Below are 56,704 nucleotides of genomic sequence, written 5' to 3' on the forward strand. Positions count from 1 at the left end.
CGGGCAGCCGCCGCTGCTGCCGCCGGCCCTCATCCCGATGGCGCTGTTCCTGCTGATCCTCGTCGCCGCGTTCAGGCCGCAATGGGTGCGCCGGCTGTTCGGCCTGGTCGAGGACACGGGGCTGACCGACCGCCTGCGCCACCGCGCGCCGCCGCCGGACACCCCGCCGCCGCCCCCGCCGGAGCGCCCCGCACCGCCGCCTCCGCCGCCCCGCTCCACCGCGGGCTTCGGCCGCAAACCGGTCTGATCCGCCACCGCCCGACAAATATTGCTCGATTTTCGCCATCCCCCTATAGGCTGCGGCATGGAGCGCCTGGACGGGAGCGCGACCGCCCCCTCGCATCTGCGCGGCGGCGTCGTCGCGTTAGGCAATTTCGATGGATTTCACCTCGGCCATCAGGCGGTGGTCGGTCGTGCCGTCGCGCTCGCCCGGGCGCAGGGCCGCCCGGCGCTGGTCGCGACCTTCGACCCCCATCCCGTCCGCTTCTTCAAGCCTGACGCCCCGCCTTTTCGCCTGACCACGCTCGATCAGCGCCAGCGGTTGTTCGCCGCCGCCGGGGCGGATGCGATGATCGTCTTTCATTTCGACGCGGAGCTGGCCGCCGTCACTGCGCGCGATTTCGTGCTCGACCGGCTGGTCCGGCGCATCGGCGCCGCGGCGGTGGTGACCGGTGAGGATTTCACCTTCGGCAAGGGGCGCGGCGGCAATCGCGCCGTCCTCGCCGCGCTCGGCCAGGAATTCCGGCTCGGCGTCGAATCGGTCGCGCCGGTTGCGCTCGACGGCGAAACGGTGTCGTCCAGCCGCATCCGCGACGCGCTTCAGGCCGGCGACTGCGCCACCGCCAGCCGCCTGCTCACCCGTCCGTTCGCGATAGAGGGCATCGTCCAGCACGGTGACAAGATGGGCCGCGCCCTTGGCTACCCCACCGCCAACCTGGCGCTCGGCAGCTATCTGCGCCCGCGCTACGGCGTCTACGCGGTGCGCGGCCGCCTGCCCGACGGCCGGTTGCTGGACGGCGCCGCCAGCGTCGGCATCCGCCCGACCTTCGACCCGCCGAAGGAGCTGCTCGAACCGTATTTCTTCGCCTTCGACGGCGACATCTACGGCCGGACGATCGAGGTAGCGTTCCACCGCTTTCTGCGGCCGGAGGCGAAATTCGACAGCCTCGACGCGCTGAAGGCGCAGATGGCGCGCGACTGCGCCGACGCCCGGCGCGCGCTCGCGGCGGGCGATTGACGGGAAACACTAGTGTCTCCGGCAATCCTCCGCTAATCCCCGCCCACCGATGAGCGACCAACCCGACAGCCCGCGCGACTGGCGCGACACCGTCTTCCTGCCGAAGACCGATTTCCCGATGAAGGCAGGCCTTGCCGCCAAGGAACCGGCGATCCTCGATCGCTGGGCGCGGATCCGCCTTTACGACCGCCTGCGCGAACAGCGTCAGGGCAAGGAACGCTTCATCCTCCACGACGGCCCACCCTACGCCAACGGCGACATCCACATGGGCCATGCGATGAACAAGGTGCTGAAGGACATCATCGTCCGCAGCCAGTCGCTGCTCGGCAAGGATGCGCCCTACGTCCCCGGCTGGGACTGCCACGGCCTGCCGATCGAATGGAAGATCGAGGAAGAATACCGCAAAAAGAAACAGAACAAGGATGAGGTGCCGCCCCGCGAATTCCGCGCCCAGTGCCGCGCCTATGCCGAAAAATGGGTCGGCATCCAGCGCGCGCAGTTCGAACGGCTCGGCGTCATGGGCGACTGGGACGATCCCTATCTGACCATGAAGTTCGCGGCAGAGGCGGCGATCGTCGCCGAACTGCTGAAATTCGCCGAATCCGGCCAGCTCTACCGCGGTGCCAAGCCGGTGATGTGGTCACCCGTGGAAAAGACCGCCCTCGCCGAGGCCGAGGTCGAATATGAAGACGTCACCTCGACCCAGATCGACGTCGCCTTCGAAATCACCGAAGCCCCCAACGCCCCCGAACTGGTCGGCGCCCACGCCGTCATCTGGACGACGACCCCCTGGACCATCCCGGTCAACCAGGCGATCGCCTATGGGGAAAAGGTCGAGTATTCAGTTTATGGTTTCGAACTGTCTTTGGTTGGTGGAGGCGCCGCCGACCAGGACGCTTGGCGTGCGTTCGTTGGATCATGGGCTAGTCGCCGTTTCTTGCTGGCTCGAGAACTGGCCGGCAAATTTGCGGAGCGGTTTAGCGCATATCTAACGTCTTTGCTTCCGCAGACGCTCAATAGTCGCAAGGTTTGCGCTGATATTATCGATCTTAAGTTACAAGATCATAGCAAACTCGCCGGCGCCGTCGCCCGTCACCCCATGCACCATCTCGGCGGCTTCTTCGCCAGGCCCCGCCCGTTCCTCGCCGCGCCCCACGTCACCACCGACGCCGGCACCGGCCTCGTCCACATGGCGCCGGACCATGGCGAGGAGGACTTCATCGCCTGCAAGGCCATGGGCATCGACCCGGTATTCGCGGTCACCGACGACGGCAAATACCGCGACGACTGGGCCTGGCTCGGCGGTCAGGGCAGCGTCATCAACACCAAATTCAACGGCCCCGACGGCCCGATCCTCAGCGATCTGCGCTCCGCCGGCGCCCTGCTCTCCGCCGGCGATTTCCAGCACAGCTATCCGCATAGCTGGCGGTCGAAGGCGCGGATCATCTACCGTTGCACCCCGCAATGGTTCATCCCGATGGACCGGCCAGTGGCCGATCCTTCCGCCCGCCGCTGCGCCGAGGAAGAGTATATCCTCGCACATGAGTCCAACGCCGCCACCCTGCGCGCCACCGCGCTCGACGCGATCGAGCGGACGCGCTGGGTGCCGGAAAAGGCGCGCAACCGCATCCACGCGATGGTCGACGGCCGCCCCGACTGGGTCATAAGCCGCCAGCGCGCCTGGGGCGTGCCGATCGCGCTCTACGTCAACCGCAAGACCGGCGAGTATCTGCGCGACCACGCCGTCAACGCCCGCATCGTCGCGGCGTTCAAAGCGGGCGGCGCCGACGCATGGTTCGCCGCCGATCATCAGGCCATTCTCGGCCCCGACCACGCGCTTGCCGATTATGAGGTGATTACCGACATCCTCGACGTCTGGTTCGACAGCGGCTCGACCCACGCCTTCGTCGTCGAGGCCCGCTACGGCGCCGGCACCCGCGCCGACCTGTATCTGGAAGGGTCTGACCAGCATCGCGGCTGGTTCCAGTCGTCGCTGCTCGAAAGCTGCGGCACCCGCGGCCGCGCCCCCTATGGCGCCGTCCTTACCCACGGCTTCGCGCTCGACGGCCAGGGCCGCAAGATGTCGAAATCGCTCGGCAACGTCGTCGATCCGCTCAAGGTCATCAGCGAAAGCGGTGCCGACATCCTGCGCATGTGGGTCGCCTCGACCGATTATTTCGAGGATGTCCGCATCGGCAAGGAGATCCTCGCCGGCACCTCCGACGCCTATCGCAAGCTGCGCAACACATTCCGCTACCTGCTCGGCGCGCTCGACGGCTTCACCGATGCGGAACGCGTGCCGGTGGCGGACATGCCGGAACTGGAACGCTATGTCCTGCACCTGCTCGCCGGGCTGGATGCGGAACTGCGCGCCGCCACCGACGCATTCGAATTCAACCGCTACATCCGCGCGCTGACCGATTTCGCCAATAACGACCTCAGCGCCTTCTTCTTCGATATCCGCAAGGACAGCCTCTATTGCGACGCCGCCGCCGATCCCCGGCGCCGCGCCTACCGCACCGTGCTCGACACGCTGTTCCACGCCCTCGTCCGCTATGCCGCGCCGATCCTGTGCTTCACCGCCGAGGAAGTGTGGCAAACCCGTTATCCGAACGAAAACGGCTCGATCCATTTCGAAACCTGGCCGGATGTTGACGCCGCCTGGCACGACCCGGCGCTCGGCCAGCGCTGGCAGGGCCTGCGCGCCCTGCGCTCTCAGGTGACCGAGGCGATCGAGCCGCAGCGCCGCGACAAGCTGGTCCGTTCCAGCCTGGAGGCGGCGGTGGCGCTGCCCGGCGCGCTGCCCGACGACGTCGATCTGGAGGAACTGTTCATCGTCGCCTCGGTCTCCGGCGGCGCGGCGGACATCGCGGTCAGCCATACCGATCGCCACAAATGCGGCCGCTGCTGGCGCCACATGCCGGAAGTTGTCGAGGATAACGGCCTGTGCGGCCGCTGCGCCACGGTGGTCCATGGCTGATACCGCCCCGCCCCGCCGCCTCGGCCTGATCCTTGCCGTCATCGTCTATATCGTCGATCAGGCGGTCAAATACGCGGTCATCGGCCCGCTGGCCCTGCCGCATATCCGCAATATCGACATCCTGCCGTTCTTCGACCTGACCTGGGTGGAAAATTACGGCGTGTCGATGGGCTTCCTGACCGCGTCGAGCAACGGCATGCGCTGGGCGCTGGTCGGGCTGACCGCGGCGATCAGCCTCGCCGTGCTCGCCTGGATGTGGCGGGAACGCAGCCGGGCGGACGTGCTGGCGCTCGGCCTGGTGCTCGGCGGCGCGCTCGGCAACATCACCGATCGCACGCGTTTCGGCTATGTCGTCGACTATGCGGACCTGCATTTCGGCGAATGGCGGCCGTTTTTGGTATTCAATGTCAGCGACGCCGCTATTACCATCGGCGTCGTGATCCTGCTCGCCCGCGCGCTGCTCGTGCGGGACGGCAAGAAATCCGCGGAGGATGATGATGCGTAAGGCACTGTTGGCCGGCCTGGTTCTGACAACCGCTCTTTCCGGCTGCGCCGCCGGCGGCGGCCTGTTCGGGCGCGAACGGCCGGACGAATTCGCCGTCGCCCGTCGCGCGCCGCTGGTCGTGCCGCCCGATTTCGCCCTCGCCCCGCCCGCCCCCGGCGCCCCGCGCCCGCAGGAAGCGGATTCAAGCACCCAGGCGCTCGAGGCGATGTTCGGCGGCGCGGCGCAGCGCAGCGCGACGGAAACCGCCGCGCTCGACCACGCCGGCGACGACAGCGCCGATCCGGGCATCCGCTCCGCCGTCGCCGATCCGCAGACCAACGTCGTCGACAAGGGCCAGGTGACTCGCGACATCATCGCAGCCCCGGAAGGCGACGGCCGCGACGCCCGCGCCGCCACCGGCACCACCCCCGCCCCAACGCCCAGCCCGACCCCGCAGGACTGACCCCGCAGGACTGACCGCCTCCAACGGCCGCCGGGTGCTGCCCAGCACGTCATCCCGGCGAAAGCCGGAGCCTCATTCTCCTGCTCATCAAGCCGCCAGTGCTCCTGCGAAAGCAGGAGCCCGGCAACCCCGTCAATCGCCCCCGCGCCCCTCCGTTCAGCGTAACACCCGTTCCGCGTCGACCAACCGCACGTCGTGCATCTGGTTCAGATAGGCTTCCAGATAGCCCTTGTGCGATCCGCCGACGATCACCAGCGCCCGGATCCCTGGGCGCGCCGCCATCACCTCGCGAATATTCGCCGCCATGCGCAGGTTGCGCGTCTCCCAATAACCGACATAGCCGCGCCCGAACCGCTGCGGCGAAGGCTCCTCGAGCGCCGCGCCGAAATCGCTGTCGAACGCCAGCTTCGCCGCCCCTGGCGCGTTGTAGGCGCGGTACAGGGCCAGCACGCCGTCGGCTGAACCCAGCTTTGTCTGCAACGCCGCGTCCATCGCCCGGCGCTTCGCCGTCGCCGGGTTGTCCCACGCCTTGCCGATCGCCGCGGCGTAGCTTTTCTCGTCCGCGATCGGCGCGTCGGCGGTATGGTCGTCGATCGCATAGACCCGCTCCTGCTCAAGGGCGGCGGCAAGCGGCGCGGCAATCAGGAAATCCTCGTTGCGGCGGTCGCGTAGCAGGTTCAGCCGCGCGACGAGCACGCCGTCCAGCCCATCCCCGGCCCGGCGTTCGCTCTCCGGCAGGCGCAACCATTGGACCAGCGCCGATGCCTGCTCTCCGCCAGCTAGGAACAGCGCGGCCAGCCGGCGCCGCTGCGCGGCCGTCGGCGCTTCGGGCCAGTCAACCAACAGACGCTCCGCCTCCGCCGTCGCTGCCGCAACATCCAGTCCGGTCGCCGCCCGCGCCGGGGCGGTATCCCAGCAATAACCGTCGATCGTCTCACGATAACGGCCGGGGTAGCCGCGCATGAAATCGCATTGCGGCCCCGATATCGCCTCGATCGCGATCGCCTGCGGCTGCCAGCGCGCCAGCCGCCCAATCAGCGAGGACAGCGCATCTGCCTTGAACGGCTCCGACAACCCGGAAAGATGCGGCGTTCCCAGCACCAGCACCTGGTTCGGCGCCCCACCCCGTGGGCCCTTCAGGCTGCCTGGGTCGAAATCCGGCTTGTACGCCTGCCCGAACGCAATGCTCGACGCTGCCAGCGCCGCGAGCAGGACACCGATGGAATAAAGCCGCATATGCCCTCCAGGTGATTTACTGTATTGTAATACCAATACAGTAAAGGAGTGCTGGTGTCGAACATTTCAGCGCAGGCGGATCTACGTTCCTAGAACCACACTCCGACCGATCCGACGATCCCCGCCTTGGCGACATTGCGCCCGCTTGGGGCGATCGCTGCTTTGCTGGCGTCGACATAGCGGACGCCGAAGGTCAACGCCCGCCATTGGTAACTGAGGCCGAACGCCCAGTCGGTATAGCCTTTGCCGACGGTCAACGCGCTCGGCCCAAAGCTGTGGCCCAGATGCGCCGATACGCTGAACGGCGTCGTCGGGATGCCGACCGACAGGTCGCCGGCGACATACAGCCTGTCCTTCGTGCCCGCCCCGACGCCCAGCGCCGCCGCCTTGGGCGCGTAATTGGCGGTCACCTTCGCCGTCGCCGGGCCAAGCATGTGGGCGACCGAGACATAGGGTTCGACGAAATCGGTGTTCGCCCCGCCGCCGCCCGGATAATAATAATAAAGAACGCCGATATCGAAGGTGGTGCCGCCCCGCGTCGTCCGGTAGCCGGCGATCAGATCGATCTCCTGGTCGCTGCCGGCGGCGACATAATCGTCGATCGACGATCCCCAGACCGACGCATACAGGCCGCTGTCATGCGCGACGGTCAGGCCGCCCTGAACGGCGAAGCGCTTGTCGGTCTGCGACACGCCGCGGAAGCGGTAATCGCTGACCACCGTCGCGCTGCCGCTGATGGTCAGCGGCGGCGGCGGCGCGGTGTCCTGCGCGGCAACCGGCATGGCGGCAAGGGCAAGGAACGGCCCGGTCAGGGCCAAGATGGACGTGCGCATAGGCTTTCCTTTCTGGAAATGTGCGTTCGTCCCGCCTGCATCGCGTGGCTGGCCCTCGTCGCGGGGCCGATCGGCGCGACCCCGTAAATCTGGCAAGATTCGCTGCACCGCACAACAGGCAAAATCCCGGGCGCGGCGATTCCGGCCGCCGGGCGTTGCGATGCCGCAACAGCGAAGGGCTGTCGTCGCCCCGCTCAGCGCAGCGCCGCGAACCGCGCCAGCCCGGCCTCCAGATCGGCGATCAGGTCGTCCGGGTCCTCCAGGCCGATGTGCAGGCGGATCGCCGGGCCTTCCGCCTGCCACCGCGTCGCGCTGCGAAGCTTCTCGGGGTCGATCGGGATGGCGAGGCTTTCGAACCCACCCCACGAAAAGCCCATGCCGAACAGCCGCAGCCCGTCGAGCAGGGCGACGCGCCCGGCATCGTTGCCGCCGTTCAGCACGACCGAGAACAGGCCCGAAGCGCCGGAAAAATCGCGTTGCCACAGCGCATGGCCGGGGTCTCCGGGCAGGGCCGGATACAATACCCGCGCCACTTCCGGCCGGCCGGCCAGCCACTCGGCGACCTTCAGCGCATTCGCCTGGTGCTGGGCCAGCCTGACCCCCATCGTCCGCAGCCCGCGCAGGCCCAGCCAGGCGTCGTCCGGGCTGGCGCACTGGCCGAGCAGGTAGGTCATCGTCCGCAGCTTTTCCCACACCCCCGGCGCCGCCGTCACCGAACCGAGCATCACGTCGGAATGGCCGACGACATATTTGGTGCAGGCAAGGATCGACAGGTCGATGCCATGCGCGATCGCTGGGAAATACAGCGGCGTCGCCCAGGTGTTGTCGAGCAGGGTCACCACCCCGCGCGCATTCGCGGCGGCGACGATGGCGGGGATGTCCTGCACCTCGAAGGTCAGGCTGCCCGGGCTTTCCAGGAAGATCGCGGCGGTGTCGTCTCCGATCAGCCCGGCAATGTCGCCGCCGATCAGCGGGTCGTAGTATCGCGTCGATATACCGTTGTTTTTCAGTATCTTATCGCAGAACGCCCGGGTAGGTTCGTAGGCGCTGTCGACCATCAGCACCTGATCTCCGGGTGATAACACAGCTAGCAACGTCGTCGTCACCGCCGCCAGCCCGGACGGATAAAGCAGCGTCCCCGCCGCCCCCGGCTCCAGCTCGGTCAGCGCCGACGCCAGCGCCCACTGCGTCGGCGTTCCCCGCCGCCCGTAATACAGCTTCTCATGCGTATCGCGCGGCCGCTCCCGCATCTCGGCGACGCTGTCGTAAAGCACCGTCGACGCCCGCCAGACCGGCGGATTGACGACGCCTTGCGTCCACTCCTCGCGCCGCCCCGCCGCCGCCAGCCGCGTCGCCCTGCCATCGGCCTCGTTACCACTCATTGCGCCGCGCCGCGCTCCTTCGGCGTCGACGGGTCACCGCCCCACTCGGCCCAGGATCCATCGTACAGCGCGACGTCCCGCTTGCCGAGCGTGGCAAGGCCGAAGGCCAGCACCGCCGCCGTGACGCCCGACCCGCAGGTCGTCACCACGCCGCGCTCCAAATCGACGCCCGCCGCCTCGAACTCTGCCTTCAGCGCGTCGCCCTGCTTCCAGGTACCGTCGGCGTTGAACAACTGGCCGTGCGGCACGTTGCGGGCGCCGGGGATGTGCCCCGGCTCGACGCCCTTGCGCGGTTCGGGCAGGCCGCCGGCGAAACGCTCGGCGGACCGCGCGTCCACCACCTGCTCGTTGCGGCTGCCGATATTCGCCTTCATCTGCGCCAGCGTCCGCACGCCCTTGTCGTCGAACCAGACGGTATAGTGGCGGTGCCGGTTGATCGCCTTGCCGGTTTCCAATGCGCGCCCTTCCGCCTGCCACTTGGCAAGCCCGCCGTCGAGAACGGCGACGTCATGCGCGCCGAACGTCTTCAGCATCCACCAGCCGCGCGCCGCGGTATGCAGCGGCGAGTTGTCGTAGACAACGATCCGGCTACCGTCGCCCAGCCCCAGCGACTGCATGCGGCTGGCGAACTTCTCGGCTGACGGCAGCATGTTCGGCAGGTCGGTGTTGCCGTCGGCCAGATCGGCCAGATCCATGAACACCGCGCCGGGGATGTGGCCGGCCTCAAACGCGGCAGCGGGGTCGCGGTCCGGTTCCAGGAACCAGCTTGCGTCCACCACCCGCAGGTCCGACGCGCCAAGCTCCTTCTCCAGCCATTCGGTGGTCACCAGCAGGTCCATGCGAGTCTCCTTTGATCCGCCCCTTTCCTAGTCACGCCCGCCGCCGCCGTCGAGACGGCGATCGGCCGGCCGCTTTGTCGGCATCGGTTTTGGCTGTAAGGGCCTGGCCATGACGATCACCCATCTCGGCCGCCAGAGCAGCCTGCCGGACTCACCGGACGCCGCCGTCCTCGACTATGTGCCCAACCCGCGGCCGGGCCGCCCCTATCTGGTTCGCTTCACCGCACCGGAATTCACCTCGCTCTGTCCGGTCACCGGCCAGCCGGATTTCGCCCATCTGGTCATCGACTACGCGCCGGCGGAAACGATCGTCGAATCGAAGGCGTTGAAGCTGTTCCTCGGCAGCTTCCGCAACCATGCCGCCTTTCACGAGGACTGCACCGTCGGCATCGCCGAGCGGTTGTGCCGTGAAATGGCGCCGCTATGGTTGCGCATCGGCGGTTACTGGTACCCGCGCGGCGGCATTCCGATCGACGTATTCTGGCAATCGGGCGAGCCGCCCGCCGGCTTATGGCTGCCGCCGCAAGACGTGCCGGGCTATCGCGGCCGAGGCTGACTTGCCCCTGTTATTCCGGCGCTAATGACACTATTGTCAATTTTATCATGACCAGCGCCATCGCCCACGACTATCCGATCGCCATCAGCCCGGCTGACATCGACTTCATGGGGCACGTCAACAACGCCCGCTATCTCGCCTGGGTGCAGGACGCGGTCGTCGCCCATTGGCGCAAGCTGGCCCCGCCGCAGGCGGTCGCCCGCCACCTGTGGGTCGCGCTGCGCCACGAGATCACCTACCGAAAGCCGGCATTCATCGACGATCAGGTCATCGCCACGGTGGTGCTGGAAAAGGTCCACGGCGCTCGTGCCTTCTACGCGACGCTGATCAAGCGGGGCGAAGATGTGCTGGCGGAGGTGAAGTCCAGCTGGTGCTGCCTCGACGCGACCACCCGCCGCCCGGCCCGCATCGCTCAGGACGTCATCGCCCGTTTCCTGCCGAAGGACGCCTAGAACGAGGCGGTTGCCTCGTCACATTGCCGCGCTAGCGTTCGCCTGACAGCCTCAGATTTTCGGTTGCGAGCCGGATCAGCTCCGGGTCGGCCGCCGGCGGGGCCATTGGCACATGCTTTTCCAGATAGTCGGCAATCGCGGTCAGCGCGGCGATCCGCGCCGCCTTCTTGTTATTGCCGTCGATCACCCGCCACGGCGCCCAGCGGGTGTCGGTTTCGGCGAACATATCCGCCATCGCCGCGAGGTAATCGGTGCGGCGGGCGCGGTTGCGATAATCCTCCGCGCCGGTCTTCCAGCGCTTCCACGGGTCCTCGAAGCGGTGGAGGAAGCGCCGATCCTGCTCATCCTGGGTGATGTGGACGAACAGCTTGACCAGCGTCGTGCCGCTTTCGATCTGCCGCGCCTCGAACTCGTTGATCTCGTCATAGCCGCGCTTCCACTCGGCCTCGGTCGCGAAACCTTCGACTCGTTCCACCAGCACCCGCCCGTACCAGCTGCGGTCGAATACGACGATGTCGCCATTGGCCGGCAGCCGCTGCCAGAAGCGCCAGAGGAAATGCCGGTCTTTCTCGTTGGCCGTCGGCGCCCCGATCGGCCAGACCTCGAAATAGCGCGGGTCCCACTCGGCGGTCAGCCGCTGGATGATGCCGCCCTTGCCCGCGGCGTCCCACCCTTCCAGCATCACGACGGCGCGGCGCTTGTGGACGATATGCGCCACCTGGATGCGCGCCAGCCGCTTCTGCACGGCGGCCAGCGCGTCGGCATAATCGCCCTGGAATTTATCGCCCGCTTCGTAGGCGCTGAGGTCGATGGTCATGCGATCACTCTACGTCCCTGACCGGCCCGGTCTAGCGGAGATGGGGTTAACGTCAGCCTTTCGGCTGCTCCACCACCCGGATACCCAGTTCGCGCAGTTGCTTGGGCGTCGCCGGCGCCGGCGCCTGCATCATCAGGTCCTCCGCCTTCTGGTTCATCGGGAAGACGATCACCTCGCGGATGTTCGGCTCATCGGCAAGCAGCATGACGATCCGGTCGATGCCCGGCGCCGATCCACCGTGCGGCGGTGCGCCGAACTTGAACGCGTTGATCATGCCGGCGAAATTGGTGTCGACCTGCTCGCGCGTGTAGCCGGCGATCTCGAACGCCTTGTACATGATGTCCGGGCGGTGGTTGCGGATCGCGCCCGACGACAGCTCGACGCCGTTGCAGACGATGTCGTACTGGTAGGCGAGGATATCGAGCGGATCCTTGGTTTCCAGCGCCTCAAGCTCGCCCTGCGGCATCGAGAACGGGTTATGTGAGAAGTCGATCTTCTTCGCCTCCTCGTCATATTCGTACATCGGAAAATCGACGATCCAGCAGAATTCGAAGCGCTTGGCGTCGATCAGGCCAAGCTGCTCGCCGACGCGGGTGCGCGCGGCGCCAGCCAGCTTCGCCGCCTGCGCTTCCTTGCCGGCGGCGAAGAAAATGCCGTCATCCGGGCCAAGGCCCAGTTCCGCGATCAGCTTGCGGGTCGCTTCCTCGCCGTGGTTCTTGGCGATCGGCCCGCCCAGTTCGCCGTTCTTCTGGGTGATGTAGCCAAGCCCGGCGTGGCCTTCGGCGCGCGCCCATTCGTTCATGTCATCGAAGAACTTGCGGCTCTTGTCGGCGGTGTTCGGCGCGGGAATGGCGCGAACGACATCGCCGCCGCCGACGATCCGCGCGAACAGGCCGAAGCCCGATCCCCCGAAATGGCGCGACACGTCGGTGATGACGATCGGATTGCGCAGATCCGGCTTGTCCGACCCGTATTTCAGCATCGCCTCCCGGTAAGGGATACGCGGGAACGGCGCGGAGCTGACCGATCGGTCGCCGGCGAATTCCTCGAACACGCCATGGAGGACAGGCTCTATCGCATTGAAAACATCGTCCTGGGTGACGAAGCTCATCTCGAAATCGAGCTGGTAGAACTCGCCCGGTGAGCGGTCGGCGCGCGCGTCCTCATCGCGGAAGCAGGGCGCGATCTGGAAATAGCGGTCGAAGCCGGCGACCATCAGCAACTGTTTGAACATCTGCGGCGCCTGTGGCAGCGCATAGAATTTGCCGGGGTGGACGCGGCTGGGCACCAGATAGTCGCGCGCGCCCTCCGGCGACGACGCGGTCAGGATCGGCGTCTGGAACTCGGTGAAGCCCTGGTCGATCATTCGCCGCCGGATCGACGCGATCACGTTGGAGCGCAGCACGATATTGGCGTGCAACCGCTCGCGCCGCAGGTCGAGGTAGCGATAGCGCAGGCGGATATCCTCGGGGTAATCGGCCTCACCTGCCACCGGCATCGGCAATTCCTGCGCGGTCGAGCGCACGGCCACATCATCCGCCCGGATCTCGATCGCCCCGGTCGGCAGGTTGGGGTTGGCCGCTTCCGGCGCGCGGGCCACCACCCGCCCGGTCACCGTCACCACCGACTCGGCGCGCAGCCGCTCCAGCAGCTTGAACGCTTCCGAATCGACGTCGGTGACGATCTGGGTCAGGCCGTAATGGTCGCGCAGGTCGACGAACAGCAACCCGCCATGATCGCGCTTGCGGTGAACCCAGCCGGATAGGCGAACCGTCTCGCCGACATGGGTTTCGCGCAGTTCCGCGCAGGTGTGGGTGCGATAGGCGTGCATCGGCATAACTCGGAAAGAGGCATGAAATATGTGTGACCCGCGCGCTTCCCCGCACGACACGTCTTTGTCAAGGCGCGGCTGGGCGCTATGGGCCTGACATGAAGATTCATCCGCTGATCACCGACAGTGCCGATCTTGCCGATCTCTGCGCCCGCTTCGCTCGATCGCCATTCGTCGCCGTCGACACGGAATTCATGCGGGAAAACACGTACTGGCCGGACCTGTGCCTGATCCAGATCGCCGACGGCAAAGAAGCGGCGGCGATCGATCCGAAAGCGCCGGAGATCGACCTTGCGCCGCTGCTCGCGCTGATGGTGGACAACACCGACGTGCTGAAGGTGTTTCACGCCGGCGGCCAGGATGTCGAGATCGTGTTCAACCTGACCGGCAAGACGCCCAACCCGATCTTCGACACCCAGATCGCCGCAATGGCGATCGGCCAGGGCGAGCAAATCGGCTATTCCAGCCTGATCGACAGTTGGCTGGGCATCCAGCTCGACAAGGGCGCCCGCTTTACCGACTGGGGTCGTCGCCCGCTCGACAAGCGGCAAATCGACTATGCGATCGGCGACGTCACCCATCTGTCCCGCGTTTTTCCGATGATCCTGGAACGGCTGAAGAAGCTCGGCCGCGGCAGCTGGCTGGACGACGAGATGGAGCGGCTCGCCGACCCGGCGCATTACGTCAACGAACCCGATCAGGCGTGGCAGCGGATCAAGGCAAACGGCCGCAAGCCGGAGATGATGGGTCGGCTGAAAGCGCTCGCTGCCTGGCGTGAGCACGAGGCGCAGAACAAGGACCTGCCGCGCGGCCGGATCATGAAGGATGAGACGCTGGCCGACATCGCCGGCCAGCCGCCGCGCGCGCAGGCGGAGCTTGCCAAGGTGCGCGGCCTGTCATCCAGCTGGGCCAATAACGGCATCGGCGCGCGGATGATGGCGGCGTTGGCCGAAGCGAAGCCGATGCCGGCGGACGAGATTCCCGGCCGCGAGGATCGCCGCCCCGGCCCCGGCAAGGATGGCGCGCTGGTCGCCGACCTGCTGAAGCTGCTGCTCAAGATCCGCGCCAAGGAAATCAGCGTCGCCCCCCGCCTGCTGGCGCGCAGCGACGACCTCCAGCACCTCGCTGCCGGCCACCGCGACGGCCTGTCGATCCTGGAAGGCTGGCGGTTCGAACAGTTCGGGCGCGATGCGCTGGCGCTGGTTGAAGGTCAGCTTGCCTTCGCGGTCAAGGGCGGCAAGCTGCGGATGACCCGCACCACAGAGCGCTCGGAAGCGGCCTGACCCGGCACGGTGCCGGTCAGGGCAGCCGCACCTCCACCCCCAGCACCGCCGCCAATTGGCGATGGCGACGCGCGACCGCCTCGCCATAGAAAATGCGGGTGTCGGCCTCCATCTCCAACGCCAGCGCGCCGTCGACAACCACCACCCGACTCGACCGCAGCGGTGCGGCGGCGGCACCGGAAAAACGCTGGCCCAACCGAATCGCCAAACCCCAGCGCAGCGCCCGGTGCAGATCGCCGGCATCGCACAGTCGCTCAAACCCCGACAGGGTGCCACTGCCGCCGAAGCTGCTGTACAATGCTTGGCCCAGCATCACGCGTTCGCGCGGCTCTATCGCGACCCAGTTGCCGTGCAGACCGATCTCCAGCGCGCGCTCGGCCTTGAACTCCGGGTTGGCGCGCCAGCCGACATCGGCCAGCAGGCAGGCGGCATGGCGGATGCGGGCATTGGCCGGCGTCTCGTCGCCGAATAGCGGGGCGATCCACCGGTCGAGCAGGTCGCCATGCTCGGCGAAGCGCCCGTCGCGCTCGCCTTCGTCGCGGCAGGCCAGGATCAACGGGTCCTGCGCCTGCTCCGCGACCGACAGGTGCTGGTAGAGCAGCCCCTCGCGCAGCCCGAAGGCGGAAACGACAAGATCGCTTGGTGACAGATGGCGAACCAGCGCAGCCAGCATCGCCGCCGCCGTTCCCAGCGTCGCCACCCGCCCGCTCGGCAGCGCCGGCACCGACTTCAGCGTCGACCGGCCGATATGTGCGAGGACCCGCACCATCCGTGCCGCCGTTTCCGGCTGCATCCGGTATTGCTGGAGGATGCGCAGCGGATGGCCGCTCAAGTGCATGTCAAACCGGGCCAGCGCCCGCCACGACCCGCCGACCAGATAGAATGGCAGGCCGCGCGCATCGTCGAGCCATTCGGCGGTCGCCAGCTGTCGCGACACGGCGCGGGCGAAGGCGCGCTGCCCGGCCTCGCGCATCGCGCCAACGCGCAGCACCCCCAGCGGAAAGGAGGCGCGCGCATCGACGACGCCGCGTTTCAGCCGCACCAGTTCCAGACTGCCACCACCGAGGTCACCGACGATACCGTCGGCATCGGGAATACCGGAAGCAACGCCCAGCGCCGCCGCCGTCGCCTCCTGCTCGCCCGGCAGCAGCTCGACCGTGAAACCGAGCTGCTCGACCCGGTCGATCAACGCAGCGCCGTTGTTCGCGTCGCGCACGGCCGCGGTCGCCACCGCGCGCGGGCTGGCGATGCCCATGGCGTCGCACAGTCCGCGGAATCGGGTTAGCGCCGTCAGCGCCAGGTCCATCGCCGCCGGCTCGATCGCACCTGTTTGGGCCAATGAGCGGCCCAGCCCGGCCAGAACCTTCTCGTTGAACAGCACGGCAGGAATCCGGGCATGCCCGTCGAATACGACCAGCCGGACGGAATTCGACCCGATATCGATTATCGCCGATCGCCGACGGGCCCCCGCCCCGGCGTCGCGCGCGCCCGCGCCGCCCATCCTACCCACGCCGCCGGCGCAAGTGGAGCTTCGGCACCGCATCGCTGTGCGCCAGCGCCTGCCCACGCCCCGAAAGCGACGGGTTGGTCATGAAATACCGATGCAGGTTGAACGGCCGCTCGCCCGGCGTGTCACGGATGTAGCTGCCGTCGGGCTGAAGCTCCCAACTCTGCTCATTGTCGATCAAGTTGGCGACCATCACCTGGTCGAGTACCTGATCGTGCACCGTCGGGTTGAGGATCGGCATCATATACTCCACCCGCCGGTCGAAATTGCGCGGCATCCAGTCGGCCGACGAGATGAACAGCTTCGCGCCGTCGTTGGGCAGCGCGCGGCCGTTGCCGAACGCCCAGATGCGGCTATGCTCCAGAAAGCGGCCAACCACCGACTTGACCCGAATATGTTCCGACAGGCCCGGCACGCCGGGCCGCAGACAGCATATGCCGCGCACCACCAGGTCGATCTCCACGCCGACGCCGCTCGCCGCGTACAGCTTCTCGATGATCGCCGGGTCGACCAGCGAATTCATCTTCGCCCAGATCATTCCCTGCCGACCGGCGCGGACATTCTTGATCTCCGCATCGATCAGCGCCGACAACCGATCGCGCAGGCCGTGCGGCGATATGGTGACCAGCTCCAGTTCCTTCGGCTCGACATAGCCGGTGATGTAGTTGAACAGCTGGGCGGCATCGCGGCCGATCCGCGGATCAGCGGTGAAGAAGCTGAGATCGGTGTAGATCCGCGCCGTCACCGGGTGGTAGTTGCCGGTGCCGAAATGGCAATAGGTACGGTATCCGCCCGCCTCGCGCCGGACGACCATCGACACCTTGGCATGGGTCTTCCAGTCGATGAAGCCGTAGACGACCTGCGCGCCCGCCCGCTCCAGCGCCGAAGCCCAGAGCAGGTTCTGCTCTTCATCGAACCGCGCCTTCAGTTCGATGACGGCGGTCACCGACTTGCCCGCCTCCGCCGCCGCGATCAGCGCATTGACCACCGCCGACTGTTTGCCGGCGCGATAGAGCGTCTGCTTGATCGCCACGACATCCGGATCAGCGGCCGCCTGCTTCAGAAAGGCGAGGACGACGTCGAACGTCTCATACGGGTGATGGACGATGATGTCCTTGCTGCGGATCGCGGCGAAGCAGTCGCCGCCATGCTCGCGGATGCGCTCCGGAAAGCGGGGCGAGAAAGGCGAGAATTTCAGGTCGGGGCGATCCTCCTCGACCAGCTGCTCCAGGTCGCCGATGCCCAGGAAGCCGCCGGTTTCGGTGACAATCGCGTCCTGTCCGCCCAGTTCGGTGTTGACCAGGGCTTCCAGATGGTCCGGCATCCCCTGTTCCAGGTCGAGTCGGATCACCCGCCCCCGCCGCCGGCGCTTGATCGCCGAACGGAAGTAGCGGACCAGGTCTTCGGCCTCTTCTTCCAGTTCGATATCGCTGTCGCGGATGATCCGGAAACAGCCGGAACCGGCCACCTCATAGCCCGGAAACAACAGGTGCTGGAAACAGCGGATCAGCGTTTCCATCGCGACATAACGGGCGGCGCGGCCGGGCAACCGGACGAACCGCTGCAGCGTCGCTGGCAGCATCACCAGCTCGCGGATCGGCGCCCGGTCGGACAGACGGATCAGGTCGACGACGATCGATAGACCCTTGTTCGGAATGAACGGGAACGGGTGCGCCGGGTCCAGCGCCTGAGGCGTCAGGATCGGAAAGATCTGCTCGCGGAAATGAGTTTCCAGCCAGGCCCGTTCATTGTCACCCAGTTCGTTGTTGCCCAGCACCAGCAACCGCGTTTCGCGCAGCTGCTCACGCAAGCCTCGCCACACAGCGCGCTGCTGCGACAGCAGCGCCTCCGCATTCTCGGCGATCGCGGCCAGTTGCTGGCTGACGGTCATCCCGTCGGGTGAACGTTCCTCGACCTGCTGAAGCTGCTGGCCCTTCAGTCCGGCGACCCGGACCATGAAGAATTCGTCGAGATTGTTGCCCGAAATCGACAGGAATCGCAGCCGTTCAAGCAGCGGGTGCGAGGGGTTGGACGCTTCCTCCAGCACCCGGCGGTTGAACGCCAGCCAGCTCAACTCACGGTTGAAATAGCGCTGCTCGACATCCGGCGCGACTGCGCGCGGAGGGGGGGCTAGGGTTGGCATGTCAGGCCCGGTTCTCGTCCGCTGATCGCATCGCGCCCAATGTGGCCCGCGCCAGCTTGAGCGACAAGCGCGAATGCTCCGACAAGGATGCCTCATCCAGTGCATCGACCACCCGGATCAACGCGACATGGCTACGTTCGATACGCGGCATCAGCCAGCCGATCAGCTCCGGCGGCGCGACAAGGTTGCGCTGGGCGAGCAGCTTTTCCACCAGCGCCCGGGCGAGCGGCTCGTCCGGATCACCAAGCGCCACCGCCGGCGTCGCCGCCAGTCGCGAGCGCAGGTCCGGCAGCTTCACCCGCCAGGCCGGCGGCGGCAGATCGGCAACCAGCAACAATGGCCGCCGCGTCTCCTGCGCGGCGTTCCACGCATGGAACAGTTCTTCTTCCGAGCGGCGGTCGGCATCGTCGATCAACTGCCCCTCGGTCCTTCCCGCGAACAGGCGGCCGAGCAGACTGCGCCCCGATTTGCGCGGGCCGGTCAGGATCGTCGCCATCACCGGCCAGGTCCCCCAGCGATCGAGATGGCGAACCGCGTCGGCGTTGCTGTCGCCGACAATGAAATCCCGCTCTGTCTCTCCGGCCGGCCAGTCGAACGGCAGGGCGATCTGGCTCATGGCCGGGAGCTGTTGCTCGGGCTGGGCGCCGGCGCGCTCGCCGCGCGGCGGACGATCCGCAGCGTGTCGCCGCTCCCCTGCACCTGCCAGCCACGGGCGGCGAAGGCGGCCCGCAACGCCACCGAATCGCCCTGGAACACCACCCGCATCACCGAAACGCCGCCGATCGCCAGGCTGGATGTCGCGGCGGAACGCACCCCTGGAATCCCACGGACGGCTGTTTCGGTGGCGTTGACCGCGCCGACATCGGGCGTGTCGAACTGGACGGTGACCGCGCTTGTCCCGGACGGCGTGTTGCTGGTGACCAGCACGCCCGCGTCGTCCGGCGCCAGTTCCAGGCTGTCGCCCAGCGCGTCGGCGTCGACCGGCTCCTCAACGACCAGCGACGGATCGGGCGCCAGCGCCCCCATCGCCAGCGCCTCGCTGTACAACGCGTCGATCCGCTGCACTCCGGCATCGAGCAGCTTCGGGATCGCCTCGCTATTCTCGACGCGCAATGCGAATCGGCCGATCAGCCGCCGGTCCGGGCCATGGAAGGCGCTGAACCAGCCGACCACCGGTCCACCGGGCCACAGGCGCTGCAAGCGAACCTGCGGGATCAGGACGTCGGCGGCGCCATAACCGTCAAGCAGGAACCGCCACCAGGTCCGCCCCGGCCGCCACGCCTGCGCGTTGTTGAGCAGCAGCGGATCGACGCCGGTGCCGGTCACCCGAATATAGTCGATGCTGCTGTTGCCGGTGCGGAAGCGCGCCCACGCCTCCTGCCACGGATTGCGCAATTCGAAGCTCTGCGCGGACCCGCCGCTCCACTGGACCGGCAGCACCAGCATCGGCGCGGAGCGGGCGGCATGCCCGGCGATGCCGAGGATCTGCCCTGTCCGCGCCCGGTCGAACAACACGCCCAGCCGGGCGATGTAGCGACGCGGGCCGATCTGCTCGTCCTCGACCACGATACCGGCGACGATACCGTCCAGCGCCGAATCGGACAGCGCTGGCGCACCGGTGCCGGGATGGGTGCGCTGCCACAGCGCGCGCCAGCCCTTGCGCTGCGCCTCGCGCCAGCCGCCATAGCGCGCAGCATCGGCGTTGGCGGCATAGACGTCGACGGCGATGCCGCTGACTTCAAGGCTGGACGAGCTGTCGATCGGCGGCACGCCGCGGTCCGTTCCCTCCAACTGGGCATGCAGCACCGCGCCAGCGCCGGCGACGAGCGCCAAGGCAAGCAGCGGCCGCACGAGGCTGAGCGGACGGGAAAGCGCGATCACGCCGCCCTTCTGGCGTGTTGGCGGTGGAAATCCAAGCGCGTTGTGGCTAGGCGACGGTCATGAACGACAACACGTCCTACACCTATGCCGGCGCCGGCGTTTCGATCGCTGCCGGGAATGCGCTGGTGCGCGCGATCGCCCCTCTCGCCAAGGCGACGCGGCGCCCCGGTGCCGATGCCGAACTGGGCGGCTTCGGAGGCTTCTTCGACCTGAAGGCGGCGGGCTATACCGATCCGCTGCTCGTCGCCGCCAATGACGGCGTCGGCACCAAGCTGAAACTGGCGATCGAGCATGACCGGCATGACGGCGTCGGCATCGATCTGGTCGCGATGTGCGCCAACGACCTGATCGTCCAGGGCGCGGAGCCGCTGTTTTTCCTCGACTATTACGCCAGCGGCAAGCTCGACCCCGCCGTCGCCGAGCGGGTGATCGCCGGCATCGCCGAGGGGTGCCGGATCGCCGGCTGCGCGCTGATCGGCGGCGAAACGGCGGAGATGCCGGGCATGTACGCCGACGGCGATTACGACCTCGCCGGCTTCTGTGTCGGCGCGGTGGAACGGACGCAGGCGCTGACCGGCAGCCGGGTAGCGGCCGGCGACGCCATTCTCGGCCTCGCTTCGTCCGGTGTCCATTCCAACGGCTTCTCGCTGGTCCGCCGCCTCGCCGCCGACAAGGGCTGGAAACTCAACCGCCCGGCGCAGTTCGACATGGAGCAGTTGCTGATCGACGCGCTGATGGCGCCGACCCGCATCTATGTGAAGGCACTGCTGCCGCTGGTCCGCGCCGGCCGCGTCGCCGCCCTCGCCCACATAACCGGCGGCGGGCTGCTGGAAAATATCCCGCGCGCCCTGCCCGCCGGCCTCCACGCCCATATCGACGCGGATGGCTGGCCGCTGCCCCGGCTGATGGCCTTCCTCCAGGCGCAGGGTGCGATCGAGCCGGAGGAAATGGCACGCACGTTCAACTGCGGCATCGGCATGGCGGTGATCGTCCCGGAGGCGGAGGCGCCATCGGTCGCGGCGGCGCTGGAAAGCGCCGGGGAGACGGTATTGCGGATCGGGCGGGTCGAGGCCGGCGAACGGGGCTGCACCGTTTCCGGATCGACCGAGACGTGGAGCGCCCGCGCCGGCTGGTCCGCCACCCACAATGGCTAAGCGCGCGCGCCTCGGCGTGCTGATCTCCGGGCGCGGATCGAACATGCTGGCGCTGGCGGAAGCGGCTCAGGCACCGGACTGCCCCTACGTGATCGCGCTGGTCGCCTCCAATGACCCGGATGCCGCCGGGCTGGCGACGGCGCGGGCGATGGGCATCCCGACCTGGGCGCACAGCCACAAGGGGCTGAAGCGCGCCGAATTCGACGCCCTCGTCGACGCCGCGCTGCGCGACGCCGATGTCGAATATGTCGCGCTCGCCGGCTATATGCGGCTGCTGTCGGGCGGATTCGTCGGCGGATGGGCCGGGCGGATGCTGAACATCCACCCGTCGCTGCTGCCCAAATACAAGGGGCTGGACACCCACGCCCGCGCGATCGCCGCCGGCGACGCGGTCCACGGCGTCAGCATCCACATCGTCACCGCCGAATTGGACGACGGGCCGGTGCTGGCGCAGGCGGAAATTCCGATTCTGCCCGGCGACACCCCGGAAAGCCTTGCGGCACGGCTGCTGATCGAGGAACATCGCCTCTATCCGGCGACGCTTGCGGAGTTCGTGCGCAATGCCCAGTCCCGATCCCGGCCCGGCGCTTGAACGGACGCGCGCGATCTGCCTCGCCCTGCCCGGCAGTATCGAGAAGCTGTCGCACGGCATCCCCGCCTTCGCGGCGTCGGGCCGGATGTTCGCCTATTTCCGGCATAACCACCATGGCGCCGAACGAACCGATGTCTGCGTGCGCACCAGCGGCCCTGACGAGCAGGCCATGCTGATCGACCAGGACCCCGCGCTCTACAGCTGGCCCGCCTATATCGGCCCGGCTGGCTGGATTGCGATCAATGTCGCGCCGGGCGCCGACTGGAACCATGTTGCGGATCGCATCGCCGAAAGCTGGCGCCTTGCTACCAGCCGACCGCGCCGGGCGGCACGGCGATGAGCGGCGAAGGCCGCGAGGAGCGGGCACAGGAAGCGGCCGCGATCCGCCGCCGCTGGATCACGCTGGGCGAGGGGTTGGCGGTGGTCGCCGTCATCATTTCCGCCCTGACGCTGTGGAACAACTATGCCGAGCGCACGTCCAGCGAGGCGGAACGCGCCGCCGCCGAACAGGCGGCCGATGCCCGCGCGGCGACGCTAACCTTGAAGGGTACGGCCCGGCGCGACGGCAAGCAACTCGATCTGGCGCCGACCCGCGCGGAACAGACGATCCAGAGCCAGAGCATCGCTTTTCCCACCGCCCTCGGCATCGCACCAATCGGCACCGCCGGCGAGGCGCGGATCGAGGCGCGCTGGTTCGGCGAGGCGCTGAAGAAAGCGCGCCGCGCCACCGGTCTGTCCGACCGGCCGAAGGGGGATGCCCGGCTGCCGGTCGCCATCACCACCCGCTATCTGGTCGACGGCGACAGCCATAGCGAGGTGGCGCTCTACGACATCGGCTACGCGCTCGACGGCCAGATGTTCGGCGGCGCCGCCGTTCGCCTGCGCGGCCTGTCGCTGATCGCGCATAGCGATGAGACGCGCGCGCCGGCGCAGCTCGAGAAACTGTGGAAGGCCCGGGCGGCTAAAGCGCCCGCGCGAAAATAGCGTCCTCAAAATCCTCGCCGCCGACGCGGAAAATCCGCTCGCCGATCGCCGCGCAGCCATGGCGGCGGTAGAATCCGATCGCGGCGGTATTGGTCTTGGCGACGCCGATCAGCAGCCGGGTCATGCCGCGCACTCGCGCTTCTGATACCGCGGCGGCAAACAGCGCGTTGCCCATGCCGCCGCCTTGATAGCGCGTCAGCAGGTAAATGCGGCGCAGTTCGATATCGGTCGCGCCGGTCTCGATCGGCAGGTCGGGCGGGGTCAGAAGCGCGTAGCCGACCGGCGCGCCCCGCTCCCCTTCCGCCATCCACAGCGCACAGGCAGGATCGGCGAGATGCGCCTCGTACGCAGCTTCGCTGAGCTTGTCGCCGACATGTGCCAACAAATCCTTGCCGGCGATCATCCAGGCGTAGGTTTCGAGGAAGGTGGCGCCGCTGACCAGCGCCAGCGCCGCCGCGTCCCCGGGGCGGCAGCGACGAATGCCGCTGGCCGCCATGTCAGCCGACGATCTCGTCCGGCTCGAAGAAATAGGCGATCTCGATCGCTGCGTTCTCGTCACTGTCCGAACCATGGACCGAATTGGCCTCGATCGATTCGGCCAGTTCCTTGCGGATCGTCCCCGGCGCCGCATTCCCCGGGTTGGTCGCGCCCATGATGTCGCGGTTGCGCTGTACGGCGTTTTCGCCCTCGAGTACCTGGACGACCACCGGACCGGAGATCATGAACGTCACCAGGTCGTTGAAGAACGGCCGCTCGCGATGGACGGCGTAGAAGCCTTCCGCTTGCTCCCGGCTCATCCGGATGCGCTTCGACGCGACGACGCGCAGGCCGGCCTCCTCCAGCATGCGGGTGACGGCGCCGGTCAGGTTGCGGCGGGTGGCGTCGGGCTTGATGATCGAAAAGGTTCGGGTCGCGGCCATGGCCGTTCGGGCTCCGTGAAATAGCGTTGCGGGAAAGTGGCGTCCCCCTAGTCGCCTCGTACGAAATGCGCAAGCCGGCCGGCGGGCGGCAGCAATTACCCGTTCGGCGGGCAGCGTGCCCCCGGCCTTCTCCCATACGCTCACTGCCCTACGGTTTCGCGGGGCTATTGACGCCAGAACAAAACAAGAACATGTAATGGCGAACACCTGTTTCGGGAGGATTCGATGCTCGCCTTTCTGTCCCCGCTCCTGTTTATCTTCGCCCTGCTGCTCGCGCTCACGGTGCTGGGTCAGGTGGGCCTTCGCGACGCTACCCGCATCGCTGCCGTCCTGCGCGGTCGCGGCGTCGTTCAGCCGGTCTCGCCGGCGCGCCAGGCACGAGCCGTCCGCCCCGCCCATATTATTGGCCGGCGGGCGCGCCCTGCGCTGCTGCGCGATGCCGCCTGACCCGCGCATAGCTGCGGATGCTGAACGGCATTGCGGCCAGGTAAAGCGCGCTGATCACGCTCAGCGTCGCCCAGGGCGCGCTCAGCACCGCGGTGCCGATGATTGCCACTGCCGCCAGCGCTTCGAAGCGGATGCTCCGCCGCAACCGTAGCGACGACCAACTGAACGTCGCGATGTTGGAGATCATCAGGAAGGCGACGACCCCGGTCCACGGCGCGGTCACCCCCGGCGATCGCAGCAGATCGAACCCGGTCGCCAGCCACAGGAAGATCGGCAGCAGCGCCAACCCGGCGCCGGCCGGTGCCGGGATGCCGGTTAGGAACCCGGCCGACTTATGGGGCTGCTCGGCCGCGTCGATCTGGGCGTTGAAGCGGGCAAGGCGCAGCGCGCAGCACACCGCCAGGCTGAGCGCGAACACCCAGCCGAACTGCGGCAGATGCTGCAGCGACCACAGATAGAGGATGATCGACGGCGCCACGCCGAACGCGATCACGTCGGACAGTGAATCCAGTTCCGCGCCGAACCGGCTCTCGCCCTTCATCATCCGGGCGATCCGGCCGTCCATGCCGTCGAGGATGCCGGCGACGATCACTGCCGCCACCGCCTTTTCCCATTCGTCGCCGATCGCGAAGCGGACGCCACTGAGGCCCGTGCACAGCGCGAGCGCCGTAACCGCGTTGGGCGGTAGCGCGCGCAGCGGAATGCCCCGGCGTGGCCGCTCGATGGACGGCGGCGGCGTCATTGCGACAGGCCCGCCGCCCCGTCGTTGCGCCCGATAACGGCAAGCACCGTCTCCCCGGCCACAGTGCGCTGGCCCAGCGCGACACGCGGCGCGGTGCCCGCCGGCAGGTAGACGTCGACGCGGCTGCCGAAACGGATCAGGCCGATCCGCTCCCCGGCCGCTACCCTGTCCTCCGGCTTGACGAAGGTGACGATCCGCCGCGCCACCAGCCCGGCGATCTGGGTGAAACCGACGCGCAGCCCGTCATCGCGCTCGACCAGGAAATGCTGGCGTTCATTGTCCTCGCTGGCCTTGTCGAGATCGGCGTTCAGGAATTTCCCGGCGATATAGGCGATCGTCCGCACCGTCCCGGCGATCGGCGAACGATTCACATGCACGTCGAACACGCTCATGAAGATCGAAACGCGGATCAGCGGCGAATCGCCTAGCCCGCATTCGCCCGCCATCTCGCGCGGCGGCGGCACCGGCTGGATCAGCGTGACCAGCCCGTCCGCGGGCGCGACGACCAGGTCTTCGCCCTGCGGCACGGTGCGGACCGGGTCGCGGAAGAAAGCGGCCACCCACAAGGTGATGCCCGCCATCGGCCAGGCCAGCGTTTCCCAGGCGCTCCAGGCCAGGAACAGGGTGATCGCGGCGGCGATAAGGATGAACTTGCGCCCCTCCGGATGCACCGGTGGCAGGCGCCATTTGACGGTCGGCGTGGTGTCCGACGGCTTGTCCGGCAATGACATTGGCCCTTCTTAGGGCCGGATGCGGCCATAGACAACGTGCCGCAGTTGATCGCCGCCGCCACCTTGCCTAGGAGCATCGCCGACGTTCCCCTCAACGAAGGCCCCTCACACATGGCAAAGATCAAGGTGAAGAACCCGGTCGTCGAACTCGACGGCGACGAGATGACGCGGATCATCTGGCAATGGATTCGCGAGCGCCTGATCCTGCCCTATCTCGACATCGACCTGCATTATTACGATTTGGGCATCGAGGAGCGCGACCGCACCGACGACAAGGTCACCGTCGATTCGGCACGGGCGATCCGCGAGCACGGCGTCGGCGTGAAATGCGCGACGATCACCCCGGACGAGGCGCGGGTCGAGGAATTCGGCCTCAAGAAGATGTGGAAGTCGCCGAACGGCACGATCCGCAACATCCTTGGCGGCGTCGTCTTCCGCGAACCGATCGTCATCGACAACGTACCCCGGCTGGTCCCCGGTTGGACCGATCCGATCGTCGTCGGCCGTCATGCCTTCGGCGACCAGTATCGGGCCACCGACTATCGCGTCCCCGGTGCCGGCAAGCTGCGCCTGGTGTTCGAGGGCGACGACGGCACCGTCATCGACGAGGAGGTGTTCCGCTTCCCGTCGTCAGGCGTCGCGCTGGCGATGTACAATCTCGACGATTCGATCCGCGACTTCGCCCGCGCCTCGCTCAACTACGGACTGATGCGCAACTGGCCGGTCTACCTGTCGACCAAAAACACCATTCTCAAGGCTTATGATGGCCGCTTCAAGGACCTGTTCGCCGAGATTTATGAGAATGAATTCAAGGCGCAGTTCGAGAAAGCCGGTATCGTCTACGAACACCGGCTGATCGACGACATGGTCGCCTCCGCCCTCAAGTGGAGCGGCAAGTTCGTCTGGGCCTGCAAGAATTACGACGGCGACGTCCAGTCGGACCAGGTCGCACAGGGCTTCGGCTCGCTCGGCCTGATGACCTCGGTGCTGCTGTCGCCCGACGGCAAGACCGTGGAGGCGGAGGCGGCGCACGGCACCGTCACCCGCCATTATCGCATGCATCAGCAGGGCAAGGCGACGTCCACCAACCCGATCGCGTCGATCTTCGCGTGGACCGGCGGCCTCAAATATCGCGGCCGCTTCGACGACACGCCGGACGTCATCCGCTTCGCCGAAACGCTGGAGCGGGTCTGCGTCGAAACCGTCGAGCAGGGCCAGATGACCAAGGACCTGGCGATCCTGATCGGTCCGGACCAGCCGTGGATGACGACGGAACAGTTCTTCGAGGCGATCCGCGTCAACCTCGAAAAGGCGATGAACGACTGGAAATAAGCACCGGCGCGGCGTGTGGCATCATTGCCGCCGCCGCGCATTTTCTCCTGTCCTCGCGTATTTATGGGGTAGCCACGGCTACCTCCTTCGCGTCATTATTGCTGTGTGGCGCTCCCGATCTATTCACCGGCATTCAGTGACGCGTTGGTTATTCTCGGCGCGGCCGGCCTCGTCATTCCCACATTCGCTCGTTTTCGCGTCAACCCGGTTATCGGTTTCATCCTCGTCGGCATCCTTGCAGGCCCGGCCGGTCTCGGTTCGCTGACCGCGCACGCGCCCTGGCTCTATTACCTTACGATCACCAACCCGCATTCGATCGATGCCTTCGCGGAACTCGGCATCATCCTGTTGCTGTTCTCGATCGGGCTCGAACTGTCGTTCAAGCGGTTGTGGGCGATGCGGACGCAGGTGTTCGGCATCGGCGCGGCGGAGTTGCTCGGTTCCGGCATCATCATCGCGCTCGCGCTGATCGTGCTTGGCCAATACTGGACGGGGGCGATCGGCCTCGGTCTCGCCCTGTCGCTGTCGTCGACCGCGCTGGTGCTGCCGATCGTCGGCACATCCGGCCCGGTCGGCCGCCTCGCCTTCGCCATGCTGCTGTTCGAGGATCTGGCGCTGGTGCCGATCATCTTCGGTCTCGGCGCGATCGCCCCGTTCGGCGGTGGCGGGGTGGAGAACATCCTGCACAGCGTTCTCTACGGCGGCGGCGCGGTGATCGCGATGGTCATCCTCGGCCGCTTCCTGCTGCCGATCCTGTTCGCCCAGGCGGCGCGGACCAAGAGCCCGGAAGTATTCCTGGCCGCCAGCCTGCTCGTCGTCATCGTCGCCAGCACCGCGACGACGGTCACCGGCCTGTCGCCGATCGTCGGCGCGCTGCTGGCCGGCATCCTGATCGCCGAAACCGAATATCATGGAGAGGTCGAGGGTACGACCGCTCCGTTCAAGGGCCTGGCGCTCGGCGTGTTCCTGATCACCATCGGCATGAGCATCAACCTGCGTTCGGTCGCCGAATACTGGATGCAGTTGGCGACGGCGGTGATCGGTGTCGTCGCGGCAAAATCGGTGGTCACCGCCGCGCTGCTGCGGCTGAGCGGCGTCCGCCGCGGCATCGCGATCGAGACGTCTGCGCTGATGGCGTCGCCGTCCGAAACCACGCTGATCGTGCTTGGAGTTGCCACCCAAGGCGGGCTGATCGCCGCCCGCACCGCTGCCTTCTGGCAGACGGTGACGGCGATCGGCCTGACGATCACGCCGCTGCTCGCCCGGATCGGCAGCGACATCGCCCGGCGGATCGAGGTGGCGAGCCGCGAGGACGACCCGCTGAAGGATACCGGCGCCATTCCGGGTACCGTCGTCGTCGGCTTCGGCCGCGTCGGCCGCCTCGTCGCCGACATGCTGCGCACCCACGACAAGAGCTTCGTCGCGGTCGAGACCGACATCGACGCCGTCGCGGAGGCGCGGCGGGAAGGCTATCCGGTGATTTTCGGCGACATCGCCCGCCCGCAGCTGTTCGAGCGACTGAACCTGGGCAAGCGCGACGCGCTGGTGCTGACGATGGACCAGCCTGCCCTCTCCGTCCGCATCGTCCGTCGGGTGCGGCGGCTCTACCCCGATCTGCCGATCGTCGCGCGCGCCCGCGACACGACCCACGCCGCCGAACTTTATCGCGCCGGGGTGACCAGCGCCGCCCCGGAAGCGCTGGAGGCATCGCTGCAACTGTCCGAAGCGGTGCTAGTCGAACTCGGCGTACCGATGGGGCCGGTCATCGCCTCGATCCACGACAAGCGCGAAAACCTGCATCGTCAGGTCCGCGACGCCGCCAACCTGGATTTCGAACCGCGCATCACCGGCAAGCGTCTGCGCGACCTCGAAGCGTAAAACCTCTACCGCCGTCAGGTCAGTACTCCTGTGAAGGAAGGAGTCCACTGAGGCAAGCGCACGTCATTGGCTCCTGCTTTCGCAGGAGCACCTAAATTGCGCGACTCAGGCCGCCGCCGCAACCCCGGCCAGCGCGTCACGCACGGCGGTGACCGCATCGGCCGCGCGGGCACCGTCCGGGCCGCCGCCCTGCGCCATGTCCGGGCGACCGCCGCCACCCTGCCCGCCCAGCACCGCCACCGCAGCGCGGACCAGCGCCACCGCGTCGCGCGATCCGACCAGATCGTCGGTCACGCCGACCGCCACCGACGCCCGGCCGTCATTGACCGCGACCAGCGTGACCACGCCGGACCCGACCCGCTTCTTCAGCGTATCAAGCGCGCCGCGCAGCCCCTTGGGATCAAGCCCATCGACGACCTGGCCGATGAAGCCGGCACCGCCGACCTGTTCCACCGCCGCCTCGCCAGCGCCGCCGCCAGCCGGGCCGCCCAGTGCCAGCGCCTTGCGCGCTTCCGCCAGTTCGCGTTCCAGCCGCCGTCGTTCCTCGACCAGCGCGGCAACCCGCGTCGGCACGTCCTCCGGCGCAGTCTTCAACGCCGCCGCCGCCTCGCGCAGCCGCTCGTCACGGTGCGCCAGCCACAGCCGCGCCGCCTCGCCCGTCAGCGCCTCGATCCGGCGGACCCCGCTCGACACCGCGCTTTCGGCGATGATCTTGAACAGCGCAATATCGCCCAGCGCAGCGACATGGGTGCCGCCGCACAGCTCGACGGAATAGGCCCGCTCGGCGCCGCTGCCCATCGACAGCACCCGCACTTCGTCGCCATATTTCTCGCCGAACAGCGCCAGCGCGCCGGCGGCGACCGCATCGTCCGGCGTCATCAGCCGGGTCGTCACCGCGACATTGCCGCGAATCTGCGCGTTCACATCCGCCTCGACCTCGGCGATTTGCTCGGCAGTCAGCGGCGACGGGTGTGAGAAATCGAAACGCAGCCGTTCCGGCGCCACCAGACTGCCTTTCTGGGTAACATGCTTGCCCAACCGATTCCGCAGCGCCGCGTGAAGCAGGTGGGTGGCGCTGTGGTTGGCGCGCAACTGCGCCCGGCGCTCGTCGTTGATCACCAGCCGCACCGTGTCGCCGACCTTGATCGTCCCCGCCTCGACCCGGCCATGGTGGGCGTGGAGCCTGCCGATCTCCTTGGTCGTATCGTCGACGGCAATACGCAGCCCCTTGTCGCCTGCAATCGTGCCGGCATCGCCCATCTGCCCGCCGGATTCGCCATAGAACGGCGTCTGGTTGGTCAGTATAGTCACTGCCTCGCCTTCGCTCGCCGCGTCGACGCGCACGCCGTCGCGAACCAGCGCGACGACTTCGCCTTCGCCCTCGTCCGACACGTAGCCGGTGAACTCGGTGCCGCCATGCGCCTCGGCGACATCGAACCAGACGTCGCTCGACGCCTTCGCGCCGGAGCCTTTCCATGCCGCACGCGCCGCCGCCTTCTGCTCGGCCATCGCCGCGTCGAAACCACCGCGGTCGATGCCCAGGCCGTGAGTGCGCAGCGCGTCCTCGGTCAGGTCGTATGGGAAGCCGTAAGTGTCATAAAGCTTGAACGCGGTCGCGCCGGGCAGCGTGTCGCCCGCCTGCATCCCGCCCGTCGCCTCCTCCAGCAACCTCAGGCCGTTGGAAAGGGTCTGACGGAAGCGCGTCTCCTCCTGCAGCAGCGTCGCCTCGATCAGCGGCTGGGCGCGCAACAGTTCGGGATAGGCGCCGCCCATTTCCGCAACCAGCGCCGGCACCAGCCGATACATCAGCGGCTCCTTCGCGCCGAGCAGATGGGCATGGCGCATCGCCCGCCGCATGATCCGGCGCAGCACATAGCCCCTGCCCTCATTCGCCGGCAGCACGCCGTCGGCGACCAGGAAGCCGGACGCGCGCAGATGGTCGGCGATCACCCGGTGGCTCGCCTGATTGGCGCCGGTGGTGGCGGTGCCGGTGCGCGCGCCGCTCTCGGCGATCAGCACCTTGAACGTGTCGGTATCGTAATTGTCGTGGACGCCCTGCAGCACGGCGGCGATCCGCTCCAGCCCCATGCCGGTGTCGATCGACGGGTGCGGCAGGTCGCGGACGATCTCGTTCGCCTCCTGCTCATACTGCATGAACACCAGATTCCAGATCTCGGTGAAGCGGTCACCGTCCTCGTCCGGGCTGCCGGGCGGGCCGCCGGGAATATGATCGCCATGATCGTAGAAGATTTCCGAGCATGGCCCGCACGGTCCGTTCTCGCCCATCGCCCAGAAATTGTCCTTGGTCGGGATGCGGATGATCCGGCTTTCGGGCAGGCCGCTGATCTTGCGCCACAGATCATGGGCCTCGTCGTCGGTATGGTAGACGGTGGCGGTCAGCCGCTCCTTGGCAATGCCCCATTCGCGGGTGATCAGGTTCCACGCCAGCAGGATCGCGCGTTCCTTGAAATAATCGCCGAACGAGAAATTGCCGAGCATCTCGAAGAAAGTGTGGTGGCGCGCGGTATAGCCGACGTTGTCCAGGTCATTGTGCTTGCCGCCGGCGCGCACGCATTTCTGCGAAGACGTCGCGGTGACATAAGGCCGCGTTTCCAGCCCGGTGAACACGTTCTTGAACGGCACCATGCCGGCGTTGACGAACATCAGCGTCGGGTCGTTGTGCGGCACCAGCGGCGCGGAATGCACGGGCGTGTGCCCCTCACCCTCGAAATAACCGAGGAAGGAGCGGCGGATGTCGTTCGTCGATGTCATGCCCGCGATCTAGGCGACCGGCCGCCCATGCTCAAGCATTCCCGCGCCGGGCGGTCAACCGAACGGCCGGTCGATCGACGACGGAGGCTCGGAGAACCAGCGCGCTCCGCTCTCGGTGATGTGCAGGCAATCCTCCAGCCGCACGCCGAACCGGCCGGGGAAATACAGCCCTGGCTCATCGGAAAAACACATGCCGGCGGCCAGCATCGTCTTTTCGCCGTGCACGAAATTGACCGGCTCATGCCCGTCAAGGCCGATGCCATGGCCCGTCCGGTGCGACAGGCCGGGCAGCCGATAACGCGGGCCGTAACCCAGCGTCTCGTAATAGGCGCGCGCAGCATCGTCGACGGCGCCGGCGGGCACGCCGACCTTCGCGGTGTCGAACGCGATCTGCTGGCCCTTGCGAACATGATCCCAGATGCGGCGGACATCGTCGGGCGCGCGGCCAGGCACGAAGGTGCGCGAAATATCCGACTGATAGCCGTCGACCGAGCAGCCGCAGTCCATCAGCACCACCTCGCCCTCGCGCACCATCTGCGGCTTGCCGCTGCCGTGCGGCAGCGCGGCCGCCTCGCCGAGCAGGACCAGGGAGAATTTCGGCCCGCCGCCCAGCTTGGCGGTCGCCGCGCTCATCAGCGCGCCGATGTCGCCCGGCCCCATCCCTTCGCGCACCTTCGGCCAGGTCCAGCGATAGGCGGCGACGGTGATGTCCGACGCCTTCTGCATCAGCGCCAGTTCCGCTGGCGTCTTGACCATCCGACAGCCCTGGACGACCGGGTCGGCGGAAACGACGCGCGCGGCGGGCAGCGCCCGCGCGACCCCGTCCGACGCGAAGAAGCGGACCGTCGATTCGATGCCGACCGCGCCGCCCGCTGCCTTGCGGTCGCGCAGGGCGCCGGCGACGACGGCTATCGGGTCCTCGTCCTCCTGCCAGACACGGACCTCCGCCGGGATGCCCAGTGTCTCGCGAACCGACGGCTCCTCGAAAAACGGCGTGACCACCACCGCCTCGCCGTCGGCCGGGATGATCAGCGCGGTCAGCCGCTCGGTGCGGCGCCATTCGACGCCGGAGAAATAGACCATCGTCGAACCCGGCTCGACGATGATCGCCGACAGGCCGTTCGCGGTCATCAACGCCCGGGCCCGATCCAGCCGCCGGCTCCGCTCGGCCGCGCCGATCCGCACAATGTCCCCGGTCATGTTCGAAAGATCGCTCGTATCGATCTCCGCCGCGAAGGCGGTGCGTGGCAGCAGTGCCGACGCGCCGAGCAGCACCGCGCCACCCAGCAACGCACGGCGGCGGATCGGAAAATCGATGGCGGTCATTGCAGTCCCCCGGCGGTTCGGTACGTTCGAACCGCCCCGCCAAGCGCCTGTCAAGGCCAACGCGTGCTTGACCGCGCGAACGCGATACCTCCAAAGGGGGAAAAAACCGCACCGGGGGAGACCGTCGCGTGGCGAAACGCCTGACCTATTACATCCTGCTTGGCTTGGTCCTGGGCATTATCGTCGGCTGGACCCTCAACGTCTCCATCGGTGACAACACGCCGGAAGGCAAAGCGCTGCTGGTCCAGATCGCCGGCTATTTCAGCATCGCTACGGACATATTCCTGCGGCTTATCAAGATGATTATCGCGCCGCTGGTCTTCTCCACATTGGTCGCGGGCATCTATCACATGGGCGATACCGCCGCACTCGGCCGGGTCGGCATGCGTGCGCTCGGCTGGTTCATCGGCGCCAGCCTGATCTCGCTGACCGTCGGCCTGCTGCTGGTCAACGCGCTGCAGCCGGGGGTGGGACTTGACCTGCCGCTGCCCGCGGTCACCGCCGCCAGCGGCGTCGACCGGGCGGCGTTCGAGCTGAGAACCTTCATCACCCACATCTTTCCAGCCTCGATGATCGAGGCGATGGCCGATAACGAAATCCTCCAGATCGTCATCTTCTCGCTGTTCGTCGGTGTCGCAATGACCGCGGTCGGCGAAAAGGCGGCGCCGCTCGCCAAGGCGATCGAGGCGCTGGTGGCGGTGATGCTGCAGATCACCGATTATGTGATGCGCCTCGCCCCGATCGCGGTGTTCGCGGCGGTGACCAGCACGCTGGCCGAACAGGGGCCGGCGATCCTCGGCGATCTCGCCTATTTCATGGGCACCTTCTACATCGGCATCATCGTGTTGTGGCTGGTGCTGATCGGCATCTGCTTCCTGATCGTCGGCGGCCGCACCCGGCTGCTGGTCCGCTACATTCGCGAACCGTTGCTGCTCGCCTTCTCGACCGCGTCGTCGGAGGCCGCCTACCCCCGTACGCTAGAGGCGCTCGACCGGTTCGGCGTGCCGCCGAAGATCGCCAGCTTCGTGCTGCCGCTCGGCTATTCGTTCAACCTCGACGGGTCGATGATGTACATGACCTTCGCGACGATCTTCATCGCGCAGGCCTATGGTATCGATCTTAATCTGGGGCAGGAAATCACCCTGCTGCTGGTGCTGATGATCACCTCCAAGGGCATTGCCGGCGTGCCGCGCGCCAGCCTGGTCGTCATCGCCGCGACGCTGGCGCTGTTCGACATTCCGGAGGCCGGGCTGTTGTTGATCCTCGCCGTCGACCATTTCCTCGACATGGCCCGCTCGGCGACCAACGTCGTCGGCAACGCGGTGGCGAGCGTCGTCATCGCCCGCTGGGAGGGTGACCTCGATCCAGTCGAACCGGCGGAGATCGAGCCGCCAAAGGCGCCATCAAGCCGTCGCGACAAGGATCAGGCGTAGGCATACGGCCCGCCGGCCTCCAGCGCGCGCCGGTAAGCCGGCCGCGCGTGGATGCGCTCCAGCCAGCCGATCAGGCGGGGGCGGGACGCGTCTAGGCCGGCGCGCTGCCGGGCCGCCTCCAACGGAAAGCTCAGCATGATGTCGGCGGCGGTCAGCCCGTCACCGACGAACCAGTCGCTGCCCGCCAACTCACCCTCCAGATAGTCCAGATGACCATCGATCATCCGCTGGATCATCGCCCGTGCCGGGCGGCCGAGCAAGCCGAGCCGCCTGATGACCAGCATGACCAGCAGCGGCGGCATCAGCGATCCTTCGGCATAGTGGAGCAGGTGGCGGTAACGCAGCACCAGTTGGCGATGGGCCGGCGGGCCGAGCCGGCCGTTTGCCTTCTGGACCAGATACTCGACGATCGCGCCGGTCTCGGCGACGACACAGTCGCCGTCCTCGATGACCGGCGATTTGCCGAGCGGGTGCACCTTCGCCAGTTCCGGCGGCGCCAGCATCGTCTTCGGATCGCGGGCATAACGCCGCACCTCATAGGACAACTCCAGCTCCTCGAGCATCCACAGGATGCGCTGCGACCGGCTGCTTTCCAGATGGTGGACGATAATGGTCATGCGGCTCTCCCGCTCCCCGGCATCGGGCCAAACGCCCTGCGCCGGGGGATCAGGCCATGCCGCACCCATCCGTGTCAATCGCCGGCGCCCGTCCCACGCACTATCCATCCTGCCGCAAGGCAGGATGCCCACGCCAGCGGTGCCGGCGGCTCCGGAGTGGGCAGCCACCACCGTCCGCCCCCTCGCGGATCCCTCACTCGTTTGCCGCCGCTATGCCGCGCGCCTCACTGTGCCGTGGATCGGATATGCTGCGCCCCTCCCCATTGGCCGAGCGCGCAGGCTGACGCACCGCGCAGATACGCCATGCCGTCCATCATTACCGGCGAGCATCACCGCAAACGGCATCGCCGACCGGCAAGCGATCACGAAAGACGGCCAACCACCCACCCTGGATCATCGGTTGGTTGCGCTGTCAGCGCCATCGGCGCACCGTCAGCCCCAATGATCGGCGTACACCCGTGCAACGGGGCGGGTACAGCGACACGAAAGGCCCGCCGGGGCGTCCGGCGGGCCTTGGGTGCTTGGCACGAACAGCGCCGCAACGCATCCGGTCGGCTGGGGCACGGCCGTCACCGTGCCCGGCCGGATCACAGATCGTCGGCGTCGTCCGCACCGGGTCCGGTCATCATTTCCTCGGCCACCCGATCGGTGTGGTTGCGGATCGCCTTTTCCAGCTTCGCCGCCAGCTCCGGGTTTTCCTTGAGATAGGTCTTGGCGTTCTCCCGCCCCTGGCCGATGCGGATCGAGTCGTAGGAGAACCAGGCGCCGGATTTCTCGACCAGCCCTGCCTTAACGCCAAGGTCGAGGATCTCGCCGATCTTTGAAATGCCCTCGCCGTACATGATGTCGAATTCGACCTGCTTGAACGGCGGCGCGACCTTGTTCTTCACCACCTTCACCCGCGTGCTGTTGCCGACGATGTCGTCGCGGTCCTTGATCTGGCCGGTGCGACGGATGTCGAGACGGACGGACGCGTAGAATTTCAGCGCGTTGCCGCCGGTCGTCGTCTCCGGATTGCCGTACATCACGCCGATCTTCATGCGGATCTGGTTGATGAAGATGACCATGCAGCGCGAACGGCTGATCGAGCCGGTGATCTTGCGTAGCGCCTGGCTCATCAGCCGGGCCTGGAGGCCGACATGGCTGTCGCCCATCTCGCCCTCGATCTCGGCGCGGGGGACAAGGGCGGCGACCGAGTCGATGACCAGCACGTCAATCGCGTTCGAGCGGACCAGCGTATCGGCGATCTCCAACGCCTGCTCGCCGGTATCGGGCTGCGACACGATCAGTTCGTCGATGTCGACACCAAGCTTCTTCGCGTAAACCGGGTCAAGCGCGTGCTCGGCGTCGATGAAGGCAGCGGTACCGCCGCCCCGCTGCGCCTCGGCGATCGCGTGCAGTGCGAGTGTAGTCTTGCCGGAGCTTTCCGGCCCATAAATCTCGACGACGCGGCCGCGCGGCAAGCCGCCGATACCAAGCGCAATGTCCAGCCCGAGCGAACCTGTGGAGATCGCCTCCACCTGCATCGCTTCCTTGCTGCCCAGCTTCATCGCCGAGCCCTTGCCGAACGCGCGATCGATCTGCGCGAGCGCCGCTTCCAATGCCTTTTGCCTGTCCATATTCCCCGCAGTTCCGCTGTCGATGACTCTAAGCTGTGCCGACATGGCAGGCTCCCTCGTAGATCGCCCATGCGCCGGGTTCAACGCACTCCGGCTTATGTACATAGTTTGTTCTACTAGAACAAGAGAGGAACGAGATTTTTATCCAGCGCGCGGGATTGGCGCCGAAGCCTACGGAATTACTGTTCTTTTTGCTGCAGTGGTGGGGAGCAGCCGGCTCCGCTCCCCAGTTTTTCATGTCGGCGGTTTGGCGCCTGCGCCCAGCCTTGCCTGCCCGCGCCGAATCTGGCGCTACAGCCGCCCCGCCTTCAGCGCCTGGTCGATATGCTCCGCCTGGCGCAGCACCAGCGCGACGATGGTCAGCGTCGGATTGCATCCGCCGGACGTGGGAAACAGGCTGCCGTCCGAAACGAACAGGTTGGGCACATCATGCGTCTGGCCATAGGGGGTGCAGACGCTGGCCTTGGGGTCCGTGCCCATCCGCGCCGTGCCCATATTGTGCGTGGCAGGGATATAATCGCCCATCTCGACAATCTGTTCAGCGCCCAGCGCCTCGTAGATCCGCCGCCCCGCCTTCCACGCGTAATTCTTCATCGCGATGGTGTTCGGATGGTCCTCGTAATGGACCACCGGCACCGGCAGGCCGTAGCCGTCGCGCTCGGTCGCGTGGAGGGTGATGGCGTTGGACAGTTGCGGCGGATCCTCCCCAGTCAGCAGCATCCCGGCCAGATAGTCATACTTCGCCAGAATGTCGGTCAGCTCGTGGCCCCAGCCACCGATCAGCATGTTCTTCGCCAGAATTTCCGGCGTGAACGGCACGGTATTAATCAGGAAGCCGCCGGCAAAGCCGCGCTCCGGCCTGTGCCCGCGCTCGTCGCGGACCACCCCGGCCAGGTGGGTCTGACGGTAGAAATGCACCTTGCCCGGCATCACCCCCATCACCTGGATGGTGAAGTGGCGCATGTAATTGCGCCCGACCAGGCCGCTACTGTTCGCCAGGCCATTGGGGAAGCGCGCGCTTTTCGTGTTGAGCAGCAGCCGCGTCGTCTCGACGACGTTGCCCGCCACCGCCACCGCCCGCGCCTTCTGCGTCACGCTCTTGCCGTTATGCAGATAGGTGACGCTTTCAACCCGACCGGCATCGTTCAGCGCAATGCCGGTCGCCATGCATTCCGGCCGCAGCTCGAACCGGCCGGTCTCCTCCGCCTTCGGGATCTCTGTATAGAGGGTCGACCATTTCGCGCCGATCGCGCAGCCGGACGTGCAGAAGCCCAACTGGTGGCAGGCCGGCCGGTTGTCGCGATCGATCGAGTTGATCGCCATGTGATGAGTGTCGATGTCGGTATAGCCGCACTTACGCGCTCCGGCTTCCAGCACCTTGAAATTGTTGCCCGGCGGCAGGAACGGAAGGCCGTTCTTGCCGGTCACGCCCAGCCGCAGCTCCGCCTTCTGGTACCACGGCTCCAATTCCTCCGGCGTCACCGGCCAGTCGACCAGCGTCGTGTCCGGCATCACGCCATAGGTCGTCAGCGCGCGCATCTCGTGCGGCTCCAGCCGAGGGCAGGCGGCGGTCCAGTGCATCGTCGTGCCGCCGACGGTCTTGCAGTTCCATACCGGAAAATTGGGGTCGGGCTTGCCGGTCGCCATCCGCCGGTCGAGCCAGGTCAGCTTGCCGAACATCTCCGCTTCGTCGTTGACGATATCGGCCATCTGTAGGCGCGGCCCGGCTTCCAGACAGACGACTTTGTGGCCACGCTGTGCCAGTTCGTTGGCCAGCGTACCGCCGGCGGCACCGGAGCCGATGACGACGAAGACCGAGCTGTCGTTCAATGCGAAGCTGGTCATCCCTGCCCCCCTGCCGCCGCCTTCGGCAACCAGTCTATGTCGTTGAATCCACGCTCCAGATAGCCGCCATACTCGACGGATGACCCTTCATAACCGACGAGCTTCCACACCGCCGGGTCGCGGTAGATCATTTCCGCCCCACGCCATTGCAGCGCCTTGAAGAACGGCAACTGGTCGACCTTCTCGACCAGGCTGCGCCGGATGACCGCCGGCAGCTCGGCAAACGGCGCGATATGCGATCCGTCCAGTTCGGCGAGGCCCAAGTCATGCGCTTTCATCGCCGCCGGGTCGGCCGCAACCTCTTTCAGATAGCGGTCGGCGACACTCCGATAGAAATCGTCGGTCAGCGCGCGGTGCGGGAAGGTCGTGCGCAGCAGCGCGGCGGTGGTCGCGCTCCGCCGGTCCGGCGCCGCAACGGCGGCCAGCGCCCCGGGCGCCAGAATCAGTGCCCCGCCCAAGGCAAGGCCGCGCATCGTGGCGCGCCGGGTCATTCCAAGCTCGGTCATCAACTGGCCCTCACTCGTGCATCAGAAGGAAACACCGGCCTTGGCGTAATATTGCCGGCCACGATCGAATGCCTGCATGTAGAAGCCGAAGCTCGGCTGATAGTCGCCGAACACCCGGAACTTCTTGTTGCCGATATTGTCGACGCCGAAAGTCAGCGAATAGACCCGGCTCGGGTCCTGCCAGCGGATGCTGGCGTTCACCACGCTGTAGCCCGGCTGGTAGAGCAGCGGATCGTTGATGCCGTTGGCGTTGGTGAAGAAGCCGGAACGGTAGGACCAATCGACATGCGGCGTCAGCAAGCCCACGCTGCCTAGTTCGTTCTCCTTCTCCGCCGAGGCGCTCAGCGTCCATTTCGATACGAGCACGAACCTGGAATCCAGTGTCAGCCCCTGCACGCCGGCGTCCAGCCGCTTGAACTTCGCATCGGTCAGGCCGACCGCAGCATTAAGCCGCCAGCCGTCGCCGGGGGCGAAGTTGCCCTCCATCTCCAGCCCCTGGATGCGCGCCTTGCCGGCGTTGGTGATGAATGGGCCGACCCGGCTGGCGTCCGCGACCAGCAACTGCATGTCCTGATAGTCGGTGTAGAAGGCGGCGGCGTTCAGACGCAGTCGGTTGTCGAGCGCCATCAGCTTGAAACCGGCTTCATAGGAGTCGACGGTTTCCGGCCTGAAGCTCGGCAGGCTGGCTTCCGGCGGGAAGATGCGCTGGGTGTAGCCGCCGCCCTTGAAGCCCTGCGAATAGGTCGCATAGAGCATCAGGTCGGGCTGGACCTGATAGGACAGGCTGACCATCGGCGTCCATTTGTTCACGTTCGCTTCAACCGTCTGGTAGGGGACGGTCCGCGTGCCGGTCGGAATGTCGAGGAACGGCAGCAGCGTCGAGACGACATACTGGTCCGGCAGGTAATCCTTGCGATCCTCGGTATAGCGGATGCCGCCGGTCAGGGTCAGCGCATCAGTGACCTTGAAGCCTAGCTGGGCGAAAGCCGCCCAGTTCTTGTAATCGTAATAGCCGCCGGACTGGGCCGACACGACCAGGAAGTCGATCGGATTGATGTCCTGGCCTTTCTCCTTGAAGAAATAGAGGCCGGTCACCCAGTTCAGCCGCCCGTCCATCGTCTTGCCGACGAACTGGAATTCCTGGCTGAACTGCTTCTGGGTGAACGCGTCGTAGACGTGGTTGATACCCAGGTTCGATCCGTCGCGATCCTGCGCGAAGCTGCCGTTGATCCGGCGGACAGCGGTGATCGACTTCAACTGTATGTCGTCGGCGATCTCGTAGGACGCGGTCAGCGACGCCGACCACAGCTTCAGGTCCGAAAAGGTCGGCCCGGTCGAATAGTTGGTGTCGTGGCTGTAAAGGCGCTGGTTATAGCAACTGGTGTTGGTCACCGCCGCCGCGGTCAGGCAGTCGGCCGGGTTGCCGAAGCCGGTCGCGATGAAATTCTGCAGCGTGACGAAGCTGCCGGCCTCGTTCGGGTCGATACCGGTGATGACCACCGGCGCGCCATGGCTCTTATCGCGGGTGTAGTCGCCGGACAGGGTGATCTCCAGCCCGCTGTCCACCGGGGCAAGGCGCAGCGTGCCGCGAATCGTGCTGCTATCCTTGTTGCCCAGCTTCTTGCCCAGCGCCGGCGCGTTCACATAGCCGTCCTGGCGGAATATGCCGCCGGCCACCTTGGCATACAGGCCGTCGGCCAGCGGCCCGCTGACCATGGCGCGCAGGTTCACCAGGTCGTCGGTGCCATATTTGAAATCGCCCTTCACCCGAACGTCGCCGTCGGGCTGGATCGTGGTGACGTTGATCGCGCCGCCGATCGTGTTGCGGCCGAACAGCGTGCCCTGCGGCCCGCGCAGAACCTCGACCGAGTTGACGTCGATCAGGTCGAACACCCCGCCGACGGTGCGGCCCAGATAAACACCGTCGACATAGATGCCGACGCCCGGCTCCACTGTCGGCGCAAAGTCGCTCTGGCCGATGCCGCGGATATAGACCGCCGCGTTCGACGCGACACCGCTGTTCGACGGGATGTTGGCGAAGGTCAGGTTAGGGGTGAAGTCCTGGATGCGGTTGACCTGGGCGATGCCCTGCGCCTCCAGCCGCTGGGCGCTGAACGCGGTGATCGAAATCGGCGTGTCCTGCAGGTTCTCGGTCTGCTTGCGCGCGGTGACGGTGATCGTCTCCAGCGCATCGGCGCCCGGCGCGCCACCCTGCTCCTGCGCCAGCGCGGCACCACTCGTCGTGGCGAGCAGCCCCGCCAGCAGCACCGATGACAGCGCGCGATTCCCGTTCGAACTGCCTTTGGCCATACTTCATCCCCCCTTATGCCTCATCGCCTGTCAGCCGGCGGGAACCGCCGGCTGCGGCCGGATTAGTGGGGGCAGTCTCTCAATTCGCGAATATGCCTGCTATCCGCATTCTGAAGGCATTGTGCGTTTTTGGGCGTCAAAAAGACGCCAGGCGCATCGCGATACCATTCAGCCGGCGGCCGGAAATCCGTCCAACGCCATCAGGTCGCCGGCCAGCGCAAGCAGCATTGCGTCGGCATGGCGTGCGGCGCTCAGCATCATGCCGATCGGTAGGCCTCGGTCGTCGCGGCCGAACGGCAGGCTGATCGACGGCAGACCCGCCATGCTGTCGGCACGGGTGAAGCGGGTCAGCGTCGGGAACGTCGGCGCCTGCTCCCCGTTCAGCGCGATGCTGTCACCGCCGCCGATCAGTGGCGCGGTCACCGGCGTCGTCGGCAGCAGCAGCGCGTCGATCTCGTCGGCGAACAGCGCGGCATAGGCGCGGCGCAACCCCGGCCATTCGCGACCGATCGCGTCGGCATAGCGTGCGGCGGTTACCGCCTCGCCGCCCGCCGCCAGCGCCAGCAGATGGGCAACGTCCGGGGTGGCGACGGCAGCGAGCAGGTCCTCGAACGGCCGCCCGGTCAGCGCCGGAGTAGACGCGCGCAGTGACGCCTGCGTCTCGTGCAACGCGATCGCGAAACCACAGGATTCGTCGATCGCCAGGATCGGCGCCAGATCGACAGGGACGACAGAATGCCCCGCTGCCACGACCAGAGCGACACAGCGCCGATAAGCGTCGGTAACATCCGGTTCCATTGGCCCCAGCACGGCTTCCGTAGCGATGCCGATCCGCACCGGTCGGTCACGCGGCTCCAGCGCCGCGGTCTCGCCCGCCAGAATCGCGTCTGCCCGCACGATCCGGCGCAGATCGTGCGCCATCAGCCCGATCGTGTCGCGGCTCGGGGTCAGCGCGATCATACCGTCTGCCGGATAACGTCCGGTCGACGGGCGAAAACCGATCACCCCGCAGAACGCCGCCGGAATCCGCGCCGATCCGCCGGTATCGGTCACCAGCGCCAGATCGCCAAGGCCGACCGCCAGCGCCGCCGCGCCGCCGCCGCTCGATCCGCCCGCCACCCGGCCGGGCGCGTGCGGGTTGGCGATCGCGCCGGTCCAGCCGTTGGCACCGGTCACGCCGAACGCCAGTTCATGCAATGTCGTCTTCAGCGGAAAGCTGGCGCCGGCCTCGCGCAGCAGGCGCACCGCCGCCGCATCGCGCCGCGCCCGCACCCCGGCGAACAGCGGCGTGCCCGCCGTCCATTGCAGGCCGCGCACGGCGATATTGTCCTTCACATGGACGAAGGGCGCGCCGTCGGCGGACGGCGCGCCTTCCCGTACCAGCGCGGCGGTATCGACCTCTGCGATCGCGTTCAGCGCGGCGGCACGCTCGATCCTTGCGCCAAGCGCCGCCGCAGCGCCGCCCGCCGTCATCCGAGCGCCATGGTGACGGACTTGGCCTCGGTATAAAGGTCGCGCGCGGCATGGCCCAGTTCGCGGCCGTAACCGGACATCTTGACTCCACCGAACGGCACCGCCGGGTCGAGCAGATTGTGGCAGTTCACCCACACCGACCCTGCCTTCAGCTTGCGCACCACCTGGTTGGCAAGACCCAGGTTGTTGGTCCACACGCTGGCGCCCAGCCCATAGATGCTGTCATTGGCCAGCCGCACTGCGGCGTCGACATCGTCGAACGGCGTCGCCGCCAGCACCGGGCCGAAAATCTCCTCGCGGTAGATCGTCATGTCCGGCCGCACGTCGGCGAACACCGCCGGCTTGAAGAAGAAGCCCGGCCGGTCGACCGCGTCGCCGCCGGCGACCAGCCGCCCGCCCTGCTTCCGGCCGGATTCCAGATAGGCCTGCACCCGCTCGCGCTGCTTGGCGGAAACGAGCGGCCCCATCTGCGCGTTCTGGTCGAAGCCGGAACCGAGCACGAAGCTCTGCGCGACGTTCGCCAACCCCTCCATTACCGCGTGGTAGATCGGCCGTTCGACGAACAGCCGCGATCCGGCGGTACACACCTGGCCGTGGTTGAAGAACACCGCCTGCGCCGCGCCCTGCACCGCCATGCCGATGTCGGCGTCCTTCAGGATGACGACCGGCGACTTGCCGCCCAGTTCCAGCGACACGCGCTTCATCGTGTCGGCGGTCCGCCGCTGGATGATCTGGCCGACCTCGGTCGACCCGGTGAAGGCGATCTTGTCGACGTCCGGATGGTCGACCAGTGCCGCGCCCGGCTCGGCATCGCCGGTGACGATGTTGACCACGCCATCGGGAATGCCGGCCTCGCAGATCAGCTCGCCCAGCCGAAGCGCGGTCAGCGGCGTATCTTCCGCCGGCTTCAGCACCACGGCGCAGCCGGCCGCCAGCGCCGGTGCGATCTTCCACACCGCCATGACCAGCGGGAAATTCCACGGAATGATCTGGCCGACGACGCCAACCGGCTCGCGCAGCGTGTGCGAGGTGAAGCTGACGTCCGGTACATAGGCAAAGGAAGGCGAAATCGTCGTCCCCTCGATCTTGGTCGCCCAGCCGGCCATGTAGCGTAGCGAATCGATCGCGATATTCAGGTCGCCGTAGCGCGCCATCGGCAGCAGCTTGCCGTTGTCCAGCGTCTCCAGCTCGGCCAATTCGTCGGCATGCGCCTCGACAAGGTCGGCCAGCTTCAGCAACAATCGTTCGCGGTGGACCGGGCGCAGAGCGGACCACGCCCCTTCGAACGCCCGCCGCGCCGCCTTGACCGCGCGGTCGACATCGCCGGCGGTGCCGGCCGGCACGGTGGTGATCGCCAGCCCGGTCGCCGGGTCGGTCACGGTCAGCGTCCGGCCCGATTCGGAATCGACCCACTGACCGTCGATCAGCATTTGAACAGGGCCCGAAACGAACGCGCGCGCCGCGTCCCCAAGCCGATTCTTCTGGTCAACGACGTCCGCCATAACCGCTCCTTGCCGTGATGAATGAATAGGATGTGCTAAGCGGAGCGCGAAATCCACTGCTATCCGAAACGCGCATGAGCAAGCCGCAAGCCGCACGATAAGGCTGATCGCACAGACCCGTTTTTGCTTGACATTTCGACTAATTTGCCCGCCCTTTGCAGGCAACAGAGAACTGCGACGCTGGTGTCGACCGCATAGAGGCCACCGCCCGCGGTCGAGCGGCCGGCAAGGAGGGGTTATGCTTTCCTGCGCCGATGGGAGTGCCCGCGTTCAAAAGCCGGTATTCCAGTCCCGGAACCCGGACGAGGTCGTCGACTACGTCGCGCGTGCATTGGCGCCGCACCGCATGGACGCGCATAACCCGTCGCAAATGGCGGCGAAGCTCAGCTGCTTCGAAATCGCGTCGGCGCGGATCGTCAACATCTGCTACGGCACCGACGTGTGGATCGACCCCGGCGAACTGGAATCGCATTTCCTCGTCCATGCCGCGATGCAGGGCACGACCTCGATCTGGTCGGGCGGGGTGCGCGGCGAAATGCGGCCGGACAACCTCTACGTCAGCTCGCCCGGCATGCCGATCAAGATCCACATGACGCCGGAATGCAGCCACCTGACGGTGCGCATCGCCTGGTCGGCGATCGAGGATTACCTTGCCCGGGTGATGCACATATCGACCTCGCGGCCGCTGGTCTTCTATCCAGCGCGCGAGCGTGGGCAGGACCTGCCGGTCGCCTGGCGCAGCACGCTTGGCTACATCATCGACCAGACCCACGCGACCCCGGCGCTGATGGCGAACGACCGCACCCAGAAGCAATGCCTGACGCTGCTGATCGAAATGCTGCTCAGCCATTATTCCAACAGCTATTCCGACCGGATCGCGCTCAGCGGCAACGACGTCGCGCCCTGGCATGTCCGGCGCGGCCGCGACATCATCCACGAATCGCTCGACCGGGCGATCTCGGTCAGCGAGCTGGCCGAGCAGGTCGGCGTCAGCGTGCGCAGCCTCGAAAACGGCTTCCGCCAGTTCGTCGGCATGACGCCGACCGAATATATCCGCCGTCACCGGCTGGAAAAGCTGCACCAGGCGCTGATCGACGAGGACGAGGACCGCAGCGTCACCGAGATGATGCTGGAATGCGGCATCGTCAACTTCGGCCGCTACGCCCAATACTACCGCCGTCAGTACGGCTGCCGCCCGTCCGAGACCCTGCGCAACCGCCGCCTCGTTTGATCCGCCTGTCCGGGCGCTCACTCCGCGCCAAGCAAATCCTCGAAAATCCGTCCCGGATTCAGGATCCCCTTCGGATCGAGCGCGGCACGCAACCGGCGCATCAGCGCAATTTCCTCGGCCGAGCAACTGTGGCCCAGCCAGGCGCGCTTCAGCATGCCGATGCCATGCTCGGCGGAAACCGAGCCGTCCATCGCGCCGACCGCGTCGTAGACGATCCGCTCCGCTAGTGCCCGCTGCGCCTCGTCGGCCAGCGCCAGCGCCACATGCAGGTTGCCATCGGCGATATGGCCGAAGAACAGCGGCCGGCTGCCCGGAAGTTCGGCGCTCAACGCTGCGCGCAACTGGTCGACCAGCGGCCCGATCGCCTGCAACGCGACGCTGACGTCGAACGGCTCGACCAGCGGCATCGTCTCGACCAGCGGCCCGATCGCGTCGCGCACCGCCCACAGCCGCTGACGGTCGCGCTCCGACTGGGCGACGACCGCATCGGAAATTATCCCGTCCGCCAGGCAGGATTCCAGCGCCGCCGCCAGCGCTCCGTCCGCCTGCCCCTCGACCTCGACCAGCGCGGCCAGCGGCGGCGGCGTGGCGAACGGGCTGCTTGCCCCCGGCAAGGCCGCAGCCGCCGCCAGAAACTCCCCCCACATCAGCTCGAATGCGCCCAGCTGTCCCGGCAGCGCCCGATCCAACCGGCCGAGCAGAGCGACCGCCTCCGCATAATCGCCAAGCGCGCACAGCACCGTCTCGCGGCGGATCGCTGGCGGCCGCAGGCGCAGCACCGCGCGGGTGACCACGCCCAACGTCCCCTCCGCACCGACGAAAAGCTGCTTCAGATCGTAGCCGCTGTTGTTCTTCAGCAGCCGGTTCATCGCCGAAATCACCGTGCCGTCGGCCAGCACCGCTTCCAGTCCCAATACCTGGTCGCGCATCATGCCATGACGCAGCACTTGATGGCCGCCGGCATTGGTCGCGATCATCCCGCCGATCGTGCAGCTGCCGCGCGCACCGATGTCGACCGCCAGCCGCCAGCCCGCCTCGGCCGCCGCCGCCTGCGCCGTCGCCAGCACGCAGCCGGCGCCGACGGTCATCGTGCCGGCGACCGCGTCGACCGCCTCGACCGCCGCGATCCGCTCCAGCGACAGGATCAGTTCGCCGTCGCGGGGCAGCGCGGCGCGCGTCATCCCGGTCCGGCCGCCCTGCACCACCACCGGCTGCCTAGCGGCGTGGCAGGTCGCCAGCACGAAGGCGACCTCCGCCGTATCCCCGGGCCGCACCACCCCCACCGGCCGGCCGGCCACCCCGCCGCTCTCGTCGTCAAGATAGCGCGGCTCGACCGCATCCGGCCCGTGGACATGGCGGGCGCCGATCCGCGCCGCGAGGACGGCAAGGACCATCAATCGCCGCCGGACCGGAATTTCGGCATCAGCTCCCGCTGGCGCAGCAGCGCGATGAAGTCGTTCAGCCGCCGGTCGCGATAGGCGCCGACATCGACGCCGGCATAATCGTAGAACCCGGCGCCGTCGCGCAGCCCGCGTCGCTCCTCCGCCATATTGCGGCCAATGACCGGCGGCGCGGTGAAACGGTGCGCATCAACATGCTCGGACAGGAAGGCGCTGGCATGGTGCAGGATGTCGCCGCCGCCCCAGTCTATGAACTCGAGCAGGCCGAGCACGGCAAAACGCAGGCCGAAGCCGACGCGGATCGCGGTATCGATGTCCTCGGCGGAGGCAACGCCCTCCTCCCACATCCGCGCCGCCTCGTTCATCGCCAGCGCCTGGATGCGCGGCACGATATAGCCGGCGCCCTTGCACACCACCGGGATCTTGCCGATCGCGGTCAGCACCGCGCGCAGCCGCGCCACCGTCTCCTCCGCCGTCGCGGCGGCGGGTGAAAGCTCGACCAGCGGCATCAGATAGGCCGGGTTCAGCCAGTGGGCATTGAGGAAGCGCTCGGGCCGCGCCACCATCGGCGCCAGCAGGTCTGGCGCGATCGTCGACGTGGTCGAGGCGATGATCGCGTCGGTGGCGGCGTGCGCGGACAGCACGGTATAGCAGTCCCGCTTGGCGTCCAGCACCTCCGGCACCCCTTCGAACAGGATGGCGGCGGCGGGCAGCGCCGCCGGCGCCGCGTCGCACCCGAAGAAGCCGATCCGCGCCATCGCCGCGTCGGCGCCGGCGCGGTCGATCGCGCCGATACCCGCCAGGAAATCCAGGTCGCGGCCGATCTCGGCGCGCGCATCCGCTTCCAGCGCGGCCAGCGCCTCCGCCGCCCGCGGCTTCAGGTCGAACAGCATGACCGGGTGCCCGGCGGCGGCGAAGGCGATCGCGATGCCCCGCCCCATCCGCCCGGCCCCGACCGCGCCGATCGGTTCCCGCTCAATAGCCATCGTGTAGGAATTCCTTCATCGCCGCGCGGTCCATCCCGGCCAGCCCCAGCGCCTCCAGCGTCCGGCCCTTCGCATACAGGTCCTCGCCGACGATCGCAGAGCCGATCGCCAGCAGTCCGGCCGCGATCGGCGTCGGCGCCCCGGCCCAACGCCCGATCGACACGATCATGCTCAGGCCCAGCGCGGTGTCCTCGCGCATGTAACGATGGCTTTTCAGCTCGATCTTTTCGCGCCAGTCGCCGCTGTCGGTCAGCTTCTCGTGCGCCGCCTTGCCGTACATCCACTCGTCGCCGTCGGTCGCGTAATGGTCGGCCAGCGGGAAGTGCGGCGCGCCGTATGACAGCGCCTCGCGCACCGCGATCCGCTCATTGTCCAGCGCGGTGGTGACAGCCCGGATCGACGGCTGCGTCCCTTCGTTGTGGATGTCCCAGGCGGGAAAATGCTCCAGCGGCCCGGCGTTCATGATGATCAGCGGCGGGTGGATGATCGGCCCGGCGTTCATCAAGCCGCCGGACAGTGCGTCCTCGATCCGCTCGACCGCCGGATAGACCTGCTCCAGCACGGCGAAGGCGTGGTCCGCGTTGCGGGCCGGAAACACGCCGGTCGGCAGGCGGGTCGCATACACGCTGATCACAATCTCGGCCGGGCCGTGCTTGCGGACCAGATAGGGCAAAGTGCCGGTTTCGGCAAAGCTGGCGTCGGCGTCGTTGCCGGCATCCCTCGCCGCCTTGGCGAACAGGATCGAACCCAGCGTGCCCGGCGGCAGGAACACCACCTGCCCATCGCGCCAATAGGGCGCCGCCGCCGCCGCCAGCCCCGGCTGGGCCACCGCCGGCAGTGGGATAACCACCGCCTCGGCAGCGCCAATCGCCTCTTCCAGCGACGTCGTCGGGTGGACAATGGCAACATCGCGCTCGCCCTTGAAATCGCGCACGCGGATCGTGCCGCTGGCCAGCACCGGCGCCAGTGCCTCGGCATCGCGCCGCCAGAACCAGACCTCATGCCCGTTTTCGCTCAGTTCGGCCGCCGCCGCATAGCAGCCGTTGCCGCCGCCCAATACCGCCACCCGCATCCGCCGTGCCTCCTATTTCTACATGTCACACTCTTGCCAAACCTGTCTGGCCCGGCCCGATGGCGCCAGCTATGCACTATCGGAAAGGACCGTGCGTTATCCGCAGAAAAGCGCCGGGCGACACTCGACAAAAGGATGAATAGTGAACGAATGAGCACCCACCGACATTACGGTGTCCATGTCAGTCGCCAGCGGTGAGCAAGCGGCTGAATACCGTCTTCATCTCGTCGAGCGTGTAGGGCTTGGCCAGCACCGGGGCGGCGGCGTGGCGCGCCGGAACATTATGTCCGTCGCCACCCGTCGCCAGCACGAACGGCACCCCCCGCTCCGCCAGCCGGTCGGCGAGGGGCCACACCACTTCGCCTTCGCGCAGGTTGACGTCGAGCAGCGCCGCGTCGAACCCGCCCGCCTCGGCCAGCGGAGCGGCATCGGCTAGGCAATCGGCCTGCGCGGCAACGCGATAGCCGAGCGCGTCGAAATAATCTTCGACCAGCATCGCGATCAGCGGCTCGTCCTCGACGAGGAGGATCGCCGGGGGTGCGGGGTCACGGGTCATCGCGCTGATGGATAGGCAGGAAATGCCCGGCCGGCCAGCCCCCATCAGGCGCCATGTCCTGCGTTCGGAACGGAACGACGTCGTAGCGAACGGCGATCGCGCTATTTCGGCTCGATCAACTTGCGCGCCGCCTCAGCAAGTTGCTGAACCGAAAAGGGTTTGGGAAGGAACTCCATCCGATCCAGGTCGATCGACTTGCGCAGTTGCTCCTCGGCATAGCCGGACATGAACAGCAGCGGCAGGTCGGGGTGCCGGGCGCGGGCCTCGCGCGCCATCGTCGGGCCGTCCATCGTCGGCATCACCACGTCGGAAATCAGCAGATCGACCGCGATTCCTTCGGCCAGCCGTTCCAGTGCCTCCTCGCCGTTGGTGGCAGTGACCACCTTATAGCCGTGGCGGGTCAGCGCCCGTTCGGCGACGGCGCGGACCATGTCCTCGTCCTCGACCAGCAGGATGGTGCCGCTGCCCCACAGTTCCCCGGTCCGCGCCTTCTCGCGCACCGGCGCCTCCGCTTCGGTCGGGTCGGCGCGATGGACAGGCAGGTAGAGGACGAAGCTGGTGCCCTTGCCCTCCTCCGATTCCGCGAAAATGAACCCGCCCGATTGCTTGACGATGCCGTAGACCGTCGACAGGCCGAGGCCGGTGCCCTTGCCGACTTCCTTGGTGGTGAAGAACGGCTCGAAGATCTTGACCAGATGCTCTGCCGGAATGCCAACGCCGGTGTCGGTGACGCGCAGCGCGGTGTACTCGCCGACTGGCATGATCTCGTTGTTCAGTTGGCGCGAATCCTGCGCGGAAACCGGGTAGGTCTGCAGGGTCAGCGTGCCGCCGCCTTCGCTTCCAGCCTGCATCGCGTCGCGCGCGTTGACCGCTAGATTGACGATCACCTGCTCCAACTGGCCTGGATCGGCGCGAACCGGCGCCAGGTTGCGGCCGTGGTTGATGGTCAGCATGATCGTCTCGCCCAGCAGGCGCTTGAGCAGGCTCGACACGTCGGACACGACATCGGGCAATTGCAGCACCTGCGGGCGCAGCGTCTGCTGGCGTGAAAAGGCGAGCAATTGGCGGGTCAGGCTGGCGGCGCGGTTGGAATTGGCCTTGACCTGCTGGATGTCGTCATAATCGCTGTCGCCGGGCGTATGACGCATCAGCATCAGGTCGCAATGGCCGATGATCGCGGTCAGGATATTGTTGAAATCATGGGCGACGCCGCCGGCCAGCTGGCCGACCGCCTGCATCTTGGTCGCCTGCGCGACCTGCCGCTTCAGTTTCGATTCCTCGCTGTTGTCCTTCAGGCTGAGCAGCACCGCCGCCTCGCCCAGCCCGCGCGCGCCGGCGATCGACAGCGCCACCGTCTCCTCCGGCCGCGCCCGCAGCCTGACCGCGATATCGCCGGAATAATGCTGGCCGGCGGCAAAGCGGCGGACCGCATCGGCCACCGCCGCCTTGTCCTCGCGCACCACAAGGTCGCCGGGGTAGACCGGCGGCGGCGCGTCGCCGACACCGGCCGCCTTCAGGAACGCGCTGTTCAGGAACAGGAAGCGGCCATCACGGTCGGCCAGCGCCAGTGCAAAGGGCAGCATCGAGAGCAGCGCTTCCAGATGCGGGGCGGCACCGCCGTCAGCGTCGATCCGCGGCGCGGTGTCGTCGTCGATCAGGAAAATCAGCGTCGGACTGTCCGCCGCGTCGCGCTCCAGCGGCACCTGGATCAGCCGCAACGGAACGCTGCCCGCTCCCTGGCGCGCCAGACGGACGATGCCGCCGGCATCGGTCTGCAGCAGATTGACGAAGCTACGCCCCTCGATCGCCGCTTCGGCGCGGCCGGTGGCGCGCTGGGCGAATACGCGATTGGCAGCGCGGATTCGCCCTTCCTGCCCGACCAGCACCGCCATCACCCCGGATTCGCCCAGCCGGTCGCCGCCGCCACCGGACACCAACCGTCGCGCTTCGGCCACGATGTCGAACCCTACGGCGGGCCGGAACCGCCAGATCAGATGGTCGTCGCTGCGACCGCTGCGCACCACCTCGACCTGCAACTGGATCGTGTCGCGGGCCAGCCGGTCGACATAGCCGGCGCCATCGCGCCAGGCGGCCCGCGCCGCCTCTGTCAGCCGGGCGATCGCGGCCTCACCGACAGGCAGCGCCGGCGGCGTCGGAAAGCCGGAAAACCAGACGCCGAACAGGTCGTTGGCACAGACCAGTTGCCCCGCGCGGTCGGTGATCGCAATGGCGGTCGCATCGCTTTCCGCGGCCTCGCGCATCAGCGACCAGTCGGTTGCCCCGCCGGCTGCCAGCGTCGCCGGATACAGTTGGCGATAGATGTAGAGAAGCCCAGCGATCGCGATCACCGCGGCCAGCCAGCCGGCAGCAGCAGCGAAGCTGCCCAGCGCCCAGAGCACCAGCAAGGCGGACAGCAGCCCGGCACCGACCGCGATCAGCGCCAGCGCCCGGCCGCGCCCATCGACGCCGCCTGAAGCGGATGCGATCAGCGGGGGGCGGAACGGGGCGTTCATGCCGCCACCCTAGCCCAGCCTGCCGCCGGTTTCACCCCCGCCGCCGGCCGTGGCCGCGCGCGCGCCACTTGCGGCCGATCCACACCCGCCAGGCCAGCGCCGCCGCCACATAGCCGACAATCCCGGCAATGACCGATATCGTCGTCAGGCCCAGCAGAAAGGCCGGCGCCGCATCGGACAGCAGCCAGCGAGACCACTCGGACAGCGGCAGCCCTTCGCGCACCATCATCAGCAATTCGCCGGGTTGGGCATGCATGCCGAACACCGCGCTACCGACCCACAGCGCAGCGATCACCAGTAGCGGCGTCGTCACGGGGTTGCTGGCCAGCGTTGCCCCGGCGCAGAGCGGAACGTTCGCGCGGAACGGGATCGCGATCAACGCCGCCGACACCGGCTGGACGACCGGTATCATCACCAGAATGCCGACGAACAGCCCCAGGCCGATCGCGCGCGGCACCGATCGGCGGGTGAACCGCCACAGCGCCGGGCGCAGCAGCAGGTGCGCCACCGGCCGCAGCCAGCGGTTGCCCTCCAGCTCCTCGCGGCTGGGCATCAACCGGCGGATCGTGTCGACCGCCCACGTCTTGCTTCTAGCCACGGTCCCTCAACAGCCGCGATTGCTCGCGTTTCCAGTCGCGTTCCTTCTCGGTGGAGCGCTTGTCATGCAGTTTCTTGCCCTTCGCCAGCGCCAGCTCCACCTTCGCCCGCCCGCGCGGGTTGAAATAGATCGACAGCGGAATCAGCGTCATGCCCTCGCGCTGCACGGCATTGCGCAGCTTGTTGATCTCGCGTTCGTGCAGCAGCAGCTTGCGGGGGCGCTTCGGCTCGTGATTGAAACGGTTGCCGTGGCTGAACTCCGGTACATTGGCATTGATCAGCCAGACTTGATCGTCCTTCACCTCGGCGTAGCTTTCAGCGATCGAACCTTCGCCGAAACGCAGTGACTTCACCTCCGTTCCAGTCAGGGCAATACCAGCCTCGAAGAACTCCTCCAGAAAATACTCGTAGCGCGCGCGCCGGTTCTCGGCGACGGTTTTGATCTTCTCGAATGCCGCGGGCTTCGGCCGGGCCATCAGACCAGCTCGGCAATCTCGAGCGCGGCATCCACCTTGGCGCGGGCCGCCGCAGACGGCGGCGTCATCGGCAGGCGCAGCTCCGCGCCGATATCGGGCCGAACCCGGTTCAGCGCATATTTGACCGGGCCGGGAGACGCGTCGGCGAACAACGCGGCGTGCAGCGGGAACAGCCGATCCTGCAGCTCCAGCGCCTCCGCCCAGTCGCCGGCCAGGCACGCCGCCTGGAACTCGGCGCACAACCGCGGCGCGACATTAGCGGTGACGGAGATACAACCGCGCCCACCCATCACCATCAGCGCCAGCGCCATGTCGTCATTGCCGGACAGCTGGCAGAAATCCGTCCCGCAGGCCAGCCGCTGGGCGGTCACCCTGCCGGCGACGCCAGACGCATCCTTGATGCCGACGACACCGGGCAGCGCCGCCAGCCGGCCGACGGTTTCGACCGAAATATCGGTCACCGTCCGCGTCGGCACATTGTAGAGGATGATCGGCAGGTCGCAACGCTCGGCCAGATAGGCGAAATGGGCGTAGACCCCATCCTGGTTCGGCCGGTTGTAATAGGGCGCGACGACCAGCGCCGCCGCCGCCCCCTCGGCCTGCGCGAACTTCATATGTTCAAGCGCGGTCATCGTGTCGTTCGATCCGCAGCCGGCGATCACCGGCACCCGCCCCGCCGCCTGGGCGACGGTCAGCGCGATGACGCGGTGGTGCTCGTCGATGTCCATCGTCGCCGATTCGCCGGTGGTGCCGCAGGGGACCAGCGCGCTGCTGCCGCTCTCGATCTGCCAGTCGATCAGCGCGCGCAGCGCCGTCTCGTCGATCGCGCCGTCGCGAAACGGCGTCACCAGGGCCGGAATGGATCCGGAAAACATGGCGTGAATCCTTCACTTCTGCTTCGTCACGCCGCATAGTACCGGCATGCGTAGAGGGCCTCGTTCATCGTCAGATAAGGAGCGTGGGGGCAACCTGTCCAGCATGGTTGTTCGTGTTTCCCTGATGGCGCTGCTTCTCGCTGCGCCCGCGCCGCTCGCGCTCCAGCCGATCCAGGCGCAACCGACGGCAGCGTCGCTTGCCGCGGTCGGCCCGGCGATCATCGAATGGAACCGCTTGCGCCAGAGCGATTCCCTGTCCTTTTCGGCCTATGCCAGCTTCCTGGCCGCCCATCCCGGCTGGCCGGGCGAGGCCGCGATGCGCCGCACCGCCGAGCGCGTCCTGACGCCCGAAATGATGGAGCCGCGCCAGGCGGTCGCTTTCTTCGACCGCTTCGCGCCGCTGACCAACACCGGCCAGGCCCGCTATGCGGAGGCACTGGCCACGATCGGCCGGCAGGACGAAGCCCGCGCCGCCGCGCGCAAGGCATGGACCTCCGGCTCGCTGTCCACGGCCGACGAGGCGCGGATGCTGACCGCTTTCGGCGGCAGCTTCACCCCGGCCGATCAGGATGAGCGCATGGACCGGCTGCTGTGGGCCGGGGCAACCAGCGCCGCCGCCCGCCAGCTGCCACTGGTCACTATTGCCCGCCGCCCGCTGTTCGAGGCGCGCCTGGCCATGCGGACCCGCGCCGCCGATGCCGCGACGAAGGCCAACGCCGTGCTGCCCGCCGCCCTCGGCGACGCCGGCTATCTCGCCGACCGGGCATTGTGGCTGCGCGCGACCGGCCAGGCCGGCGCCGCCCGCCAGCTGCTCGCCCAGCGCCGGCCGCTGACCGCCCGCCCGTCCGAACCGGTCAAATGGTACGAAATGCTGCTCGCGGTGGCGGAAGACGCGCGGGCCAGCGGCCAGCCGCAATTGGCATGGGACATCGCCCGCCAGATCGACGACGCCTTCCCGCCCGGCACGGACCTCCGCAACCAGCCACTGCCGGTGCGCGATCGCTACACCAGCCTTGCCTGGTTGGCCGGGATGACGGCGCTGAACGATCTGCACCGCCCGGCCGATGCCGTTGGCCTGTTCCAGCGTTACGCCGGGGCGGCAAAGACCCCGCAGACCCAGACCAAGGGCTATTACTGGGCGGGGCGTGCCGCGAAGGCCGCCGGCCGCAACCCAAGCGCCCATTTCGAACAGGCCGGCGCCTTTGCCGATCAGTTCTACGGCCAGCTCGCGCTGGAGGCGCTTGGTCGGCCGCTGCGCCCGCCACCCGACATGCCCGCCGACCGCCCGTCGCCGGGGGAACGCCAGGCGTTCATGAACCGCGAAGTGGTGCGCGCCGCCCGTTATCTCGGCCAGACCGGCAACTGGCGGGACCAGACACTGTTCGTCCGGGCGATCGCCGAAAGCGTCGACAGCGGCGTCGATCATGCGCTGGCGGACGAACTGTCGCGAACGCTCGGCCGCCCCGATCTCGCGGTCATGGTCGGCCGCGCCGCGCGCAGCGACGGGCGCAGCGATTATGCGCGGATCAGCTATCCGCAGGTGCCGGTGCCGTCCGACAGCACGCACGCATGGACGATGGTCCACGCGATCGCCCGGCAGGAAAGCCAGTTCGACCGCGACATCGTCAGCCGCGCCGGCGCGCGCGGCCTGATGCAGCTTATGCCCGCCACCGCCGCCGAGACGGCGCGCAAGCTCGGCATCGCCCATGATCCGTCGGCGCTGTCGGACAGCGGCTACAATATCCGGCTGGGCGCCGCCTATTTCCAGCGGATGCTCGACTATTACGGCGGCAGCCATGTGCTCGCCGTCGCCGCCTATAACGCCGGGCCGGGCAATGTGAACCGCTGGCTGAAGGCGAATGGCGATCCGCGTACCGCCGGCGTCGACACGATCCAGTGGGTCGAGAGCATCCCGTTCAGCGAGACACGCAACTATGTCCAGCGGGTACTGGAAAACGCGGTCGTCTACGATCTGCTGAACCCGCAGCGGACGCGCACCGCGTCGGCGGCGTCGCTGTCTGCCTATCTCGGCGCCCGCCCGGCTGGCTGACCCGGTGGACCGGCCCAATTACATCACCCTGGCCGGCTATGCCGCGCTGCGCGCCGAATATGAGACGCTATTCGCCGTCGAACGTCCGAAACTGGTCGAAACCATCAGTTGGGCGGCCGGGAACGGCGACCGGTCGGAAAACGGCGACTATATCTACGGCCGCAAACGGTTGCGCGAGATCGACCGCGCGATCAACCGGCTGTCGCGCAAGATGAAGGCGGCAAGGGTCGTTGACCCCACCGCCCAGCAGGATCGCGGCCGCGTGTTCTTCGGCGCGACGGTGACCGTCGCCGACGAGGACGACCGCGAACGCACAGTGACGATCGTCGGCAATGATGAGGCGGACGCCGCCGCCGGCCGCGTCGGCTGGGATTCGCCGATCGCCCGCGCCCTGCGCGGCTCCGCCGTCGGCGACCTCCGCCGCCTCCGCCTCCCCGCCGGCGAGCGCGAATACGAAGTGATCGCGATCAGCTACCCGGCCGCTAAGCCCTAGTAGCGATCCAATCACCGCGATCCCGACACGTGCGATGCAGAGCCGGAAGTCGGTCGCCGGATCGACGTTGGGCACCTATCAAAACGCACTCCCGCGGAAGCAGGGGGGCATCGGCGACGTGTGGGGTGCGGACCTTGGAACTGCTTTCGCGGGCGCGCCGGCGGCGGCGGTACCGCTCGCATCCCAGCGACACCCCAAAAAAACAGGGGCCGAACCGACGCGCATGGCATTGACGTCGGTTCGGCCCCTGCCCTTGCGTCCACCGTCTTGTCAGATTTCGATGAACGCCCACTCCTCGGACCAGGGCAGCCGCGACATCTGCCGCGACGGCCCGTCATCCTTGACGAT

At 67.4% G+C, this 56,704-nt stretch carries 51 protein-coding genes (1 of these 51 cut by a window edge); 19 read left to right on the plus strand and 32 right to left on the minus strand.

Features of this window, described 5'->3' with window-relative positions; all coding sequences use genetic code 11:
- The 5 genes from E4A53_RS14615 to E4A53_RS07420 all read left to right on the plus strand — a co-directional run.
- A partial coding sequence (locus tag E4A53_RS14615; RefSeq protein WP_420822615.1) for a hypothetical protein occupies positions 1-247 on the plus strand: 247 nt, incomplete at its 5' end.
- A gap of 57 nt (positions 248-304) precedes the next feature.
- Complete coding sequence (locus E4A53_RS07405; RefSeq protein ID WP_136162460.1) at positions 305-1,237, plus strand: bifunctional riboflavin kinase/FAD synthetase; 933 nt, start codon at positions 305-307, stop codon at positions 1,235-1,237.
- Between the two features lie 49 nt (positions 1,238-1,286).
- Positions 1,287-4,217: an isoleucine--tRNA ligase gene (gene ileS / locus E4A53_RS07410; protein ID WP_136162461.1), complete on the plus strand. Its 2,931-nt coding sequence runs from the start codon at positions 1,287-1,289 to the stop codon at positions 4,215-4,217.
- Positions 4,210-4,722 carry a signal peptidase II gene (lspA, locus tag E4A53_RS07415; protein ID WP_136162462.1) on the plus strand — a complete coding sequence of 171 codons (513 nt, stop codon included), beginning with the start codon at positions 4,210-4,212 and terminating at the stop codon, positions 4,720-4,722. The genes ileS and lspA overlap by 8 nt, the downstream gene beginning before the upstream one ends.
- A complete protein-coding gene (locus E4A53_RS07420; protein ID WP_136162463.1) occupies positions 4,715-5,164 on the plus strand; it encodes a DUF3035 domain-containing protein in 450 nt (149 codons plus the stop codon). The genes lspA and E4A53_RS07420 overlap by 8 nt, the downstream gene beginning before the upstream one ends.
- Positions 5,165-5,320: 156 nt before the next feature.
- Here E4A53_RS07420 and E4A53_RS07425 read toward each other — a convergent pair whose 3' ends face one another.
- The 4 genes from E4A53_RS07425 to sseA all read right to left on the minus strand — a co-directional run bounded on the left by E4A53_RS07425 (position 5,321) and on the right by sseA (position 9,454).
- Positions 5,321-6,400: a DUF5694 domain-containing protein gene (locus tag E4A53_RS07425; RefSeq protein WP_136162464.1), complete on the minus strand. Its 1,080-nt coding sequence runs from the start codon at positions 6,398-6,400 to the stop codon at positions 5,321-5,323.
- 89 nt (positions 6,401-6,489) lie between these two features.
- Positions 6,490-7,233 carry a TorF family putative porin gene (locus E4A53_RS07430; protein ID WP_136162465.1) on the minus strand — a complete coding sequence of 248 codons (744 nt, stop codon included), beginning with the start codon at positions 7,231-7,233 and terminating at the stop codon, positions 6,490-6,492.
- Positions 7,234-7,427: 194 nt separating this feature from the next.
- Positions 7,428-8,615, minus strand: coding sequence for a cystathionine beta-lyase (metC, locus tag E4A53_RS07435; protein ID WP_136162466.1), 1,188 nt, complete (start codon positions 8,613-8,615; stop codon positions 7,428-7,430).
- Positions 8,612-9,454, minus strand: coding sequence for a 3-mercaptopyruvate sulfurtransferase (gene sseA, locus E4A53_RS07440; protein ID WP_136162467.1), 843 nt, complete (start codon positions 9,452-9,454; stop codon positions 8,612-8,614). The genes metC and sseA overlap by 4 nt, the downstream gene beginning before the upstream one ends.
- Positions 9,455-9,563: 109 nt before the next feature.
- Between sseA and queF the strand changes: the two genes are divergently transcribed.
- On the plus strand, positions 9,564-10,010 hold the full coding sequence (queF, locus tag E4A53_RS07445) for a preQ(1) synthase (protein ID WP_136162468.1): 447 nt from the start codon (positions 9,564-9,566) through the stop codon (positions 10,008-10,010).
- A gap of 47 nt (positions 10,011-10,057) precedes the next feature.
- The gene (locus E4A53_RS07450) at positions 10,058-10,462 is read left to right on the plus strand and encodes an acyl-CoA thioesterase (RefSeq protein ID WP_136162469.1); all 405 of its coding nucleotides are present in this window, start codon (positions 10,058-10,060) and stop codon (positions 10,460-10,462) included.
- Between the two features lie 31 nt (positions 10,463-10,493).
- Here the strand turns inward: E4A53_RS07450 and E4A53_RS07455 are convergent, their stop codons facing one another.
- Both E4A53_RS07455 and aspS read right to left on the minus strand, forming a co-directional pair.
- A complete protein-coding gene (locus E4A53_RS07455) occupies positions 10,494-11,279 on the minus strand; it encodes a polyphosphate kinase 2 family protein (RefSeq protein ID WP_136162470.1) in 786 nt (261 codons plus the stop codon).
- A gap of 52 nt (positions 11,280-11,331) precedes the next feature.
- Positions 11,332-13,110: an aspartate--tRNA ligase gene (aspS, locus tag E4A53_RS07460; RefSeq protein ID WP_136162471.1), complete on the minus strand. Its 1,779-nt coding sequence runs from the start codon at positions 13,108-13,110 to the stop codon at positions 11,332-11,334.
- Positions 13,111-13,208: 98 nt separating this feature from the next.
- Between aspS and rnd the strand changes: the two genes are divergently transcribed.
- Positions 13,209-14,393: a ribonuclease D gene (gene rnd / locus E4A53_RS07465; protein WP_136162472.1), complete on the plus strand. Its 1,185-nt coding sequence runs from the start codon at positions 13,209-13,211 to the stop codon at positions 14,391-14,393.
- Positions 14,394-14,409: 16 nt separating this feature from the next.
- Here the strand turns inward: rnd and E4A53_RS07470 are convergent, their stop codons facing one another.
- Genes E4A53_RS07470 through E4A53_RS07485 form a run of 4 tightly spaced genes read right to left on the minus strand, consistent with a single transcriptional unit; the run spans position 14,410 to position 19,924 of the window.
- Positions 14,410-15,936 carry a Ppx/GppA phosphatase family protein gene (locus tag E4A53_RS07470; RefSeq protein ID WP_338054983.1) on the minus strand — a complete coding sequence of 509 codons (1,527 nt, stop codon included), beginning with the start codon at positions 15,934-15,936 and terminating at the stop codon, positions 14,410-14,412.
- Positions 15,896-18,043: an RNA degradosome polyphosphate kinase gene (locus E4A53_RS07475; protein WP_136162474.1), complete on the minus strand. Its 2,148-nt coding sequence runs from the start codon at positions 18,041-18,043 to the stop codon at positions 15,896-15,898. The genes E4A53_RS07470 and E4A53_RS07475 overlap by 41 nt, the downstream gene beginning before the upstream one ends.
- Before the next feature lies 1 nt (position 18,044).
- On the minus strand, positions 18,045-18,659 hold the full coding sequence (locus tag E4A53_RS07480; protein WP_136162475.1) for a P-loop NTPase family protein: 615 nt from the start codon (positions 18,657-18,659) through the stop codon (positions 18,045-18,047).
- Entirely contained in the window at positions 18,656-19,924 is a 1,269-nt protein-coding gene (locus E4A53_RS07485; protein ID WP_136162476.1) for a heavy-metal-associated domain-containing protein, read from the minus strand. The genes E4A53_RS07480 and E4A53_RS07485 overlap by 4 nt, the downstream gene beginning before the upstream one ends.
- 59 nt (positions 19,925-19,983) lie before the next feature.
- On the opposite strand from E4A53_RS07485, the gene purM reads away from it, so the two are divergent.
- From purM to E4A53_RS07505, 4 genes are read left to right on the plus strand one after another with little or no spacing between them, the layout of a single operon-like run.
- Positions 19,984-21,078: a phosphoribosylformylglycinamidine cyclo-ligase gene (gene purM / locus E4A53_RS07490; RefSeq protein WP_136162477.1), complete on the plus strand. Its 1,095-nt coding sequence runs from the start codon at positions 19,984-19,986 to the stop codon at positions 21,076-21,078.
- Positions 21,071-21,670 (plus strand): phosphoribosylglycinamide formyltransferase, encoded by a 600-nt coding sequence (gene purN / locus E4A53_RS15050; protein WP_136162478.1) that lies wholly within the window; start codon positions 21,071-21,073, stop codon positions 21,668-21,670. The genes purM and purN overlap by 8 nt, the downstream gene beginning before the upstream one ends.
- Positions 21,639-22,010 carry an MmcQ/YjbR family DNA-binding protein gene (locus tag E4A53_RS15055; RefSeq protein ID WP_136162479.1) on the plus strand — a complete coding sequence of 124 codons (372 nt, stop codon included), beginning with the start codon at positions 21,639-21,641 and terminating at the stop codon, positions 22,008-22,010. The genes purN and E4A53_RS15055 overlap by 32 nt, the downstream gene beginning before the upstream one ends.
- On the plus strand, positions 22,007-22,654 hold the full coding sequence (locus tag E4A53_RS07505; protein WP_136162480.1) for a hypothetical protein: 648 nt from the start codon (positions 22,007-22,009) through the stop codon (positions 22,652-22,654). The genes E4A53_RS15055 and E4A53_RS07505 overlap by 4 nt, the downstream gene beginning before the upstream one ends.
- Here E4A53_RS07505 and E4A53_RS07510 read toward each other — a convergent pair.
- Both E4A53_RS07510 and ndk read right to left on the minus strand, forming a co-directional pair.
- Positions 22,632-23,150 carry a GNAT family N-acetyltransferase gene (locus tag E4A53_RS07510; RefSeq protein ID WP_136162481.1) on the minus strand — a complete coding sequence of 173 codons (519 nt, stop codon included), beginning with the start codon at positions 23,148-23,150 and terminating at the stop codon, positions 22,632-22,634. The two genes, E4A53_RS07505 and E4A53_RS07510, sit on opposite strands and share 23 nt — an antisense overlap.
- 1 nt (position 23,151) lies before the next feature.
- A complete protein-coding gene (ndk, locus tag E4A53_RS07515; RefSeq protein ID WP_136162482.1) occupies positions 23,152-23,574 on the minus strand; it encodes a nucleoside-diphosphate kinase in 423 nt (140 codons plus the stop codon).
- Between the two features lie 225 nt (positions 23,575-23,799).
- Between ndk and E4A53_RS07520 the strand changes: the two genes are divergently transcribed.
- Positions 23,800-24,021 (plus strand): hypothetical protein, encoded by a 222-nt coding sequence (locus tag E4A53_RS07520; protein ID WP_136162483.1) that lies wholly within the window; start codon positions 23,800-23,802, stop codon positions 24,019-24,021.
- On the opposite strand, the gene E4A53_RS07525 is transcribed toward E4A53_RS07520, so the two are convergent.
- Positions 23,975-24,763 carry a CDP-alcohol phosphatidyltransferase family protein gene (locus E4A53_RS07525; RefSeq protein WP_136162484.1) on the minus strand — a complete coding sequence of 263 codons (789 nt, stop codon included), beginning with the start codon at positions 24,761-24,763 and terminating at the stop codon, positions 23,975-23,977. The genes E4A53_RS07520 and E4A53_RS07525 overlap by 47 nt on opposite strands.
- Positions 24,760-25,494: a phosphatidylserine decarboxylase gene (locus tag E4A53_RS07530; protein ID WP_136162485.1), complete on the minus strand. Its 735-nt coding sequence runs from the start codon at positions 25,492-25,494 to the stop codon at positions 24,760-24,762. The genes E4A53_RS07525 and E4A53_RS07530 overlap by 4 nt, the downstream gene beginning before the upstream one ends.
- 111 nt (positions 25,495-25,605) lie before the next feature.
- On the opposite strand from E4A53_RS07530, the gene E4A53_RS07535 reads away from it, so the two are divergent.
- Both E4A53_RS07535 and E4A53_RS07540 read left to right on the plus strand, forming a co-directional pair.
- Positions 25,606-26,826: an NADP-dependent isocitrate dehydrogenase gene (locus E4A53_RS07535; protein ID WP_136162486.1), complete on the plus strand. Its 1,221-nt coding sequence runs from the start codon at positions 25,606-25,608 to the stop codon at positions 26,824-26,826.
- 105 nt (positions 26,827-26,931) lie between these two features.
- Complete coding sequence (locus tag E4A53_RS07540) at positions 26,932-28,704, plus strand: cation:proton antiporter domain-containing protein (RefSeq protein ID WP_136162487.1); 1,773 nt, start codon at positions 26,932-26,934, stop codon at positions 28,702-28,704.
- Between the two features lie 105 nt (positions 28,705-28,809).
- Here the strand turns inward: E4A53_RS07540 and alaS are convergent, their stop codons facing one another.
- The gene (gene alaS / locus E4A53_RS07545; RefSeq protein WP_136162488.1) at positions 28,810-31,476 is read right to left on the minus strand and encodes an alanine--tRNA ligase; all 2,667 of its coding nucleotides are present in this window, start codon (positions 31,474-31,476) and stop codon (positions 28,810-28,812) included.
- A gap of 54 nt (positions 31,477-31,530) precedes the next feature.
- A complete protein-coding gene (locus E4A53_RS07550; RefSeq protein ID WP_136162489.1) occupies positions 31,531-32,802 on the minus strand; it encodes a M24 family metallopeptidase in 1,272 nt (423 codons plus the stop codon).
- A gap of 128 nt (positions 32,803-32,930) precedes the next feature.
- Between E4A53_RS07550 and E4A53_RS07555 the strand changes: the two genes are divergently transcribed.
- Positions 32,931-34,235, plus strand: a complete 1,305-nt coding sequence (locus tag E4A53_RS07555; RefSeq protein WP_136162490.1) for a dicarboxylate/amino acid:cation symporter — start codon at positions 32,931-32,933, stop codon at positions 34,233-34,235.
- Here the strand turns inward: E4A53_RS07555 and E4A53_RS07560 are convergent.
- The 7 genes from E4A53_RS07560 to E4A53_RS07590 form a co-directional block, all read right to left on the minus strand.
- Positions 34,226-34,852, minus strand: a complete 627-nt coding sequence (locus E4A53_RS07560) for a glutathione S-transferase family protein (protein WP_136162491.1) — start codon at positions 34,850-34,852, stop codon at positions 34,226-34,228. The genes E4A53_RS07555 and E4A53_RS07560 overlap by 10 nt on opposite strands.
- Before the next feature lie 587 nt (positions 34,853-35,439).
- On the minus strand, positions 35,440-36,516 hold the full coding sequence (gene recA, locus E4A53_RS07565; RefSeq protein WP_136162492.1) for a recombinase RecA: 1,077 nt from the start codon (positions 36,514-36,516) through the stop codon (positions 35,440-35,442).
- A 246-nt stretch (positions 36,517-36,762) separates the two neighbouring features.
- Positions 36,763-38,316 carry a GMC family oxidoreductase gene (locus E4A53_RS07570; RefSeq protein ID WP_136162493.1) on the minus strand — a complete coding sequence of 518 codons (1,554 nt, stop codon included), beginning with the start codon at positions 38,314-38,316 and terminating at the stop codon, positions 36,763-36,765.
- Positions 38,313-38,822 carry a hypothetical protein gene (locus E4A53_RS07575; RefSeq protein WP_136162494.1) on the minus strand — a complete coding sequence of 170 codons (510 nt, stop codon included), beginning with the start codon at positions 38,820-38,822 and terminating at the stop codon, positions 38,313-38,315. Before E4A53_RS07575 ends, E4A53_RS07570 begins: the two co-directional genes overlap by 4 nt.
- 21 nt (positions 38,823-38,843) lie before the next feature.
- Positions 38,844-41,132 carry a TonB-dependent receptor gene (locus E4A53_RS07580; RefSeq protein WP_136162495.1) on the minus strand — a complete coding sequence of 763 codons (2,289 nt, stop codon included), beginning with the start codon at positions 41,130-41,132 and terminating at the stop codon, positions 38,844-38,846.
- A 168-nt stretch (positions 41,133-41,300) separates the two neighbouring features.
- Positions 41,301-42,605: an amidase family protein gene (locus tag E4A53_RS07585; protein ID WP_136162496.1), complete on the minus strand. Its 1,305-nt coding sequence runs from the start codon at positions 42,603-42,605 to the stop codon at positions 41,301-41,303.
- Positions 42,602-44,107 (minus strand): aldehyde dehydrogenase family protein, encoded by a 1,506-nt coding sequence (locus E4A53_RS07590; RefSeq protein WP_136162497.1) that lies wholly within the window; start codon positions 44,105-44,107, stop codon positions 42,602-42,604. The genes E4A53_RS07585 and E4A53_RS07590 overlap by 4 nt, the downstream gene beginning before the upstream one ends.
- 238 nt (positions 44,108-44,345) lie before the next feature.
- Between E4A53_RS07590 and E4A53_RS07595 the strand changes: the two genes are divergently transcribed.
- On the plus strand, positions 44,346-45,338 hold the full coding sequence (locus tag E4A53_RS07595; RefSeq protein ID WP_136162498.1) for an AraC family transcriptional regulator: 993 nt from the start codon (positions 44,346-44,348) through the stop codon (positions 45,336-45,338).
- Between the two features lie 17 nt (positions 45,339-45,355).
- Here the strand turns inward: E4A53_RS07595 and E4A53_RS07600 are convergent, their stop codons facing one another.
- From E4A53_RS07600 to dapA, 8 genes are all read right to left on the minus strand, one after another.
- Positions 45,356-46,732: an FAD-binding oxidoreductase gene (locus E4A53_RS07600; protein ID WP_136162499.1), complete on the minus strand. Its 1,377-nt coding sequence runs from the start codon at positions 46,730-46,732 to the stop codon at positions 45,356-45,358.
- On the minus strand, positions 46,732-47,724 hold the full coding sequence (locus E4A53_RS07605) for a 3-hydroxybutyryl-CoA dehydrogenase (protein ID WP_136162500.1): 993 nt from the start codon (positions 47,722-47,724) through the stop codon (positions 46,732-46,734). The genes E4A53_RS07600 and E4A53_RS07605 overlap by 1 nt, the downstream gene beginning before the upstream one ends.
- A complete protein-coding gene (locus E4A53_RS07610) occupies positions 47,714-48,796 on the minus strand; it encodes an NAD/NADP-dependent octopine/nopaline dehydrogenase family protein (RefSeq protein ID WP_136162501.1) in 1,083 nt (360 codons plus the stop codon). The genes E4A53_RS07605 and E4A53_RS07610 overlap by 11 nt, the downstream gene beginning before the upstream one ends.
- Before the next feature lie 181 nt (positions 48,797-48,977).
- Positions 48,978-49,352: a response regulator gene (locus tag E4A53_RS07615; RefSeq protein ID WP_136162502.1), complete on the minus strand. Its 375-nt coding sequence runs from the start codon at positions 49,350-49,352 to the stop codon at positions 48,978-48,980.
- A gap of 101 nt (positions 49,353-49,453) precedes the next feature.
- Positions 49,454-51,865: a hybrid sensor histidine kinase/response regulator gene (locus E4A53_RS07620; RefSeq protein ID WP_136162503.1), complete on the minus strand. Its 2,412-nt coding sequence runs from the start codon at positions 51,863-51,865 to the stop codon at positions 49,454-49,456.
- 31 nt (positions 51,866-51,896) lie between these two features.
- Entirely contained in the window at positions 51,897-52,463 is a 567-nt protein-coding gene (locus E4A53_RS07625; RefSeq protein WP_239018182.1) for a DUF2062 domain-containing protein, read from the minus strand.
- On the minus strand, positions 52,456-52,938 hold the full coding sequence (gene smpB / locus E4A53_RS07630; RefSeq protein ID WP_136162504.1) for an SsrA-binding protein SmpB: 483 nt from the start codon (positions 52,936-52,938) through the stop codon (positions 52,456-52,458). Before smpB ends, E4A53_RS07625 begins: the two co-directional genes overlap by 8 nt.
- Entirely contained in the window at positions 52,938-53,813 is an 876-nt protein-coding gene (gene dapA, locus E4A53_RS07635; protein WP_136162505.1) for a 4-hydroxy-tetrahydrodipicolinate synthase, read from the minus strand. Before dapA ends, smpB begins: the two co-directional genes overlap by 1 nt.
- 124 nt (positions 53,814-53,937) lie before the next feature.
- Between dapA and E4A53_RS07640 the strand changes: the two genes are divergently transcribed.
- Together E4A53_RS07640 and greB are read left to right on the plus strand one after the other, a co-directional pair.
- On the plus strand, positions 53,938-55,863 hold the full coding sequence (locus E4A53_RS07640; RefSeq protein ID WP_239018183.1) for a lytic transglycosylase domain-containing protein: 1,926 nt from the start codon (positions 53,938-53,940) through the stop codon (positions 55,861-55,863).
- 4 nt (positions 55,864-55,867) lie between these two features.
- Complete coding sequence (gene greB / locus E4A53_RS07645; RefSeq protein ID WP_136162507.1) at positions 55,868-56,356, plus strand: transcription elongation factor GreB; 489 nt, start codon at positions 55,868-55,870, stop codon at positions 56,354-56,356.
- A 270-nt stretch (positions 56,357-56,626) separates the two neighbouring features.
- Here greB and E4A53_RS07650 read toward each other — a convergent pair whose 3' ends face one another.
- Positions 56,627-56,704, minus strand: partial view of a M24 family metallopeptidase gene (locus E4A53_RS07650; RefSeq protein WP_136162508.1) — the 3' portion only. The gene runs 1,317 nt beyond the window's last position; 78 of the gene's 1,395 nt are visible here — the last part of the coding sequence; its start codon lies off the right edge, out of view; it ends in the stop codon at positions 56,627-56,629.

This window comes from Sphingomonas flavalba (assembly GCF_004796535.1).
In the GTDB taxonomy this organism is placed as follows: domain Bacteria; phylum Pseudomonadota; class Alphaproteobacteria; order Sphingomonadales; family Sphingomonadaceae; genus Sphingomonas_L; species Sphingomonas_L flavalba.

What these genes read in the sequence shown, in the direction of transcription:
- E4A53_RS07405 (WP_136162460.1), top strand. Translation starts at nt 305, where the DNA reads ATGGAGCGCCTGGACGGGAGCGCGACCGCCCCCTCGCATCTGCGCGGC.
- ileS (WP_136162461.1), top strand. Translation starts at nt 1,287, where the DNA reads ATGAGCGACCAACCCGACAGCCCGCGCGACTGGCGCGACACCGTCTTC.
- lspA (WP_136162462.1), top strand. Translation starts at nt 4,210, where the DNA reads ATGGCTGATACCGCCCCGCCCCGCCGCCTCGGCCTGATCCTTGCCGTC.
- E4A53_RS07420 (WP_136162463.1), top strand. Translation starts at nt 4,715, where the DNA reads ATGCGTAAGGCACTGTTGGCCGGCCTGGTTCTGACAACCGCTCTTTCC.
- E4A53_RS07425 (WP_136162464.1), bottom strand. Translation starts at nt 6,400, where the DNA reads ATGCGGCTTTATTCCATCGGTGTCCTGCTCGCGGCGCTGGCAGCGTCG.
- E4A53_RS07430 (WP_136162465.1), bottom strand. Translation starts at nt 7,233, where the DNA reads ATGCGCACGTCCATCTTGGCCCTGACCGGGCCGTTCCTTGCCCTTGCC.
- metC (WP_136162466.1), bottom strand. Translation starts at nt 8,615, where the DNA reads ATGAGTGGTAACGAGGCCGATGGCAGGGCGACGCGGCTGGCGGCGGCG.
- sseA (WP_136162467.1), bottom strand. Translation starts at nt 9,454, where the DNA reads ATGGACCTGCTGGTGACCACCGAATGGCTGGAGAAGGAGCTTGGCGCG.
- queF (WP_136162468.1), top strand. Translation starts at nt 9,564, where the DNA reads ATGACGATCACCCATCTCGGCCGCCAGAGCAGCCTGCCGGACTCACCG.
- E4A53_RS07450 (WP_136162469.1), top strand. Translation starts at nt 10,058, where the DNA reads ATGACCAGCGCCATCGCCCACGACTATCCGATCGCCATCAGCCCGGCT.
- E4A53_RS07455 (WP_136162470.1), bottom strand. Translation starts at nt 11,279, where the DNA reads ATGACCATCGACCTCAGCGCCTACGAAGCGGGCGATAAATTCCAGGGC.
- aspS (WP_136162471.1), bottom strand. Translation starts at nt 13,110, where the DNA reads ATGCACGCCTATCGCACCCACACCTGCGCGGAACTGCGCGAAACCCAT.
- rnd (WP_136162472.1), top strand. Translation starts at nt 13,209, where the DNA reads ATGAAGATTCATCCGCTGATCACCGACAGTGCCGATCTTGCCGATCTC.
- E4A53_RS07470 (WP_338054983.1), bottom strand. Translation starts at nt 15,936, where the DNA reads ATGCGGTGCCGAAGCTCCACTTGCGCCGGCGGCGTGGGTAGGATGGGC.
- E4A53_RS07475 (WP_136162474.1), bottom strand. Translation starts at nt 18,043, where the DNA reads ATGCCAACCCTAGCCCCCCCTCCGCGCGCAGTCGCGCCGGATGTCGAG.
- E4A53_RS07480 (WP_136162475.1), bottom strand. Translation starts at nt 18,659, where the DNA reads ATGAGCCAGATCGCCCTGCCGTTCGACTGGCCGGCCGGAGAGACAGAG.
- purM (WP_136162477.1), top strand. Translation starts at nt 19,984, where the DNA reads ATGAACGACAACACGTCCTACACCTATGCCGGCGCCGGCGTTTCGATC.
- purN (WP_136162478.1), top strand. Translation starts at nt 21,071, where the DNA reads ATGGCTAAGCGCGCGCGCCTCGGCGTGCTGATCTCCGGGCGCGGATCG.
- E4A53_RS15055 (WP_136162479.1), top strand. Translation starts at nt 21,639, where the DNA reads ATGCCCAGTCCCGATCCCGGCCCGGCGCTTGAACGGACGCGCGCGATC.
- E4A53_RS07505 (WP_136162480.1), top strand. Translation starts at nt 22,007, where the DNA reads ATGAGCGGCGAAGGCCGCGAGGAGCGGGCACAGGAAGCGGCCGCGATC.
- E4A53_RS07510 (WP_136162481.1), bottom strand. Translation starts at nt 23,150, where the DNA reads ATGGCGGCCAGCGGCATTCGTCGCTGCCGCCCCGGGGACGCGGCGGCG.
- ndk (WP_136162482.1), bottom strand. Translation starts at nt 23,574, where the DNA reads ATGGCCGCGACCCGAACCTTTTCGATCATCAAGCCCGACGCCACCCGC.
- E4A53_RS07520 (WP_136162483.1), top strand. Translation starts at nt 23,800, where the DNA reads ATGCTCGCCTTTCTGTCCCCGCTCCTGTTTATCTTCGCCCTGCTGCTC.
- E4A53_RS07525 (WP_136162484.1), bottom strand. Translation starts at nt 24,763, where the DNA reads ATGACGCCGCCGCCGTCCATCGAGCGGCCACGCCGGGGCATTCCGCTG.
- E4A53_RS07530 (WP_136162485.1), bottom strand. Translation starts at nt 25,494, where the DNA reads ATGTCATTGCCGGACAAGCCGTCGGACACCACGCCGACCGTCAAATGG.
- E4A53_RS07535 (WP_136162486.1), top strand. Translation starts at nt 25,606, where the DNA reads ATGGCAAAGATCAAGGTGAAGAACCCGGTCGTCGAACTCGACGGCGAC.
- alaS (WP_136162488.1), bottom strand. Translation starts at nt 31,476, where the DNA reads ATGACATCGACGAACGACATCCGCCGCTCCTTCCTCGGTTATTTCGAG.
- E4A53_RS07550 (WP_136162489.1), bottom strand. Translation starts at nt 32,802, where the DNA reads ATGACCGCCATCGATTTTCCGATCCGCCGCCGTGCGTTGCTGGGTGGC.
- E4A53_RS07560 (WP_136162491.1), bottom strand. Translation starts at nt 34,852, where the DNA reads ATGACCATTATCGTCCACCATCTGGAAAGCAGCCGGTCGCAGCGCATC.
- recA (WP_136162492.1), bottom strand. Translation starts at nt 36,516, where the DNA reads ATGTCGGCACAGCTTAGAGTCATCGACAGCGGAACTGCGGGGAATATG.
- E4A53_RS07570 (WP_136162493.1), bottom strand. Translation starts at nt 38,316, where the DNA reads ATGACCAGCTTCGCATTGAACGACAGCTCGGTCTTCGTCGTCATCGGC.
- E4A53_RS07575 (WP_136162494.1), bottom strand. Translation starts at nt 38,822, where the DNA reads ATGACCGAGCTTGGAATGACCCGGCGCGCCACGATGCGCGGCCTTGCC.
- E4A53_RS07580 (WP_136162495.1), bottom strand. Translation starts at nt 41,132, where the DNA reads ATGGCCAAAGGCAGTTCGAACGGGAATCGCGCGCTGTCATCGGTGCTG.
- E4A53_RS07585 (WP_136162496.1), bottom strand. Translation starts at nt 42,605, where the DNA reads ATGACGGCGGGCGGCGCTGCGGCGGCGCTTGGCGCAAGGATCGAGCGT.
- E4A53_RS07590 (WP_136162497.1), bottom strand. Translation starts at nt 44,107, where the DNA reads ATGGCGGACGTCGTTGACCAGAAGAATCGGCTTGGGGACGCGGCGCGC.
- E4A53_RS07595 (WP_136162498.1), top strand. Translation starts at nt 44,346, where the DNA reads ATGCTTTCCTGCGCCGATGGGAGTGCCCGCGTTCAAAAGCCGGTATTC.
- E4A53_RS07600 (WP_136162499.1), bottom strand. Translation starts at nt 46,732, where the DNA reads ATGGTCCTTGCCGTCCTCGCGGCGCGGATCGGCGCCCGCCATGTCCAC.
- E4A53_RS07605 (WP_136162500.1), bottom strand. Translation starts at nt 47,724, where the DNA reads ATGGCTATTGAGCGGGAACCGATCGGCGCGGTCGGGGCCGGGCGGATG.
- E4A53_RS07610 (WP_136162501.1), bottom strand. Translation starts at nt 48,796, where the DNA reads ATGCGGGTGGCGGTATTGGGCGGCGGCAACGGCTGCTATGCGGCGGCG.
- E4A53_RS07615 (WP_136162502.1), bottom strand. Translation starts at nt 49,352, where the DNA reads ATGACCCGTGACCCCGCACCCCCGGCGATCCTCCTCGTCGAGGACGAG.
- E4A53_RS07620 (WP_136162503.1), bottom strand. Translation starts at nt 51,865, where the DNA reads ATGAACGCCCCGTTCCGCCCCCCGCTGATCGCATCCGCTTCAGGCGGC.
- smpB (WP_136162504.1), bottom strand. Translation starts at nt 52,938, where the DNA reads ATGGCCCGGCCGAAGCCCGCGGCATTCGAGAAGATCAAAACCGTCGCC.
- dapA (WP_136162505.1), bottom strand. Translation starts at nt 53,813, where the DNA reads ATGTTTTCCGGATCCATTCCGGCCCTGGTGACGCCGTTTCGCGACGGC.
- E4A53_RS07640 (WP_239018183.1), top strand. Translation starts at nt 53,938, where the DNA reads ATGGCGCTGCTTCTCGCTGCGCCCGCGCCGCTCGCGCTCCAGCCGATC.